Origin of the sequence: Azospirillum aestuarii (assembly GCF_016632405.1) — a bacterium.
GTDB classification, from domain to species: domain Bacteria; phylum Pseudomonadota; class Alphaproteobacteria; order Azospirillales; family Azospirillaceae; genus Azospirillum; species Azospirillum aestuarii.
In genome coordinates this window covers 225,582-283,252 of record NZ_JAEPIV010000001.1, presented here as the reverse complement: position 1 = coordinate 283,252, position 57,671 = coordinate 225,582, and the positions used below count along the sequence as shown (strand labels likewise).

Annotated in this window: 46 protein-coding genes and 1 tRNA gene (2 of these 47 cut by a window edge); 29 read left to right on the top strand and 18 right to left on the bottom strand. The window is 67.4% G+C overall.

Translation table 11 applies throughout. The features are described 5' to 3' along the window. Positions 1-8: the final stretch of an MHYT domain-containing protein gene (locus tag JJL56_RS01290; RefSeq protein ID WP_200483885.1), read on the top strand. 2,311 nt of this gene lie to the left of the window's left edge; 8 of the gene's 2,319 nt are visible here — the last part of the coding sequence; the start codon falls outside the window, past its left edge; its stop codon occupies positions 6-8. Between the two features lie 128 nt (positions 9-136). Beyond that, on the top strand, positions 137-259 hold the full coding sequence (locus JJL56_RS33600) for a hypothetical protein (protein WP_282186539.1): 123 nt from the start codon (positions 137-139) through the stop codon (positions 257-259). Between the two features lie 3 nt (positions 260-262). On the opposite strand, the gene pdxA is transcribed toward JJL56_RS33600, so the two are convergent. The 3 genes from pdxA to lptG all read right to left on the bottom strand — a co-directional run bounded on the left by pdxA (position 263) and on the right by lptG (position 3,967). Then, positions 263-1,288: a 4-hydroxythreonine-4-phosphate dehydrogenase PdxA gene (gene pdxA / locus JJL56_RS01285; protein WP_200483884.1), complete on the bottom strand. Its 1,026-nt coding sequence runs from the start codon at positions 1,286-1,288 to the stop codon at positions 263-265. Next, positions 1,288-2,733: a peptidylprolyl isomerase gene (locus tag JJL56_RS01280; protein ID WP_145623859.1), complete on the bottom strand. Its 1,446-nt coding sequence runs from the start codon at positions 2,731-2,733 to the stop codon at positions 1,288-1,290. The genes pdxA and JJL56_RS01280 overlap by 1 nt, the downstream gene beginning before the upstream one ends. A gap of 139 nt (positions 2,734-2,872) precedes the next feature. Beyond that, positions 2,873-3,967, bottom strand: coding sequence for an LPS export ABC transporter permease LptG (lptG, locus tag JJL56_RS01275; RefSeq protein ID WP_145623862.1), 1,095 nt, complete (start codon positions 3,965-3,967; stop codon positions 2,873-2,875). 225 nt (positions 3,968-4,192) lie between these two features. On the opposite strand from lptG, the gene JJL56_RS01270 reads away from it, so the two are divergent. The 3 genes from JJL56_RS01270 to JJL56_RS01260 all read left to right on the top strand — a co-directional run bounded on the left by JJL56_RS01270 (position 4,193) and on the right by JJL56_RS01260 (position 7,736). Further along, complete coding sequence (locus JJL56_RS01270; protein ID WP_200483883.1) at positions 4,193-5,695, top strand: leucyl aminopeptidase; 1,503 nt, start codon at positions 4,193-4,195, stop codon at positions 5,693-5,695. Positions 5,696-5,837: 142 nt separating this feature from the next. Then, positions 5,838-6,287 (top strand): DNA polymerase III subunit chi, encoded by a 450-nt coding sequence (locus tag JJL56_RS01265; RefSeq protein ID WP_145623866.1) that lies wholly within the window; start codon positions 5,838-5,840, stop codon positions 6,285-6,287. A gap of 201 nt (positions 6,288-6,488) precedes the next feature. Then, positions 6,489-7,736 carry an ATP-binding response regulator gene (locus JJL56_RS01260; RefSeq protein WP_200483882.1) on the top strand — a complete coding sequence of 416 codons (1,248 nt, stop codon included), beginning with the start codon at positions 6,489-6,491 and terminating at the stop codon, positions 7,734-7,736. A gap of 23 nt (positions 7,737-7,759) precedes the next feature. On the opposite strand, the gene JJL56_RS01255 is transcribed toward JJL56_RS01260, so the two are convergent. The 5 genes from JJL56_RS01255 to JJL56_RS01235 all read right to left on the bottom strand — a co-directional run bounded on the left by JJL56_RS01255 (position 7,760) and on the right by JJL56_RS01235 (position 13,088). Then, positions 7,760-8,044 carry a hypothetical protein gene (locus JJL56_RS01255; protein ID WP_200483881.1) on the bottom strand — a complete coding sequence of 95 codons (285 nt, stop codon included), beginning with the start codon at positions 8,042-8,044 and terminating at the stop codon, positions 7,760-7,762. A gap of 239 nt (positions 8,045-8,283) precedes the next feature. Further along, positions 8,284-9,399: a SpbR family protein gene (spbR, locus tag JJL56_RS01250; RefSeq protein WP_145623871.1), complete on the bottom strand. Its 1,116-nt coding sequence runs from the start codon at positions 9,397-9,399 to the stop codon at positions 8,284-8,286. Positions 9,400-9,547: 148 nt separating this feature from the next. Continuing rightward, positions 9,548-9,826: a neuropeptide-like protein 29 gene (locus JJL56_RS01245; RefSeq protein WP_200483880.1), complete on the bottom strand. Its 279-nt coding sequence runs from the start codon at positions 9,824-9,826 to the stop codon at positions 9,548-9,550. Positions 9,827-9,926: 100 nt separating this feature from the next. Next, on the bottom strand, positions 9,927-12,065 hold the full coding sequence (gene uvrB, locus JJL56_RS01240) for an excinuclease ABC subunit UvrB (RefSeq protein WP_200483879.1): 2,139 nt from the start codon (positions 12,063-12,065) through the stop codon (positions 9,927-9,929). A gap of 150 nt (positions 12,066-12,215) precedes the next feature. Continuing rightward, positions 12,216-13,088: a branched-chain amino acid aminotransferase gene (locus JJL56_RS01235; RefSeq protein WP_200483878.1), complete on the bottom strand. Its 873-nt coding sequence runs from the start codon at positions 13,086-13,088 to the stop codon at positions 12,216-12,218. 140 nt (positions 13,089-13,228) lie between these two features. Here JJL56_RS01235 and JJL56_RS01230 point away from each other — a divergent pair, with 140 nt between their 5' ends. Beyond that, entirely contained in the window at positions 13,229-13,741 is a 513-nt protein-coding gene (locus JJL56_RS01230; RefSeq protein ID WP_145623881.1) for a MarR family winged helix-turn-helix transcriptional regulator, read from the top strand. An 86-nt stretch (positions 13,742-13,827) separates the two neighbouring features. Here JJL56_RS01230 and JJL56_RS01225 read toward each other — a convergent pair whose 3' ends face one another. Together JJL56_RS01225 and JJL56_RS01220 are read right to left on the bottom strand one after the other, a co-directional pair. Continuing rightward, a complete protein-coding gene (locus tag JJL56_RS01225; protein WP_200483877.1) occupies positions 13,828-14,085 on the bottom strand; it encodes a hypothetical protein in 258 nt (85 codons plus the stop codon). 153 nt (positions 14,086-14,238) lie between these two features. Beyond that, positions 14,239-14,445, bottom strand: coding sequence for a cold-shock protein (locus tag JJL56_RS01220; protein WP_014197503.1), 207 nt, complete (start codon positions 14,443-14,445; stop codon positions 14,239-14,241). Positions 14,446-14,768: 323 nt separating this feature from the next. Here JJL56_RS01220 and JJL56_RS01215 point away from each other — a divergent pair, with 323 nt between their 5' ends. From JJL56_RS01215 to JJL56_RS01180, 8 genes are all read left to right on the top strand, one after another. After that, complete coding sequence (locus tag JJL56_RS01215; RefSeq protein WP_200483876.1) at positions 14,769-16,910, top strand: ATP-binding protein; 2,142 nt, start codon at positions 14,769-14,771, stop codon at positions 16,908-16,910. Positions 16,911-17,020: 110 nt separating this feature from the next. Then, positions 17,021-17,719, top strand: a complete 699-nt coding sequence (locus JJL56_RS01210; protein ID WP_035676932.1) for a response regulator — start codon at positions 17,021-17,023, stop codon at positions 17,717-17,719. 30 nt (positions 17,720-17,749) lie between these two features. Beyond that, positions 17,750-19,111, top strand: a complete 1,362-nt coding sequence (locus JJL56_RS01205; RefSeq protein ID WP_145623888.1) for an ATP-binding protein — start codon at positions 17,750-17,752, stop codon at positions 19,109-19,111. A gap of 19 nt (positions 19,112-19,130) precedes the next feature. Beyond that, on the top strand, positions 19,131-19,463 hold the full coding sequence (locus JJL56_RS01200) for an HNH endonuclease (RefSeq protein WP_200483875.1): 333 nt from the start codon (positions 19,131-19,133) through the stop codon (positions 19,461-19,463). A 103-nt stretch (positions 19,464-19,566) separates the two neighbouring features. Next, complete coding sequence (locus JJL56_RS01195) at positions 19,567-20,745, top strand: NAD(P)/FAD-dependent oxidoreductase (RefSeq protein ID WP_200483874.1); 1,179 nt, start codon at positions 19,567-19,569, stop codon at positions 20,743-20,745. 76 nt (positions 20,746-20,821) lie between these two features. Next, positions 20,822-20,977: a hypothetical protein gene (locus tag JJL56_RS01190; RefSeq protein WP_014197509.1), complete on the top strand. Its 156-nt coding sequence runs from the start codon at positions 20,822-20,824 to the stop codon at positions 20,975-20,977. A 90-nt stretch (positions 20,978-21,067) separates the two neighbouring features. Then, complete coding sequence (locus tag JJL56_RS01185) at positions 21,068-21,319, top strand: hypothetical protein (protein WP_200483873.1); 252 nt, start codon at positions 21,068-21,070, stop codon at positions 21,317-21,319. 327 nt (positions 21,320-21,646) lie between these two features. Then, positions 21,647-23,524 (top strand): site-specific integrase, encoded by a 1,878-nt coding sequence (locus tag JJL56_RS01180; RefSeq protein ID WP_200483872.1) that lies wholly within the window; start codon positions 21,647-21,649, stop codon positions 23,522-23,524. A gap of 1,208 nt (positions 23,525-24,732) precedes the next feature. Here the strand turns inward: JJL56_RS01180 and JJL56_RS01175 are convergent. Beyond that, on the bottom strand, positions 24,733-25,092 hold the full coding sequence (locus JJL56_RS01175) for a hypothetical protein (protein ID WP_200483871.1): 360 nt from the start codon (positions 25,090-25,092) through the stop codon (positions 24,733-24,735). 135 nt (positions 25,093-25,227) lie between these two features. Between JJL56_RS01175 and JJL56_RS01170 the strand changes: the two genes are divergently transcribed. The 10 genes from JJL56_RS01170 to JJL56_RS01125 all read left to right on the top strand — a co-directional run bounded on the left by JJL56_RS01170 (position 25,228) and on the right by JJL56_RS01125 (position 44,009). After that, entirely contained in the window at positions 25,228-26,160 is a 933-nt protein-coding gene (locus tag JJL56_RS01170; RefSeq protein WP_200483870.1) for a site-specific integrase, read from the top strand. Positions 26,161-26,208: 48 nt separating this feature from the next. After that, complete coding sequence (locus JJL56_RS01165; protein WP_200483869.1) at positions 26,209-26,595, top strand: site-specific integrase; 387 nt, start codon at positions 26,209-26,211, stop codon at positions 26,593-26,595. A 130-nt stretch (positions 26,596-26,725) separates the two neighbouring features. Next, the gene (gene hsdR, locus JJL56_RS01160) at positions 26,726-30,235 is read left to right on the top strand and encodes a type I restriction-modification system endonuclease (protein WP_200483868.1); all 3,510 of its coding nucleotides are present in this window, start codon (positions 26,726-26,728) and stop codon (positions 30,233-30,235) included. Beyond that, entirely contained in the window at positions 30,235-30,777 is a 543-nt protein-coding gene (locus JJL56_RS01155) for a hypothetical protein (RefSeq protein ID WP_200483867.1), read from the top strand. The genes hsdR and JJL56_RS01155 overlap by 1 nt, the downstream gene beginning before the upstream one ends. A 72-nt stretch (positions 30,778-30,849) precedes the next feature. Further along, complete coding sequence (locus tag JJL56_RS01150) at positions 30,850-32,301, top strand: class I SAM-dependent DNA methyltransferase (protein ID WP_200483866.1); 1,452 nt, start codon at positions 30,850-30,852, stop codon at positions 32,299-32,301. Continuing rightward, positions 32,298-33,791 (top strand): restriction endonuclease subunit S, encoded by a 1,494-nt coding sequence (locus JJL56_RS01145; protein WP_200483865.1) that lies wholly within the window; start codon positions 32,298-32,300, stop codon positions 33,789-33,791. The genes JJL56_RS01150 and JJL56_RS01145 overlap by 4 nt, the downstream gene beginning before the upstream one ends. Continuing rightward, positions 33,788-34,918, top strand: coding sequence for a hypothetical protein (locus JJL56_RS01140; RefSeq protein ID WP_200483864.1), 1,131 nt, complete (start codon positions 33,788-33,790; stop codon positions 34,916-34,918). The genes JJL56_RS01145 and JJL56_RS01140 overlap by 4 nt, the downstream gene beginning before the upstream one ends. A gap of 16 nt (positions 34,919-34,934) precedes the next feature. Next, positions 34,935-36,017: a restriction endonuclease gene (locus JJL56_RS01135; RefSeq protein ID WP_200483863.1), complete on the top strand. Its 1,083-nt coding sequence runs from the start codon at positions 34,935-34,937 to the stop codon at positions 36,015-36,017. Between the two features lie 111 nt (positions 36,018-36,128). After that, entirely contained in the window at positions 36,129-42,473 is a 6,345-nt protein-coding gene (locus tag JJL56_RS01130) for a DUF3320 domain-containing protein (protein ID WP_200483862.1), read from the top strand. Positions 42,474-42,674: 201 nt separating this feature from the next. Continuing rightward, positions 42,675-44,009 (top strand): DUF445 domain-containing protein, encoded by a 1,335-nt coding sequence (locus JJL56_RS01125; protein WP_200483861.1) that lies wholly within the window; start codon positions 42,675-42,677, stop codon positions 44,007-44,009. Positions 44,010-44,192: 183 nt separating this feature from the next. Here the strand turns inward: JJL56_RS01125 and JJL56_RS01120 are convergent, their stop codons facing one another. The 3 genes from JJL56_RS01120 to JJL56_RS01110 form a co-directional block, all read right to left on the bottom strand. Beyond that, positions 44,193-45,071: a replication initiation protein gene (locus JJL56_RS01120; protein ID WP_200483860.1), complete on the bottom strand. Its 879-nt coding sequence runs from the start codon at positions 45,069-45,071 to the stop codon at positions 44,193-44,195. A gap of 549 nt (positions 45,072-45,620) precedes the next feature. Then, entirely contained in the window at positions 45,621-45,896 is a 276-nt protein-coding gene (locus JJL56_RS01115) for a hypothetical protein (RefSeq protein ID WP_200483859.1), read from the bottom strand. 25 nt (positions 45,897-45,921) lie between these two features. Then, the gene (locus JJL56_RS01110; RefSeq protein ID WP_200483858.1) at positions 45,922-46,482 is read right to left on the bottom strand and encodes a helix-turn-helix domain-containing protein; all 561 of its coding nucleotides are present in this window, start codon (positions 46,480-46,482) and stop codon (positions 45,922-45,924) included. Positions 46,483-46,743: 261 nt separating this feature from the next. Here JJL56_RS01110 and JJL56_RS01105 point away from each other — a divergent pair, with 261 nt between their 5' ends. The 4 genes from JJL56_RS01105 to JJL56_RS01090 all read left to right on the top strand — a co-directional run bounded on the left by JJL56_RS01105 (position 46,744) and on the right by JJL56_RS01090 (position 51,701). Then, positions 46,744-47,511, top strand: coding sequence for a hypothetical protein (locus tag JJL56_RS01105; protein ID WP_200483857.1), 768 nt, complete (start codon positions 46,744-46,746; stop codon positions 47,509-47,511). A gap of 226 nt (positions 47,512-47,737) precedes the next feature. Next, positions 47,738-48,829 carry a DNA-binding protein gene (locus JJL56_RS01100; RefSeq protein WP_200483856.1) on the top strand — a complete coding sequence of 364 codons (1,092 nt, stop codon included), beginning with the start codon at positions 47,738-47,740 and terminating at the stop codon, positions 48,827-48,829. Between the two features lie 284 nt (positions 48,830-49,113). Then, positions 49,114-49,542 (top strand): hypothetical protein, encoded by a 429-nt coding sequence (locus JJL56_RS01095; protein WP_200483855.1) that lies wholly within the window; start codon positions 49,114-49,116, stop codon positions 49,540-49,542. After that, positions 49,539-51,701, top strand: coding sequence for a hypothetical protein (locus JJL56_RS01090; RefSeq protein ID WP_200483854.1), 2,163 nt, complete (start codon positions 49,539-49,541; stop codon positions 51,699-51,701). The genes JJL56_RS01095 and JJL56_RS01090 overlap by 4 nt, the downstream gene beginning before the upstream one ends. Before the next feature lie 341 nt (positions 51,702-52,042). On the opposite strand, the gene JJL56_RS01085 is transcribed toward JJL56_RS01090, so the two are convergent. After that, a tRNA-Ser gene (locus JJL56_RS01085) sits at positions 52,043-52,136 on the bottom strand. A gap of 198 nt (positions 52,137-52,334) precedes the next feature. On the opposite strand from JJL56_RS01085, the gene JJL56_RS01080 reads away from it, so the two are divergent. After that, positions 52,335-52,568 (top strand): hypothetical protein, encoded by a 234-nt coding sequence (locus JJL56_RS01080; protein WP_200483853.1) that lies wholly within the window; start codon positions 52,335-52,337, stop codon positions 52,566-52,568. A 19-nt stretch (positions 52,569-52,587) separates the two neighbouring features. Here JJL56_RS01080 and JJL56_RS01075 read toward each other — a convergent pair whose 3' ends face one another. From JJL56_RS01075 to gatA, 3 genes are all read right to left on the bottom strand, one after another. Beyond that, positions 52,588-54,714, bottom strand: coding sequence for a PAS domain S-box protein (locus JJL56_RS01075; protein WP_200483852.1), 2,127 nt, complete (start codon positions 54,712-54,714; stop codon positions 52,588-52,590). 98 nt (positions 54,715-54,812) lie between these two features. Further along, positions 54,813-56,264 (bottom strand): Asp-tRNA(Asn)/Glu-tRNA(Gln) amidotransferase subunit GatB, encoded by a 1,452-nt coding sequence (gene gatB, locus JJL56_RS01070; RefSeq protein WP_200483851.1) that lies wholly within the window; start codon positions 56,262-56,264, stop codon positions 54,813-54,815. Between the two features lie 21 nt (positions 56,265-56,285). Next, a protein-coding gene (gatA, locus tag JJL56_RS01065) for an Asp-tRNA(Asn)/Glu-tRNA(Gln) amidotransferase subunit GatA (protein ID WP_200483850.1) crosses the window boundary here: on the bottom strand, positions 56,286-57,671 show its 3' portion. Its footprint extends 96 nt past the window's final position; 1,386 of the gene's 1,482 nt are visible here — the last part of the coding sequence; the start codon falls outside the window, past its right edge — the gene reads right to left on this strand; it ends in the stop codon at positions 56,286-56,288.

Below are 57,671 nucleotides of genomic sequence, written 5' to 3'. Positions count from 1 at the left end.
CGGCGTAGGCGCCCCTGCCGACGCCCGCTCCCGGCCGAGTCCCGAGTGTGGTTGAAAGCGCGCTCCGCCCCGCTTATGGTCTTGGAAAAAGGCGCGTTTGCGCCAAAATCAGAATCAGGCTCCAGGAGCGCCCCCCATGAAAGCCATGCTGCTCGGCTTCGCCGCCGCCATCATCATCGCCGTCGGCGCGTCGGTCGCGCTGTCCTCCATCGACCACAGCTCGGCCAGCCGCTTCTCCAGCAGCTCGGTCCGCCTCTGAAGCCTACGCGCGGCGGCGGGCGGCCATGGCCTCCGCCGTCGTCAGGGCGGCGATCAGGCTCGACGCGCCGGCCTTGCCCGTGCCGGCTATGTCCAGCGCCGTCCCATGGTCCGGCGAGGTGCGGACGAAGGGCAGCCCCAGCGTGATGTTGACACCCGTGTCGAAATCGATGGTCTTCAGCGGGATCAGCGCCTGATCGTGGTACATGCACAGCGCCGCGTCGTAGCCGCGCCGCGCCGCCGCGTGGAACAGCGTGTCGGCGGGCTTCGGCCCCACCGCGTCGATGCCCTCCGCCCGCAGGTCGGCGACCGCCGGGGCGATGACGTCGATCTCCTCGCGCCCCATGGCGCCACCCTCCCCCGCGTGGGGGTTCAGGGCGGCGACGGCCAGCCGGGGCCGGGCGATGCCGAAGTCGCGGGCCAGCGCCGCCGCGGTGACGCGCCCAGCGTGGAGGATCGCCTCCCGCGTCACGAGCGGCACGGCGTCGCGAACGGAGACATGGATGGTCACCGGCACGACACGCAAATCCTGCGCGGCCAGCATCATCACCGGCTCGCCCGTCAAACCAGCGGTCAGACCGGCCAGATGGGCGAGATATTCCGTGTGTCCGGGATGGCGGAAGCCGGCGGCGTAGAGCGCCGATTTCTGGATCGGGTTGGTGACGACCGCCGACGCCTCCCCCCGGCGGACCAGATCGACCGCCCGGTCGATGCTGGCGATCACCGCCGCCCCGTTGGCCGGGTCGGGCCGGCCCGGCGTGACCGGCGCCACCAGCGGCTGGGGCAGCACCGGCAAGGCCGCGCCGAACAGCGCAGCACCCTCGGCCATGCTGCCCACCGCCTTCACCGGAACCGGCAGGCCGAGCCGGGCGGCGAGCGCCTCCAGGCGGGCGGGATCGTCCAGAAGGACGAAGGGCGGCACCGCGCCGTCCGCGCGGGCCGCCCAGGCCTTGAGTGCGATCTCCCCGCCGATCCCCGCCGGCTCGCCCATGGTCAGGACGAGCGGCGGCCGGACGCCGGATTCGGTCATCAGTTGCGGATCTCCACGAAGGCGGTGCGGCGCAGGTCGCGCAGGTAGCGGCGGGCCAGCAGGTCGGCGCGCTCATTGATCAGGTCGCGCTCGATCTCCTCGCGCGGCGGCATCTTGATGTCCTTGGGATCGATCGGCGGCGGGGCCGGGGCGGCCACCGGCTGCGGCTCGGGCTCCGGCGGCGGCTCGATCATCGGCACGTCGCGCTTGCAGACGATCAGGATGACGGCGCCGCCCGGGCTCATCAGCACCGGGCTGGGCTGTCCGAGCGGGATGCCGACGGCGAGCTGCTGGAGGCCCGGTGCGAGGTCCTTGACCCGCAGCGTGCCCATGTCGCCCGACTCCGGAATGCCCATCGCCCGCGCCTTCTCGTCGAAGTCCGTGCAGCTCTTGATCGACTTGCGCAGCTTCTCCGCCTGGGCCTGGACGGCCTTCAGCTCCTCCTTCGAGGGGGCCGGGATGACGATCTGCTTCATGTTGACCTTGGCCTTGGCCAGATCGGGCTTCGGCTGGGGCCGCGGGCGCGGCGGCGGAGCCGGCGGCGGGGCGGTGGAGGCGGTGCTGCCGAAGGGACGCTGGTCGCGCACCAGCAGGACGTGATAGCCGGTCGCCGTGCGGACCGGCGACGACAGCTGGCCGGCGCGCATGGTGGACAGGGTCTTGTCCAGCTCCGCGTTCAGCTCGCCCGTGCGGACCCAGCCCATGTCGCCGCCCGCGGCGGCGCCGGCGGACTGCGAGAACTGGCGGGCCAGCGCCGCGAAGTTGCCGCCGCGGCGCACCTCCTCGACCAGCCGCTCGGCGTTGCGCCGCACCTCCTCGTCCTGGTCCGGGCTGTCCACGGCCAGGAAGATCTCGGCCACCAGATACTCCGGCTTGCCGATGTTGGCCTTGATGCGCTGCATCACGGCGTCGATCTCCTCGTCGCCGACCACCACCTCCTGCCGGATGCGGCGCTGCATCACCCGCTGCCAGGACAGCAGCGCCCGGACCTGCTCGCGCAGGGTGGAAAGCGGAACGTTCTGGGTCTTCAGCAGGGCTTCGAGCTGCGGGCGACCCATCCGGTTCTGCTCGGCGATGCGCCCGATGGCCTCGTCGATCTCCTTCGACGGGACCGAGACGCCGAGCCGCTTGGCCTCCTGGAGCTGGAGCCGCTCATCGATCAGCTGGCGGAGCACCTGCGGGGTCAGGCGCTGGCGCGTCTCCGCGCTGTCCTGGGCACCGGCGTTCAGCAGAGCGAGGCGGATTCGCGCGTGCACGTCGGACAGCGAGATGACCTCGTCGTTCACGACGGCGGCGATGCGTTCCGCGGGGCCTTGCGTTCCCGCAGCAGGGCTGTTTGGAGCGTTGGGAGCCCGCGTCTGGGCCGCGGCGGGCGCGCCGGCGGCAAGAAGGGCGCAGGCGGTCGCCACGGCGAAGGCAGACCGGACGGCTCGCAAACTCTGCATGGTGCTCCAGACTCCAGAGGTGGTTGCCGTTTAATACGGCCCCCCTGGGCGCGTGTAAACGGAATCGTGGGCCGCATCCTGGAACGGAATTGTGTCCAAAGACCGGGCGGCCGGTGTCAGCCTTGCTCCAGATCCGGCGTCAGCCGTCCTCCAGATGCAGCAGCACCGCGGTGCCCAGCAGCACGCTGACGCAGGCCGGGCTCCACGCCGCCATGGCCAGCGGGATGGTTTCGGAGATGCCGAAGGTGCGGATCACGTCGGTCATCACGAACAGCACGAAGCCGGTCAGAACGCCGCCGGACACCATGGTCATGGTGCCGCCGCGCCGCGGCAGCCGCAGCGAGAAGGCCGCGGCGAACAGCACCATCGCCACATAGAGCAGGGGCTGCGACAGCAGCGACTGGTAATGCAGCCGGTGACGGATCGCCGGGAAGCCGGTGGCCTCCAGCGTGCGGATGAATTGCGGCAGGTCCCAGAAGGAGATCGTCTCCGGCGAAGCGAAGCTCTCCTCGATGGTGGTCCGGTTCAGCTCCGTCGGAATGACGTAGGTCGGAACCGTCTCCGATTCCTTCTTGCCGAGGTTGATCGTGGCGTCCTGCAATTCCCACTTCCGGTCGCGCAGCACGGCGCGCGGCGCGTCCACCCGGCCGATGTAGGTCATGTCGGTGTCGAAGCGCAGGACGATCACCTGGCTCATCTCGAAGGACAGCGGGTTCACCCCGTCGGCGTGGATGAAATACTGCTCCCCCGCCTCCTGCTGGCGCAGCCAGAGGCCGCTGCGCGAGACGTCGAAGCTGCTCGACTTCAGTTTCAGATAGCGGTCCTGGAGCTGGTTGTACTTGGCGATGAAGACGGCGCCGACCGGGTTGATCATCGTCACCTTCACCGCGCCGATCATCAGCGCGGCGATCAGCACCGGGGTCAGGAACTGCCACGCCGACACGCCGACCGCGCGGGCCACGACCAGCTCCGCGCTGCGCGTCAGCCGCCAGAAGGTGAACATGCCGCTGAACAGGATCACGAAGGGGAAGATCTGCTGGCCGATCTCCGGCAGCTTCAGCAGGGCCATGCGGAGGACCAGCCAGAAGGTGATGTCCGGCTTGGTCCCGGCGCGCCGCAGCAGCTCCACGACGTCGAGCAGGAGGATGATCGACAGCAGGATGCCGAGCAGCAGCAGAAACCAGGTGACGAACTGGCGCCCGATGTAGCGCGACAGCGTGGCGGATGAATACATGGGCTCCGGCCTCCCCGGCCGATCGACGGGCGGTACGCGGCGCGCCGGGGGCTTCCACCACGGCGTGCCGGGGCTATGTACTGCGGACGGGCGCGGGAAACAACCGGTCCGCGCCTTGACAGGGCGCACGGGAAGGTCTTTATCCCAGGGTGGTTGCAGATCGATCCCACCGCCCCGGCGCCCGCGCGCCGGCCGTCCCAGCCGAGAGGAGCCCGAGAGGAGCCGATGAAGTTCGCCTTTGCGAAGCCCGCGCTGCCCAAGTCCGGCACCGTCGCCGTCACCGTCGCCACCGATCGCGCGCTCGGCGCCGCGGGGCGGGATCTCGACCAGAAGACGGGCGGCACGCTGTCCCGCGCCATGAAGGCCAGCCGCTTCACCGGCAAGAAGGAGGAGACGCTGACGATCCTCGCCCCCGCCGGGGTGGAGTTCGACCGCGTCCTGCTGGTCGGCATCGGCAAGGGCGAGGACCTGTCCGACGCCGCCCTCCAGGCCGCCGGCGGCGCCATCGTCGCCGCCCTGGACAAGTCCGGCGAGACGGAGGTCTCCGTCCTGCTCGACCTGCCGGACGGCGGCACCGTGGCGCCCGACGCCGCCGCCGCGGAACTGGCCTTCGGCGCGCAGCTCCGCTCCTACCGCTTCGACAAGTACCGGACGACCGAGAAGAAGGAGGCCAAGCCCTCCCTCAAGAAGATCATCGTCCTGACCGCGGAGCCGGACGCCGCCAAGCGCGCCTATGGCCGCCTGGAGCCGCTGGCCGAGTCCGTCGCCTACACCCGCGATCTGGTGTCGGAGCCGGCCAACGTCCTGAATCCGGAAAGCCTCGCCGACCGCTGCAAGGATCTGGCCGACGTCGGCCTGCAGGTCGAGGTGCTGGACCTCAAGAAGCTGAGGAAGCTCGGCATGGGCGCGCTGATCGGCGTCGCCCAGGGCAGCGCCTTCGAGCCGCGCGTCGTCGTGATGCGCTGGGACGGCGCCCCCGACGCCGAGGACCGCCGCCCGCTCGCCTTCATCGGCAAGGGCGTGACCTTCGACACCGGCGGCATCTCCATCAAGCCCGCCGCCGGGATGGAGGACATGAAGTGGGACATGGGCGGCGCCGCGGTGGTCATCGGCACCATGCGCGCGCTGGCGGCCCGCAAGGCGAAGGTCAACGCCGTCGGCATCGTCGGCCTGGTGGAGAACATGCCGTCCGGCACCGCGCAGCGCCCCGGCGACGTGGTGACCTCGCTGTCCGGCCAGACCATCGAGGTGATCAACACCGACGCGGAAGGCCGCCTCGTCCTGGCCGACTGCCTGACCTACGCGCAGGAGACCTTCAAGCCGCGCCTGCTGGTGGACCTCGCCACCCTGACCGGTGCGGTCATCATCGCGCTGGGCCATGAGCACGCCGGCCTGTTCGCCAACGACGACTGGCTGGCCGAGAACCTGCTGGCCGCCGGCCGATCGGTGGGCGAGCCGCTGTGGCGCCTGCCGATGGGCGACGCCTACGACAAGGACATCAACTCCGACATCGCCGACATGAAGAACGTCGGGTCGGGCCGCGGGGCCGGCAGCATCGTCGGCGCGCAGTTCCTGAAGCGCTTCGTCGATGACCTGCCCTGGGCGCACATCGACATCGCCGGCGTTGCCTGGTCGAAGAAGGACACGGCCACCGTGCCGAAGGGCGGCACCGCCTTCGGCGTCCGCCTGCTCGACCGCTTCGTGGCGAGTTATCACGAGGGCAAGTAAGGTTTAGCCCTCTCCCCTCCGGGGAAAGGGTGGCCCGTAGGGCCGGTGAGGGGGTTGCGCGAGGCGATACGTCCGGCAAAAGCACACCCCTCTCACCCTGCCCCTCTCCCCCGAGGGGAGAGGGCAATTTCCACGAGGGGCCATGACCGAGGTCCGTTTTTATCACCTCCAGCGGCGCACGCTCGAACAGGCGTTGCCGAAGATCCTGGAAAAGGTTCTGGAGCGCAACTGGCGTGCCGTCGTCCTGGCCGGCTCGCCGGAGCGGGTGGACGCGCTCAATCAGCATTTGTGGACCTACGACCCCTCCTCCTTCCTGCCGCATGGCGCTTCCCGCGACGGCTTCGCCGCCGAACAGCCGGTCTGGCTGACCGCCGAGGAGGAGAACCCCAACGGGGCGACCGTCCTGGTCCTGGTGGATGGGGTGACCAGCGACGCGATGGGCTCCTTTGACCTCGTCTGTGACCTGTTCGACGGCAATGACGGGGAGGCGGTGCTCGCCGCGCGGGACCGCTGGAAGATCTGCAAGGCCGCCGGACATGCCCTCACCTACTGGCAGCAAAACGACCGCGGCGGTTGGGAAAAACGCGCCTGAAGCCAACAACTGCCGTAGGTTTTAACGAATCCTGCGGGTGATACCGCTAACGCGACAGAATATTGCATTTATTTGTCTCCACCGGTCTTGACGGGCCTCCTGTGCGCAAGGTTAATCTAAAACCCGTAAAATCCCGCGGGGCGGCGCACAGGTGGAGGTCAGCATGCAAAGGCGCGTCCAACGGGCGTTGACGGCACCGTCATGACCCGCAGCGCTCTCGACCCGACCCTGGCGCGGGACGTCAAGGATGCCGCCATCCTGATCGTCGACGACAACACGTCGAACGTCGATCTGGTGCGCGACATCCTGACCCACGAGGGCTACACCGCCGTCCGGGGTGAAACCGACCCCCGCCGGGTTCCCGCCCTCTGCGAGGCGCAGCGCTTCGACCTTCTGCTGATCGACATCCGGATGCCGCACATGAGCGGTTTCGATCTGATGGAGCGCGTCAACGCGCTCTACGGCGACGATTACGTGCCCATCCTGGTGCTGACCGCCCACACCGACCAGGAGACGCGGCGGCGCTCGCTGGAACTGGGGGCCAACGACTTCCTCACCAAGCCCTTCATCGCCTGGGAGTTGCTGCACCGCGTGCGCAGCGTGCTGGAGATCCGCAAGCTCTACCAGCGCGCTGCCGAGCAGAACCGCGGGCTGGAACGCCGCGTGTCGGAGCGCACGGCGGAACTCAGCACCGCCCTGGAGGCGGCACGGCAGGCCGACCGGGCCAAGCTCGACTTCCTGTCGGTGACCAGCCACGAGTTGCGGACACCCCTGAACGCCATTATCGGCTTCGCCGAGGTGCTGTCCAGCGAGGCCCACGGGCCGCTCGGCCACCGCGACTATCTGGATTATGTCCGGCTGATCGAGGAGAGCGGCAAGGCGCTGCTCGGCATGGTCAACAACATCCTGGACTTCACGCGCGGCTCCGGCGGCATCGACCTCGCCGAATCGACCATCGACCTGCCCGGCCTGCTGATCCATTGCATCGATCTTCTCGGCGCCAAGGCGCAGGCCAAGTCGCAGACCATCACGCTTCAGCCCGGACCGCCCGTCACGCTGCGCGCCGACCGGCGCCGCTTGGCGGAGATGATCGTCCATCTGCTGGACAACGCGGTGAAGTTCGGTCACCGGGGCGGGCGGGTCTCGCTGCGGATCGCCCTGCAGGGCGGGATGGTCGCCATCGCCGTCGCCGACGACGGTCCCGGCGTCCCACCGGAGATCGTCGATCACATCTTCAGCCCGTTCATCCAAGGCGAACGCTCGCTCGTGCGTCAGCATGAGGGGATCGGGCTGGGCCTGCCCATCGTCCGCCGCTTCGCCGAATTGCACGGCGGTCGCGTGGAGTTGGACAGCGCGCCGGGGCACGGCACGACGGTGACCATCCTCCTGCCCGCCGCCCGTCTGACGGCCCCGCCCATCGCCGGCCTCAGGGAAGCCCGAGCGTTCTGAAAACACCGGCGACTCCGCATGGGTCATTCGTCGAGGCTGGGTTCTTCCAACGGTCCCACCTCGGCTTCGGCGGGGCTGGCCGGAGCGGTTTCCGGCAGGCCCAGGAACGGGGCGGCCAGCGCGATCAGGACGGGCCGGAAGTTGGGGAGCATGTAGATGCACAGCGCCCCCGCGCCGAGCACGGCCAGCGCCAGGGCGATGGCTTCCCGCTTGCGGTGGGTGGCATCGATGGCCGCCCCGATGGGTGTCTGTACGGCAAGGGCCAGCCGGCCAGACTGGTCATCAGCCCGACCTCCGACTGGCTCCAATGCTTCTGGGTCACCAGAAAGACGTTGAGATAGGGGCCGAACGCCCCACGCACGTCCGCCGGCCGGAAGCGAAGGGTTAGGAACAGCGAACGTCGCAAGATGGCACCATGGAATGGGCCACTTGTGATCAAAGCGCGATCGTCAGATCACCGCAAACACATGAGAAATGAAAAGTTTCTGACGTCGCTCAAAGACGCAACCGAAAACTGCGCAATCGGCAATCTTCGGATTCATCAACGTTATTCCGTCTCCACACGCATGAGATCGCCCAGCTTGTCGAGCAGATAGTCCAGATCCTCGGCCGCCAGATCCTCGTACTGGGTCAGGATGCGCTCGATCACCCGGCGGCGGTGGCGTTCGATGTCGTGCGCCTCACCGTCGTAGGGGGTTTCCTTGAGCACGTCCAAGGCGATCCGGCAGGCGGGCAGCAGGGCCGGCGGTTGCTTGGCCTTGTCATAGATGGATTTCAGGCCCAGCCGCCCGGCGTCGTGGATCAGCAGGCGGGCGTTGGTGAGCGGCACGTTGGCCAGATGGGACAGGGCCGTCTCGAAGAAGGCGCTGTCGCCCATGCACAGCGCCCGCACCAGCAGCGACGGGGTCAACCGGCCGCTGCGCGACAGCTGCGCGACCAGCCGCTCCAGCGCGCCCTCATCATTTTCTCCGGAGAAGAGGGAGACGGTGGCGCGTTCGCGGCTTTGCAGGATCAGGTCGGCGGCGACCTTGGCGGGAAGGTCGTGGTTGGTCACCAGATGCTGCCGGAGCTTTTCCGAGACCACGGCGACCAGCCGCTCGGCGATGGTGATCGGCAGGCGGGCGCGCTGGACCAGCGGTTCCTGCACGGTTTCGCTGTCGGCGAAGCGCTCGATGACCCGGCCGAGCGTGCGCTCGCCGAGATCCGCGCTTTCGTTGGCGACCAGAACCGCCACCGCCCCTTCCGACGCGGTGTCGATCAGCGCGTCGGCGACGCTGGCCGACAAGGCGGGGCGTTGCGCGATGGCGGTGTGCTTGGCGTCGGTTCCGGTCCGCACCAGCTCGACGAGATCGGCGTCGGTCAGCACCGTGGAGACGCTGAGCACGGGGATCGCCACGGCCTCGACGTCGCGGGCCAGCATCAGCGCGACGTCGCGCGGCAGCGCCGGGTTGGCCTTCAAATTCTCGGCCAGCGACTGGCGCACGCGCACCACGGCGTCACGCGCCATGAAGCGGATGATGTCCTCGGCAAGCCGTCGCTCACTGTCCGTCAAGGTGGTCGCGGAGAATTGCCTGGCAACCTTGACCGCCAGTTCGGAGCGGCTGTTCGGCGACGGGTCCGACAGCAGCCGGGACACATCATCCTTGGTGAGTTGGTCGCTCATGGGTCCCTGACCCTTTCCTGCCCTGCGTCACCCCCGCGCCTCGGATTCGTGCATCAGCGGGAGCGAATGTATTCAGGTCATGATCGGACCAAAGCATTGAGCCTTTGTTAACGACGATTTCCGGGAGCGGGCCGGTCCCGGCCGCTTCCTACCAGCCGCCGTGACGGAGTCCGCCGTGCCGTTGATGGTGACGGGGGCCGCCATGATGACCGCCGCGATGGCCGCCATAGTAGCCGCCGTAGTAGGGGCGGCCATACACCACGGGCGGCGGCCCGTAATGGCGGTACAGCGGGCGCTCGTAATAGCCGTACCCATAGGAACGGTGTCCATAGCCGTAGACGGGTGCGGGTGTCCCGGCGGCGACGTAGCAGCCGGACAGGAGAAGGGCGGCGAAGGACAGAAGGGACAGCGAGCGGAGCGTCGTCATTGGCGTTCCTGTGCCAGGGGTCGCGGCCCGGCGGGCGGGCCGTGCTGACAGGATGAACGCCTGCGATGGAGATATTATTCCGGAGGTGGCGCCGTCCCGGTCAGCGCCGTCCCCGGCGTCCCTGCTTCTTCGGAGCGCCCTCGGGAATGCCGCGGCCCTGCCGGGCGGAGCTGATGCCGATGCTGCCCGGCTGCTCCAGCCCGAGGTCCATCGCTTCCAGCCGGCGGAGTTCGTCGCGCAGGCGGGCGGCCTCCTCGAACTCCAGGTCGGCGGCGGCGGCCTTCATGCGCTTCTCCATGTCGGCCATCACGGACTTCAGGTTGTGGCCGACCAGTTCCGACGCGTTCAGGCCAGTCTTCACGGTGACGTGATCGCCGCGCTCGTACACGCTCTCCAGGATGTCGCCGATCGCCTTCTTCACGGATTCTGGCGTGATGCCGTGCTCCAGATTGTACGCCCGTTGTCTCTCGCGGCGGCGCGCCGTCTCGTCGATGGCGTACTGCATGCTGCCGGTGATCTTGTCGGCGTAGAGGATCGCCCGCCCCTCGATGTTGCGGGCGGCGCGGCCGATGGTCTGGATCAGGGAGGTCTTGGAACGCAGATAGCCCTCCTTGTCGGCGTCCAGGATGGCGACCAGCGAGCATTCCGGGATGTCCAGCCCCTCGCGCAGCAGGTTGATGCCGACCAGCACGTCGTAGGCGCCGAGCCGCAGGTCGCGGATGATCTCGATGCGCTCCAGCGTCTCCACGTCGGAGTGGATGTAGCGCACGCGCAGCCCCGCCTCGTGCATGTATTCGGTCAGCGCCTCCGCCATCTTCTTGGTGAGCGTGGTGACCAGCACGCGGTTGCCCTTCGCGACCACCTCCTTGCACTCGTGGATCAGGTCGTCCACCTGCGTCTCGGTGGGACGGATGATCACCTCCGGGTCGATCAGGCCGGTTGGGCGGACCACCTGCTCGGCGAAGACGCCGCCGGTGCGCTCCATCTCCCAGGGGCCGGGGGTGGCCGAGACGAAGACCGTCTGCGGGCGCATGCCCTCCCACTCCTCGAACTTCAGCGGGCGGTTGTCCATGGCGCTGGGCAGGCGGAAGCCGTATTCGGACAGCGTCTCCTTGCGCATCCGGTCGCCGCGGTACATGCCGCCGATCTGCGGCACCATGACGTGGCTTTCGTCCACGATCAGCAGCGCGTCGCCCGGCAAATACTCGAACAGCGTCGGCGGCGGCTCGCCCGCCGCGCGGCCCGTCAGGTAGCGGGAATAGTTCTCGATGCCGGCGCAGGCGCCGGTGGCCGCCATCATCTCGATGTCGAAGGTCGTGCGCTGCTCCAGCCGCTGCGCCTCCAGCAGCTTGCCCTGGGCGTTGAACTCCTCCAGCCGGAGCTTCAGCTCGCGCTTGATCTGCTCGATGGCTTGGTTGAGCGTCGGCTTGGGCGTCACATAGTGGCTGTTGGGATAGATGCGCACGGCTTCCAGCGAGGCGATCTTCTCGCCGGTCAGCGGGTCGATCTCATGGATGCCCTCGATCTCGTCGCCGAACAGGGAGATGCGCCACGCGCGGTCCTCCATATGGGCGGGGAACAGTTCCACCGTGTCGCCGCGCACCCGGAACAGGCCGCGCCCGAAGGCCGCGTCGTTGCGCTTGTACTGAAGCTCGGTCAGCTTGCGCAGCAGGTCGGGCTGGGCGACCACCTGGCCCTTGCGCAGATCGACGGTCATCTCCGAATAGGTTTCGACCGAGCCGATGCCGTAGATGCAGGAGACCGACGCCACGATGATGACGTCGTCCCGCTCCAGCAGCGCCCGCGTCGCCGAGTGGCGCATCCGGTCGATCTGCTCGTTGATCGAGGACTCCTTCTCGATGAAGGTATCGGTGCGCGGCACGTAGGCTTCCGGCTGATAGTAATCGTAGTAGGAGACGAAGTATTCCACGGCGTTGTTCGGGAAGAAGGACTTCATCTCGCCATAGAGCTGCGCCGCCAGCGTCTTGTTCGGGGCGAGGACCAGGGTGGGGCGCTGGACGTGCTGGATGACGTGCGCCATGGTGAAGGTCTTGCCGGAGCCCGTGACGCCGAGCAGCACTTGATCCTTCTCGCCGGCGCGCAGCCCCTCGGTCAACTCCCCGATGGCGCGCGGCTGGTCGCCGGAGGGCTTGAACTCCGACACCAGTTCGAACTTCTTGCCCGCCTCCAGCTTGGGCAGGGACTTCTGCGGGAGGGCGGTCAGGACGGGATGGGACATGCGGGTGCGCTCGCGCCAGGGGTACGGAACGGGAACCGAGTATATGGCCCACCCCACCCCCGCTGTCGAGCGTGGGCTTGTCCGGAGGTAAATCCCTCCCCGGCCCCAACAGGTTGGGAAAATGGCCGGGGAGGAGAAGAAGCAAGTCCCTTACCCGCGCACCAGCGCGTCGTAATCCTTCACCAGCGTCTCGCAGACGCGGCCCGGCGTGAAGCGGTAGTCGCCGATCTGGCCGACCGGGGTCACCTCCGCGGCGGTGCCGGTCAGGAAGACCTCCTGGGTGTTCGCCAGTTCGTCGGGCTGGATGTGGCGCTCGATCACCTCGATGCCGCGGGCCTTGGCAAGGTCGATCACCGTGCGGCGGGTGATGCCGTCCAGGAAGCAGTCGGGCTTCGGCGTGTGGATCTTGCCGTCCATCACCAGGAACAGGTTCGCCCCGGTCGCCTCGGCCAGATAGCCGCGGTAGTCGAGCATCAGCGCGTCCTGGTAGCCCTCGGCCTCCGCCGCGTGCTTGGACAGCGTGCAGATCATGTAGAGGCCCGCCGCCTTCGACGCGGTCGGGGCGGTGTCCGGGGCCGGGCGGCGCCACGGCGCCCAGGTCAGCTTGATTCCGGCCATCTTCGCCTCGGGGCTGAAGTAGCTCGGCCACTGCCAGACGGCGATGGCGACGTGGATGCGGCTGGCCTGCGCCGCCACGCCCATCATCTCGCTGCCGCGCCACGCCACCGGGCGGACATAGGCGTCGGTGAAGCCCATCGCCTTCACCGTCTCGTTCGTCGCGGCGTCGATCTCCGCCACCGAATAAGGCAGTTCGAAGCCCAGGATGCGGGCCGAGGCGGCCAGACGCTCGCTGTGTTCGGTCAGCTTGAACACCGTGCCGTTGTAGACGCGCTCGCCTTCGAACACGCAGCTCGCGTAGTGCAGGCCGTGCGACAGGACGTGCAGGTTCGCGTCGCGCCACGGCACCAGCGCGCCGTCGTACCAGATCACGCCGTCGCGGTCGTCGAAGGGAAGGATGGACATGGCGGCTCCCACCTTGGTCTTTGGCCCGTTGCTCGGGACTTGGAATGGAATTGTCGAAAGCCGCGCTTGTCTCGCGGCCTTTGTTCGTTTATGTCTGGCTTATTGACCCATTTGTAACGAATCGCACCGATCACGTCAACATGGCTGACATAAAAGCGGGCGTGAACCAGCTTTTCCTGCGCGAAGAGGAACTTCGCACGGGCATGGAGCTGCTGTTCTACGCCTATCGGGAATTCACCGCGGAGCCGGACGAGATCCTGGCGCAGATCGGCTTCGGCCGGGCGCACCACCGCGTCATCTATTTCGTCGGGCGCTATCCGAAGATCACCGTGTCGGAGCTTCTGGCGATCCTGAAGATCACCAAGCAGAGCCTGTCGCGCGTGCTGGGGGAGCTGGTCCGGCAGGAATTCATCCAGCAGCAGACGGGCGTGCGGGACCGGCGGCAACGTCTGCTGGAACTGACGGAAAAGGGCGTGGAGCTGGAACGCCAGCTGTCCGAAACGCAGCGGCAGCGGATCGCCCGCGCCTACCGCATGGCCGGGGCGGAGGCCGTCGAGGGCTTCCGCAAGGTGATGCTGGGCATGATGGATGAAGAGGACCGGGTGAAGTTCACGCCCCCCGTGCCGGCCCGGCTCGCCGCCGTGAAGCGGTAGGAACCGGGCCGAAAGCCAGTCGGGTCAATCTCCGGCCATGTCAATCCCGGGCAAGCCAATCCCGGCCAAGTCAACGTCCAGTCGACTCAATCCTTGGCCGGGGTTGGGGCCGGCTCCGCAGCGGCGGGGGGAGCCGCGTCCGCCGGCGGAGTGCCGGCGGCACCCTCCGCCCCTTCCTTGCCCGCGGCGTTCGCGGCGCCGCGACGACGGAAGGAGGTGCGCTTGTAAACCACGCTGTCCGAAGACCCCGGCGGGCACTGAACGATTTTACCCCCCTTCGCAAGAAACTCGCGGGTCATGGAGTCGAGATCATTCCGATCCGCGCTGCGGTTATCGGATGCCATGCATGCCTCCTGTGATCGTCATCGTGCCCCATGGCACCATCCGGGCGGTCCCGATGGTCCTTGGAGCATGCGTTTCTTTTGTGAAGCGGCTGTTACAGGATTGGGGGCAACCGGCCCCTGAATGAGCGGCCCCGAAAAAATCGGGGCTGAAAATTACGCTTCCTTCAGGTTGGCCGCGGCGCTCTTGCCCTTCTTGGGGTCGCGCTGGAGTTCGTACGACAGCTTCTGGCCTTCATGAATGTTGATGCCCGACCGCTCAACGGCGGAGATGTGGACGAACACGTCGGCCGTCCCATCATCCGGCTGGATGAAGCCGTAGCCCTTGGTGGTGTTGAACCATTTCACGGTTCCAGTAGCCATCTGGTAGTTCCTTGAACGAGGTTTCCCATGGCGCTCATGCCACGGGTTCACATCAAATCACCGAGGGGAAGGACCAGACGCAGCGATCTGCAAGCGGACCGTAGACCCAAAGAAATTCGACTCTTCTCACGTGGGGATCGAAAGGCCGGGATGCAACCCGAACCCTCCGGTCAAAGCCCAGACACATGTTTCGACTCGCGACTCTTGCCTCGATCGTCGGTGTCGGCCCTGCCCTTCGGCAGAGTTGTCCAGGGCTTGTTGCTTAGCCCATAGTTTTGGCAGCCCGATTCTTTTGCCTTAGCTTTCCTGAAGGAGCCGGCGGCATGCAGCGCGCCCATCTCGTGGCCGCTTTCCTGACCTTTGCCGCCCTGTGCGTCGGCGTGTCCGCCCTGTCGGTCTCCCGCGACCGCCACGCCACACTGGAACAGGCCCGCCGCGAATTCACCGCCACGGCTCACCTTCTCGACGAACATGCCAGCCGCGCCATCGAATCGGGGGACGCGCAACTGCGCATGCTGCTGGACGCGCTGGAGCGGTGGGACCGCCGCGACCCCGCGGAAGGGCAGCGCATCCAGGCCGCGATGCGCGCCCGCGCCGAACGCCTGCCGCAGATCGCCGGCGTCTGGGCGCTCGACGCGCGGGGCCGGCTGCTTCTGGACAGCGCGGAACACCCGCCGCCGCCCCGCGATCTGTCGGAGCGGGATTACGCCCAGGCCCATCTCGGCGTCATGCAGGGACCGCCGCCGGGTCTACATGTCGGGTCCCACCTGCCCGGCCCCGGCGTCAGCCAGGGACGCTTCACCATCAGCCGCGCCCTGCGCGACGAGGAGGGAGCCCTGCTGGCGATCGCGGTGGCGGGCATCCAGAACACCTACTTCTCTCAGATGTACGGGGAGGCCGGCTGGGGCGAGGGCGCGCGGCTGGCCCTGTTCACCAGCGGCAGGGAGAAGCTGGCGGAATGGCCGCCGCACAGCGCCGTCGCCCCTCCCTCCGCCGCTTGGCCCCAGCCCTGGGACCCGCCGGACGGCCCGGCGATCGTGGAGGGCGCGCAGATCACCGCGGCGCGGATGCTGACCGGTTTCCCGATCGTGGTGGTGGCGAGCCGCCCGCTGGCCGAGGTGATGGCGCCCTGGCGGGAACGCGCCCTGTGGACCACGGCGATTAGCGGCGGCATCCTGACCGGTGCCTCGGTGCTGTTCGTCTTCGCACTGGCGGGCGCCCGGCGGGAGGAGGCGGTCCGGGCGGAGCTTCTGCGCGCCAACCAGAGTCTGGACGAACGCGTCCGCCAGCGCACGGTGGATCTGGAGAAGGCCCTGCGCAGCGCGGAGATGGCCAGCCTCGCCAAAATGAAGGTCTTGGCGACCGTCAGTCACGACCTGCGCCAACCCCTGCAAGGTCTGGCCGCCTTCCATGAGCTGCTGTTGAAGGAGGCGCCGAACCCGACGCTCCAGCAGCTGGGCGCCATGGCTTCGGCGTCGCTCCAGGCCGGGCAGCGGCTGCTCGACGATCTGCTGACCCTGTCGCGGTTGGAGGCCGGCGTGGTGCCGGTGGAGATCGGCACCTTCCCGCTCGCCCCGCTGCTCGACCAGCTCGTCGCCGAACTGCGGGCGGAGGCCGAGGGCAAGGGCTTGCGGCTGACCGTGATTCCCACCGCCGCCTGGGTGCGCAGCGATCCCGCGCGGCTTCAGCCGATTCTGCGCAACCTGCTGTCCAACGCCGTCAAATACACGGCGCGCGGCGGCGTGGTCGTCGGGGCGCGGCCTCGTGGCGACAGCCTGCGGGTGGAGATCTGGGACAGCGGCCAGGGCATCGCCAGCGCCGAGCTGGGCACGATCTGGGAGGAGTTCTACCAGATCGGCAACCCCGCCCGCGACGGGTCGCGCGGCGCCGGTCTCGGCCTGTCCATCGTGGAACACACCGCCCGCCTGCTCGGCCACCCGCTGGATGTCCGGTCGCGGGTCGGGCGCGGCTCCGTCTTCGCGGTAACCCTGCCCCGCGCGCGCCCCCCTGCCGTCCCGGCGCCGGCGGTGGTGGCGCCGGCCGCGTCGACGACGGAGCGGGCATCACCCAGGCGCCTGTCGGGACGGCGGGTGCTGGTGGTCGAGGACGACCCGCTGCAACGCAGCTCCCTGACCCTGCTGCTGGAGCAGGCCGGGGCCGGTGTGATGGCGGCGGACAGCTTCGATTCCGCCCTCGCCGCCGCCCAGGCCACGCTTCAGGCTCCCTCGGCAATCCTCAGCGACTACCGTTTGCCCGGCGGCACCGATGGGCTGAGCGGCATCCAGACCCTTCGCGGGGTGCTGGGACGGGACGTTCCGGCCATCCTGCTGACCGGAGAGTTGTCCGCCGACCTCGTGCGCGCCGCCAAGGACGCGGGCTGCCTCGTTCTGACCAAACCCGCTGCGCCCAACCGCATCCTGTCCACCCTGGCGGACTTGACCGCGGGCGCCGATGCGACGGCCTGATGGGAACCCGATGCGCGGCCTGATGCCCGGTCTGATGCCCGGCCTGATGCATGATCTGGCCGGCGCCGCTTCCCTTGGTGCGGCGCGCGGGGTTGCGCTACAGTCGCGCCATGACCGAAGAAGACCAGCCCCACATCCTGGTCGTCGATGACGACACCCGCCTGCGCGAGTTGCTGCGCAAGTATCTCGCCGGCAACGGCTTCCTGGTGGCCACCGCGAAGGACGCCGCGGAGGCGCGGGCGAAGCTGGCCGGGCTCGCCTTCGACCTGCTGGTCCTCGACATCATGATGCCGGGCGAGACCGGCCTGGAGCTGACCGAATCGCTGCGGCGGGAGCGCGACCTGCCCATCCTGCTGCTGACCGCGCGGGGCGAGCCGGACGACCGCATCGCCGGGCTGGAGGCCGGGGCCGACGACTACCTCGCCAAGCCCTTCAACCCGCGCGAGCTGCTGCTGCGCATCAACTCGATTCTGCGCCGCCAGGCCAGCCGACCGGCGGACCCGGTGCCGCCGCAGCCGGTGAAGCTCGGCCCGATGATCTATCTGCCCGACCGCGACGAGCTGCGGGCGGGCGAGGAGGTGGTCCGGCTGACCACGGCGGAGGCCGGGCTGCTGCGCGTGCTCGCCGCCTCCCCCGGCACCATCTTCTCGCGCGAGGAGTTGACGGAGCGCAGCAAGGTCGCCGGCAACGCCCGCACCATCGATGTGCAGGTGACCCGCCTGCGCCGCAAGATCGAGCCCGACCCGCGGGAGCCGCGCTACCTCCACACGGTGCGCGGCGAGGGCTATGTTTTGAGGCCGGACCCGTAACGGGACCGCTGGAAAGCCAGGACCAGGACCATGACCACCGACACCGCCGCCGCACCGATGCCGATGCCGCGCCGCGAGCAGACGGGGCTGCTGAAGCGGTTCCTGCCCCGGACGCTGTTCGGCCGCTCGCTGCTGATCATCGTGACACCGGTCATCCTGGCCCAGGCGGTGGCGACCTGGATCTTCTACGACCGGCACTGGGACACCATGACGAACCGGCTGGCCTTCGCGGTGGCCGGCGACATCGCCATGGTCATCGGCATGCTGGAGCACGACCCGACCCCGGAGGGGCGCAACTGGACGCTGGCCGCCACCGCGCGCAGCACCGACCTGATCGTGACGCTGGAGCCGGGCAGCACCCTGCCCGACCACCCGCCGAAGCTGCGCGGCATGCTGGAGAACACGCTCAGCAAGGCGCTGCACGAGCGGGTGCGGCGGCCCTTCGCCATCAACACCCGCATCACCCGCGAATGGTACGAGATCCGCGTGCAGATGCCGGACGGCGTGCTGTCGGTGATGTCGCCGGAACGCCGCCTGTTCAGCCCGACCAGCTACATCTTCATCCTGTGGATGGTCGGTTCGGCCCTGGTGCTGTTCACCGTCGCCATCATCTTCATGCGCAACCAGATCCGCCCCATCAAGCGGCTGGCCGCCGCCGCGGACGCGCTGGGCAAGGGGCGCGACGTGCGCAACTTCAAGCCGGAGGGGGCGACCGAGGTGCGGCAGGCCGCTGTCGCCTTCCTGCGCATGCGCGAGCGCATCCACCGCCAGATCACCCAGCGGACGGAGATGCTGGCCGGCGTCAGCCACGACCTGCGCACGCCGCTGACCCGCATGAAGCTGGCGCTGGACATGATCGGCGACGGGCCGGAGGTCGAGGAGCTTCTGACCGACGTCACCGAGATGGAGACGATGATCGAGGGCTATCTGGCTTTCGCCCGCGGCGAGGGGACGGAGGCCGTCCAGCCGACCGACCTGACCCGCATCCTCAACGAGGTGGTCTCCGGCGTCCGCCGCGAGGGGGCGGAGGTGGCCCTGGCGGCGCCGGACGGGCTCACCCTGCCGCTGCGCCCCAACGCGACCCGCCGCTGCCTCGCCAACCTGCTGTCCAACGCGCGGCGCCATGGCGACCGCATCTGGGTGCGGGCGGAGCGCGAGCACGGCTTCATCGACATCCTGGTGGACGACGACGGGCCGGGAATCCCGCAGGTTTCCCGCGACGACGTGTTCAAACCCTTCTTCCGGCTGGACAGCTCCCGCAACCAAGCGACCGGCGGGGCCGGGCTGGGGCTGACCATCGCCCGCGACGTCGCCCGCAGCCACGGCGGCGACATCACGCTCAGCGACAGCCCCTACGGCGGCCTGCGCGTGCTGATCCGACTGCCGGTGTGAATTGCCGAAGGATGCCGTCATGCCGGTCAGCCCCGACGAGTACCGCCTCATGGACGTGTTGCAAGGCGGGCGCTGCTTTTATTGCGGGGAGCCGGTGGGGGCCAAGGCAACCTTCGACCATCTGATCCCGCTGGCCTATGGCGGCCTCGACGCGGCGCCGAACGTCGTGCTGGCGCACCGCCGCTGCAACCAGCGCAAGTCCGACCGCCTGCCGACACCGGAGGAAATCGACCGCTTCGTCACCCAGCGCCGCCGCAGCCGGTTGGGCGTCTGGCCGCCCCTGCTGGCGCTGCGGGACGCCGAACCGGGCGACGAGTGGATGACCGTTTCCCGCGCCATCGCCGGGCTGTGAGCGCCGGACGGTGAGCGCCGGCCCTCCTGAGCCCTCTTGACGGCGGCCCCGCCTTCTGGCCCGATCACCGGAACGATAAACAAGGTTAATTCGGGAGCGTTCGATGGCGGATCGGTACGACGTCGTGATCGTCGGCGGTGGTGTGATGGGCTGCGCGGTCGCCTATTTCCTGGCGAACGACCCCGGCTTCGGCGGCAGCGTGGCGGTGGTGGAGCGGGACCCGACCTACCAGCGCGCCTCCTCCGCCCTGTCGGCCAGCTCGATCCGGCAGCAGTTCTCGACCCCGGCGAACATCGCCCTGTCGCAGTTCGGCCTGTCCTTCATCCGCAACGCGACGCAGCATCTGTCCGTGGACGGCGACCCGGTGGATCTGGGCCTGCGCGAGCCGGGCTATCTCTATCTGGCGACCGGGGCCGGGGCGGACATCCTGCGCCGGAACAACGCCATCCAGCTCTCCTGCGGGGCCGACGTGGCCCTGCTGTCGCCGGAGGACCTGACCGCCCGCTTCCCCTGGCTGTCCGTGGAGGGAATCGCGCTCGGCTCGCTGGGCCTGTCCGGGGAGGGCTGGTTCGACGGCTACAGCCTGATGCAGGCCTTCCGCCGCAAGGCCAAGGCGCTGGGCGTCGCCATGATCGCCGGGGAGGTCGCGGGAATCGACACCGCCGACGGCAAGGTCACAGCGGTGCGTCTGGCCGATGGCCGGCAGTTGTCCTGCGGAGTGGCGGTCAACGCCGCCGGGCCGCAGGCCCGCCGCGTCGCCACCATGGCCGGGGTGGACCTGCCGGTGTCGGCGCGCAAGCGCTGCGTTTTCGTGTTCGATTGCCGCGAGGAGCTTCCCGGCTGCCCGCTGGTCATCGACCCGTCCGGCGTGTGGTTCCGGCCCGAGGGCAAGCAGTTCATCTGCGGCGCCCCGCCGCCCGCCGAGCGCGATCCGGACACTGACGACCTGACGGTGGAACACGACCTGTTCGAGGAGATGATGTGGCCGGCGCTGGCCGAACGCGTCCCCGCCTTCGAGGCGATCAAGGTCACGAACGCCTGGGCCGGCTTCTACGAATACAACGAGATCGACCAGAACGCCGTCATCGGGCCGCATCCGGAGCTTCGCAACTTCCTGTTCTGCAACGGCTTCAGCGGCCATGGCCTGCAACAGGCACCGGGCGCCGGGCGCGGGCTGGCGGAGTTGATCGCGACCGGCGCCTACCGCAGCCTGAACCTGTCGGCCTTCGCCTACGACCGTCTGGCGGAGAACCGCCCCCTGCTGGAGACCAATGTGATCTGAGACGTGATCCGAGGGAACGGGCGCAAGCCTGGCCGGTTGATGGGGTGACTTTTTGAATGGATCATGAGGCCCCGCTATGAAGCAGCCCCACACCGAAGAGACCGTCAAGCACACCGACGACCAGCAGAACACCGGCAACCACAAGAAGCCGGACGCCCCCGACGCCAAGGGCGCCGACCGCTTCGGCGGCACCCGCAAAGGTGCGGAGAATGTGGAGCCGACCAAGGACTGATGGCAGCCTGAAGGGCTTGCACCGGTGGGGGCGGACGTGCCACATCCCCTGGCGCGTCCATCTCCACTCCGCAGGCCGGGAGCCTCTCCCATGGCTCACGCCATGTTCAAACGCTACAAGATCCTCTTCACCCGCCCTTTGCCCGGCCTGCGTCCGGGCCGGCCCGAGCGCGACGCCATGGTGGAGCGGGTCAAGCGCTTCGCCAGCCAGAACGGCATGGCCGGCGACCTGCATGCGATATCACCGAACGCCGGCTTCGGTATTCTGGAAATCCAGTGCACGGACAAGCTGGCCCGCCGCCTGAGCGATCTGTCGGAGGTCGAGTCCGTGCTGGAAGCGTAGACGCCAACCCACCGGATTCCCACGATTTGCAGCCGCCTGGAATTGGCGGAGCACTGTCCCGGGTGCATTCCGACCGACACCGGCGCACACAACGGTTTCTCCTGGGTTGCAGCCCCAGGAAACCGCCAAATCAGCCAGCTAAGTATTTGATTTGAAAGGAATGGCGGAGGGGATGGGACCCTCTGCCAGATTCACCTTAAGGCATTGTTCTGAAATGATGTTTCTTCAGCCGCAATGCCCGATGCCCGAATCTGGTACACAATGCCGGTCACAATCTCGCTATCTTTGGGCGAGTGAACCCGGCCACCAGATCCGGGACGCCCCGTCATGCGCACCCCTCATGTCGCACTCATTCGCGGCCTCTACCATTTCCGCATCCGCATCCCAAGCTGCCTGTGCAAGCGCTTCGGCCGGGTGGAGCTCAAGCGTAGCCTAGCCACCACCGACCGAGCCGCCGCTCAGCGGCGCGGTCTCCGATTGAGCCAAGCCGCCCTGGCGTTGTTCGACGCGGTGCGGCGGGATGCCCAACTCGAGAGCGGAGCGATCGCGACGATGGTGCGCGCGTTCTTCGCACTGCCTTTGGATGCCCCGGACACCACTTTCATCGCCGCCGGCCGCAACGCCGTCGGCGACGGGGCCTCGGCCGAGCCGTCGGACCACATCGCCTCGCCACCCCTCCCCCACCCTGCGATCGCCGGCGACACGTGGCGCGACGTCCTCGACACGCTCGACGACTCGCTCGCCGGCGGCGCGCGTCCGCTGACCCTTCTCCGCGACCTGCTGCGCGTCGAGATCGAAGCGGCGCTCCGCGCCATCGGATGTGCCCCGACGGAGTTTCGCGGCCAATCCGACGTCCTCGGAGAGCGGGGGCTGGCGGGCTTCGCTCCGGAGGCCGGCCGACCTCAGCCGGCGCCGTCGTGCGGCGTTCCTCCCGCCGGCCTCGGCCCGAAGGCCTGGCAGGATGTCGCGGCGCTCGCCGAGGCCGTGATCACCGAGAAGCGGCTGCCCGCCAAGATGGCTGAGAAGTACCGCTCCGCGGCGCGCGCCTTCATCGACGTGATCGGCTCCAAGCCGGTTTGGCTCTGCACCGAGGACGATGTCCTTAACTTCAAGGACACCCTTCTCGACGCTCCGGCCCGCTTCAACACCCAGCACAAGTTCGCGTCCATCCGCGAAGCCGCCGCCGACAACCGGCAGCGCCGTGACGCGCGCGCGGCCGACGCTCGCCAACCGAAGCCCCTGCCGACGCTGTCGACCAAGACCATCAACGCCAATTACCTGTCGCCGCTGCGCCAAATCTTCGCCTACGCCGCCGCCAACAGAGCTACCCCCAGCAAGATCAACGCAGCCGCGACCGTGCGGGCCTTGGGGGTTGGCGGCGAGTCCAAGCGGCACAAGGTCGACAAGCGCCTGCCCTTCGCGCACGACGACCTGCGGACCCTGTTCAACTCACCGCTGTTCGTCGGCGCCCTGTCGCCGAAGCGACTCCATGGCGCGGGCACCCACCTCGAGGCCGGCTGGCGGTTCTGGCTGCCGCTCGGCATGTACCTGATGGGGCTGCGCCCCAACGAGATGGGGCAAGCCGAGGTCGGCGACGTCGTCGTCGAACTCGGATGGCCGTGCCTGCGGGTCACCCCCGACGCCGCGGACGAAGACGGTGAGAAAGACCGGAGCGACGTGAAGAAGCGCGTAAAGACAGTCGCGGGCGAGCGCACCCTGCCGATCCACCCGGAGTTACTGCGCCTGGGGTTCCTCGACCTGGTGGAAGCGCAGCGGTCGAGGGGAGCTTCCCGGATCCTTGGCGACTGGCGTCCGGGCTGCGACGGCACCTACTCCATGACGTCGTCGAAGGTGTTCAACCGCGTCGGCGGCTACCTGGACCGGATCGGCATCAAGTCGCAACGCCACGCGCTGTATTCTCTGCGCCACAACTACAAAAATACCCTGCGGCGCAGCGGCGTTTTCCCGGACCAGCAGAATCTGCTGATGGGCCATGAGGATGCTTCGGTGGCGGCGATCTACGGCTCGCGCGAACTCTCCGCCGGGCTGATCCAAGCGGTCATCGACCTCGATCTCGACGGCATCACGCTGGACCACATCCCGGCCCGTTTCTCGGGCCCTACCCGGACCTTTCGCGTGCGGGCGAGGACGGTGACGATCGGCGGCACGGTGTCCATCACCAAGGCCTTATCGTCCTCAGGCTGAAGCGCAGACCGTTCCCGCAATCGGCGCCGGCTCGGTGACGACGCACGCCACCGTCCTCAGGACGGAGCCGATTGCGGTTCGTCGACCCTTTTTAGGACCCGTCGCGACGGAGGCCGCACCGTCGCGACGGCTGGCCCTCCCCGTCCCCGTTACCGGAACTGGGGGCCCGTCGGCACGCATGACGGAAACTCGCCACGAAGGACGCGACGCCTCCGCCGACACAGAAGCATGCCGATTGGCAGTTCATCGGGGATGCCAGTGCGCCTGCCTGGAGGCCGCGAAAGCGAGGATTCTCGCGGGTTGCGGCGACAATTGCCCACACCCGCTTATCGGCTACGCCGAAAATGGCGAAATTTTGTCACAGACGTCAGCACACTCCAGAAACTCTTTTTTCAGAATCGATCGAATAACGTTTTCGATCTATCAGAACACATGGAGTCGAGGAATTGCCGATGAAAGTTCTCTTCACCCACCGTCTTCAATACGGGACTTCGGATCGTCTGTCAACACTTCTCCCCGTATTGGGGACGGGAGCGAGGACGGGCGCGGACCCGGACAAGACACCGTCCCCGGGACGGTGATTACCGTCGCGGGGACGATTGACTACCGTCCCCGCGACGGAGCGGCAAGACCTCTAGACCACCAGGAGAGAGCGAATGGAAGGACCGAGAACCGGGGTGAGGGTTGCGACGGCCGAGCCCGCAAATCCGTCGCGAGGACGGGATCGCCCCGTCCCCACCGTTGCGGCGACCCTCGCGGGGACGACTGCGGCAACGGCTTTCTCCAACGACGCTGGCTCGGAGGACGCGTCCGTTCCGGCGCAATCGAAATGTCAGGCCGGCCGGCCCGAACCCACCTCGACGAAGACGGCGGCCGTCATCGCGCTTCTCGAACCTCGAGGCGCTCCCCGCCTCGCGTATGCCCATTCGTCGGCGCGCGTCGTGAGGCACAGCCCATGCGTGCCAGGCGGCATCAGTGAACGGATCGACCACCTCCGGAAAGCTGTAGACCACGCCCCAATGCTCGGACTGTGGCCGCCCTCTGGACGCCCCGTCAGGACGGTGGTCGGCTTGGGAAACACCGCCCGTTGGCTGCGACCGACCTTGGCCGCCTTTGGAAGCGGCGGGGTATCCGGTTCCCGCAGCCAAGAAACGAGCGCGCATCGCGCGCCGAAATAGAACAGACGGCTCGCGACGGCATCGATGGTGTCACAGGCGCACATAGAGGAGATGGCCCGCGCGCACTACGCGCGGAAGTCCAAGGAGGACTTGGAAAGACGGCTTGCCTATGGCCGCGCCTACAGCGTTGACGATGTCACCACCTTCCCCTTCGACAACGCCGCCCGTCTGGATCGGACCTGCCGCCAGCTCGCCCTTGCCGACCATCGAGACGTTCAACCTGTCGCCAAACATCTCCTCGCCGTCCTCGGAGAGTCCGTCGAGGAAGGATCGCTTCTGCTCGACATCATTTGCTTGCACCTGCTCCGCGCCGAAGTCGAGGCCGCCCGGCGTGCCGTCGAGCGCGACCAAGCGATGTTCTGGGGTCCGCCCCACGATCCGTTGTTCCACGGTGTCTGTCCATTCCCCATTGCGGTGGCCACGCCGGATGCGGCAGCACCCATTGCCCACTCGTTCGCGGCACTGCCTGCGAATTCTCAGTTGGTGGCCGCAGCACCCCCCGCTGCCGCGCCTGTGGCGCCACCAATGCGTGCACTCGCTTCATCGTCCCCTGCCACGGCGACGGCTGACGCGACTCCTTCGCGCCCCGCTGGGCTCGGCTACAAGGCTGATCTTGATGTTGCTGCGATCACCGAATTGGTACTCCTGGAGAAAAAAGACATCGGCACGAAAATGGCTAAAAAATATCGTGCCGCTGAACATGCTTTCACGGAGGTGATCGGCCGCATGCCCATTTGGAGTGTTACTGACAACGATATAATAACATTTAAAGATACGTTGCTCGACACTCCGCTCAGGCACAACACTCAGCACGCCTACGCCTCGATTCCCGAAGCTGTTGCGGCCAACGAAGAGCGCAGGGCTGCATGGGCGGCGGCTCGCTCTGGTGGCAAAACGCCAGATCCCAGCGTGCCAAAGCCGGTCCGAACCATATCGGCCAAAACCATCAACTCCAATTATCTTTCTCCACTCCGTCAAATATTCGAATACGCTTCTCGCAATAAGGCGACTCCTGGAAAAGTCAACGTCGTCAACGGAATCACCGTGATGAACAGCGGTGGCAAAAAGCCGCGCAAAGACGAGCTGCGACTGCCCTTTGAGAGAACCGCTCTAGAACGCCTGTTCTCGTCACCACTATTCAGCGGAGCCAAGTCGTCGCACCGGTTGTCGCTCCAGGGAACGCACCTCGAGTCGGGCTGGAAATTTTGGCTACCGCTGGTCATGTATTTGATGGGAGTGCGGCCCAACGAACTCGGCCAAGCTGAGGTCGCTGATGTGTTCCTTCGGCACGGTTGGCCCATCCTGAAAATCACCACAGACCTGTCGGATGACGAGGATGAGTCGCCCCAGGAGAAAAGTGTAAAAACTCCGGCGGGCAAACGCCTTCTGCCTATTCACCCGGAACTGCTCCGCCTGGGCTTCTTCGATTTGGTCGAGGCGCGCCGTGCTGAAGGCTAAAAGCGCCTGTTTCCCGATTGGCGATGCGGCTGTGATGACACCTATTCAATGACTTCATCCAAAGTCTTCAACCGGCGCGGCGGCTATCTTGAAGGTGTTGGAATTAAGTCCAAATTCCACGTGCTGTATTCGCTGCGCCACGACTACCAGGACACTTTGCGGCGCAGCTGGGTTTTCCCCGAACATCAGAACTATCTCATGGGGCATGCGATCGTAAACTCTTACGGCAAGATCGAAGTGAACATTCCGCTGATCGAAGCGGTGATCGCGCTGGATTTTAACGGAGTGACGCTCTCCCACATCCAGCCGCGTATCACCGTCAAGCCCCGCACCTTCCAAGTGGGCGCGCGGACGGTGGTGATCGAGGGCTTTGAAGCGGCACCACCGGATCGCCGGCGAACCCGCGCAGGTGAGATCGCCTGCTGTGTTCGATAGAGCATGGGCGGCATGACCAGATCACCCCATGACTTTCGCTAAGGACGCTCACCCCCAACCATCACGCGATTGATTCAGGTGACACCGCAGCCCGCCGCGTGTAAAACATTCTACCAGCGGGAGAATTCTTGTGGCGCGTTCGTCCAATTTCGGGTTCCTGGCACGGCATGATGTCCAGATCGAACGGCTGGGCGCCCTGGCCGAGCGCTTCTTCGCCGAGGACGCGAACACCTCTATCATCAAGATCGGGCAGTTCGCCGAACTCCTGGCGCAGTTGACGGCAGCCAAGCTCGGGATGTGGACCTCCCCAGAGGAAAAGCAGGCCGACCTGCTGCGCCGCCTGCGCGATCGCGGCGTGCTGACCCGCGAGGTCGGCGACCTCTTCCACTTCCTCCGCAAAGCCCGGAACGACGCCGCGCACGATCTCGACGGCGATCATCGGATGGCGCTGTCCTGCCTGAAGAACGCTCGGACGCTGGGGATCTGGTTCCACCGGACCGTCACCGGCGACCGCACCTTTGCGCCCAGCCCGTTCGTCCTTCCTCCGGACCCGCGCGCCGAGGGCGCTGCACTGAAGGCCGAACTGGAGCGACTGCGAGGAGAACTCGCCGAGCGGCAGTCGGCGCACGAGCGCTTGGCGGCCGAGGCGCAAGCGGCGGCCCAGGCCGAGGCCGACCGCCGCCTGTCCGCCGAGGAGCGCGCCGCCCGCGCCGAGGCCGAGCGCCAGTCCTGGGAGCGGCTCGCCCAGGAGGCCGACGCCGACCGCGCGCGACTCGAGGCCGAGCTCACCGCCGCTCAGGCCCAGGCGGCGAGCGAGCCGGCGGAGGCCATCCAGGACCGCGTCGAGGTGGCCTACGCCATCGGCCAGGGCATCGACCTCGACGAGCGCGAGACCCGCCGCCTGATCGACGCCCAGCTTCGCGACGCTGGCTGGGAGGCCGACAGCGAGGTGCTCACCCACGCGGCCGGCGCCCGCCCGCAGAAGGGGCGCAACCTGGCTATCGCCGAGTGGCCCACCGCCGACGGCGTGGCCGACTACGCGCTGTTCGCCGGCTTGACCATCGTCGGCATGGTCGAGGCCAAGCGCGCCAACGCCAACGTGTCGGAGTTCATCAACCGGGCAGAGCGCTACAGCCGCGGCTACGTCCCGCGCGGAGACGAGCAGCCGCCGGTGGAGGGGCCTTGGGGCGACCTGCGCGTCCCCTTCCTGTTCTCGACGAACGGCCGCCCCTTCCTGCGCCAGTTCGAGGCGCTGTCGGGCATCTGGTTCCGCGACGGCCGTCACCCGCAGAACCTCGCCAAGGCGCTGGACGGCTGGTACACCCCCGCCGGCCTCCTCGAGGCGCTGCGCAACGACCCGCGCGCTGCCGACGCGCGGCTGTCGCGCGACCCGTTCGCCTTCAACTTCCCCCTCCGCGACTACCAGCAGCGCGCCATCCGCGCCGTCGAGGAGGCGATCTCCGCCGGCCGGCGCGAGATCCTGGTCGCGATGGCGACCGGCACCGGCAAGACCAAGACCTGCATCGCGCTGGTCTACCGCCTGCTGAAGGCGCAACGGTTCCGCCGCATCCTGTTCCTGGTCGACCGGACCGCGCTAGGCGAGCAGGCCGGCAACGCGTTCAAGGAAACGCGGATGGAGCATCATCAGGTCTTCGCCGACATCTTCGCGGTGAAGGAACTGGGCGACATCCTGCCCGACCCTGAGACGAAGCTGCACATCGCGACCGTCCAGGCGCTGGTCAAGCGCGTCCTCTACGGCGAGGAGCCGCCGGCGATCGACCAGTACGACTGCATCGTCGTCGACGAGTGCCATCGCGGCTACCTGCTCGACCGCGAGATGGGCGACGAGGAGCTGAGCTTCCGCAGCCAGGATGATTACGTCTCCAAGTACCGCCGCGTGCTCGACCGCTTCGACGCGGTGAAGGTCGGGCTGACCGCGACGCCGGCCCTGCACACCGTGGAGATCTTCGGCGAACCCGTCGTCCGCTACACCTACCAGGAGGCGGTGATCGACGGCTGGCTGGTGGACCACGAGCCGCCCATCCGCGCCCACACCGCGCTCAGCCAGGAAGGCATCCACTGGGACGCCGGGGAGCGGGTGGACGTCCTCGACACCCGGACCGGACAGCTCGACCTCATCCATCTGGACGACGAGGTCCGGTTCGACGTGCAGGACTTCAATCGCAGGGTCCTGACACCGGACTTCAACCGGGTCATCGCCGAATGGCTCGCCGGCCACATCGACCCCGGCCTTTCGGGGAAGACACTGGTGTTCTGCGCCACCGACCTGCACGCCGACATGGTGGTCGGCGCCTTGCGCGCCGCCTTCGCCGCCCGCTACGGCGCCGTGGAGAACGACACGGTCGCCAAGATCACCGGGCGGTCGGACGACCCGATGCGCCAGATCCGCCGCTTCAAGAACGAGTCTCTGCCCAAGGTCGCGGTCACCGTGGACCTGCTGACCACCGGCATCGACGTGCCGGAGATCGTCAACCTCGTCTTCATCCGCCGGGTCAACAGCCGCATCCTGTACGAGCAGATGATCGGCCGCGGCACCCGCCTGTGCGAGGACCTGTTCGGTTCCGGCCAGCACAAGACCGCCTTCCGCATCTTCGACGCGGTCGGCCTCTATGCCGCGATGCAGGACCTGACGGAGATGCGGCCGGTCGTCGCCAACCCCAACATTACCTTCGCTACGCTGATGGAGGAACTGGCCGAAGCCACCGCCACGCCCCTTCCACCCCCCGCCCCGGCGCTGCCGCCGACCGGCTTCGCCGAGGAAGAACAGGCGCCGTTCGAGGGGCCGCCTGCAGCCCCGGAGGTCGCCGAGCGTAGGGCCCGCCAGGCGCGCTGGCTGGTCGGCCAGATCGTCGCCAAGCTGCACCGCAAGCGCCGCCGCCTGTCGGAAGCCGGGGAGCGGCGGTTCCGCGAGCTGGCCGGTACCGACCCCGACAGCTTCATCCGACGCGTGAAGGACGCGCCGCCAGAGGAAGCGGCCCGCACCCTCCTCGAGCACCGCGCCCTGATGGAGCTGCTGGATACCCGCGTCGCCGACGACCCCATCCATGTGCCGCTCTACGGCGGGGCCGACGAGTTCCGGCACGAGGAGACCGGCTACGGCCCGAACATCACCCGGCCCGAGGACTACCTCGCCAGCTTCCGCCGCTATCTGGCGGAGAACCTGAACCAAGTCCCGGCGCTCAACGCCGTCGCCAACCGCCCCCGAGACCTGACCCGCGCCCAGCTTCGCGAGGTCCGCCTGCTGCTGGAACGGGACGGCTTCGGCGAGGCCGAACTGCGCGCCGCCTTCCGCGACGCGACGAACGCCGACATCGCCGCCTCGGTCATCGGCTACATCCGTCAGGCCGCGCTGGGCGACCCGCTGGTTCCCTATGATGAGCGGGTGGACCGGGCAATGCGCCGGGTGCTATCCAGCCAGTCCTGGACGAAGGCGCAACGCGACTGGCTCGAGCGGATCGGGCGGCAGATGAAGAAGGAAGTCATCGTCGACCGCGAGGTCCTGGATCAAGGCGAGTTCCGCCAGCAAGGCGGGGGTTTCGCGCGGCTGGACCGCGTGTTCGACGGGCGCTTGGATGAAATCCTTTATGAAATAAACGATCTAGCCTGGAGAGCTTCGTAATGACGTCTACGCATAGCAGCACAAACTTAGTCGACGATGTCGCCGAAGCTCGTAAAAAAATCATATCGATGAAAGAAAAATACGACAACGCTTCAAATGCATCTTTTTTCTGTATATCATATTTATCATTATCACTTACGATAATATCGGCATTTTTGATATTTACCCAGGATATAATATTTGGAGATCAGTCCAGTCTCATCGGCATGACAATCGCAGTATGCGGATTTATTGCAGCATTCATTTCCTACGGGACAAAGACAAAGTCCTTTGAGGATAAAGCGCGAGATTTATATTGGTATGATAGAGATTTATTTGAACTAGAACAAGGAATAATTCTCGGAAGGATCGCTAATCCTGATGCGGCTTTTTCCGAATTAAATTCAAAATATTACGATTGTCATAGCATGCTCAGCGGTGGATACCGTTTAACGGCATATATTTGGGGGGTTCGCTTTTCTGGATTTTATTTTATTATGTGTACTGTTTTCATAGTGTTAGGGATTATGATAAGGAAGGGTGTCATCCCACCAATCTTCTGAATTGTGAGAAATTCCTCGATGCCAAGCACTGCGCGCAAATTCTCTGAATATTATCAACCAGAATAGCTATCCATGACCGCGACCACCGATATCGTCTCCAAGCTCTGGGGGCTGTGCCACATCCTGCGGGATGACGGCATCACCTATCACCAGTACGTCACGGAACTGACCTACCTGATCTTCCTGAAGATGGCGGCGGAGACGGGGGCGGAGGAGCAGTTGCCGGACGGCTACCGCTGGACCGACGTCAGCCGGCGTCAGGGGCTGGAACAGCTCACCTTCTACAAGGAGATGCTAATCCACCTGGGCACCTACGGGTCGTCGCAGGTGCAGGCGATCTTCCAGAACGCGCAGACCAGCCTGCGCCAGCCGCGCATCCTCAAGGCGCTGGTCGAGGCGATCGACGGGCTGGACTGGTACTCGGCGCGGGAAGAGGGCCTCGGCAACATGTACGAGGGGCTGCTCGAGCGCAACGCGACGGAGAAGAAGTCGGGCGCCGGCCAGTACTTCACGCCGCGCCCGCTGATCGACAGCATGGTCGCGCTGATGCAGCCGAAGGCCGGCGAGTACGTGCAGGACCCCGCGGCAGGCACCGGCGGCTTCCTCATCGCCGCCGACCGCTGGGTCAAGGCCCAGACCAACAACCTGTGGGACCTGACGGAGTCCGAGCAGTACTTCCAGCGCCACACCGCTTTCTGCGGGATGGAGCTGGTGCCGGACGCCCACCGGCTGGGGCTGATGAACCTGATGCTGCACGACGTCACCGGCGACCTCCAGCTCGGCGACGCGCTGTCGGAGCAGGGGACGCGGCTGCCGAAGGCGCACGTCATCCTGACCAACCCGCCCTTCGGGACGAAGAAGGGCGGCGGCCTGCCGAGTCGCGACGACTTCACCTACCCCACCTCCAACAAGCAGTTGGCCTTCCTCCAGCACATCTACCGGGGCCTGCGGCCCGGCGGGCGGGCGGCGGTGGTCCTGCCCGACAACGTGCTGTTCGAGGACAACGCCGGCCGTGATATCCGCCGCGACCTGATGGACAAGTGCGACCTGCACACCATCCTCCGCCTGCCGACCGGCATCTTCTACAGCCAGGGCGTCAAGACCAACGTCCTGTTCTTCACGCGCGGCCAGACCGACCGGGGCAACACCGGGGAGGTCTGGATCTACGACCTGCGCTCCAACATGCCGCAGTTCGGCAAGACCCGCCCCCTGACCCGCGACCACTTCGCCGCGTTTGAGGCCGCCTACGGCGCCGACCCGCTGGGCAAGGCGCCGCGCATGGACGAGGGCGAGCAGGGCCGCTTCCGCCGCTTCACCCGCGAACAGATCGCCACGCGCAACGACAACCTGGACATCGCGTGGCTGCGTGACGACAGCGCCGAGACGGAACTACCCGAACCGGACGTGATCGCCGCCGAGATCATGGACGCGCTGCGCACCGCGCTGGAGGAGATGGAGGCGCTGTCCGACCTTCTGGGAACGGACGAGACAGCGGGCGACGCCGTGGTGGAGGCCACGGTATGAGTGGACGAGATTTGCCGGCGGGGTGGGCACAAACAACACTTGAGAACCTGATCAATCCCGAGCGTCCTCTCTGTTACGGAGTCATTCAGCCCGGCGATGAGGTCACTGAGGGAAACACCCTTATCAGAGTCTGTGATCTTGTTAATGGCTCGGTCGACGTTGGACACCTTCGCCGCATATCTCATGAAGTTGATCAGCAATATCAAAGATCCCGCGTGGAAGAAGGGGATGTTCTTGTAAGTATAGTAGGGACAATCGGCCGCACCTCAGTTGTTCCTAGTGAACTGAGAGGAAGCAATATCGCGCGCGCTCTGGCAAAATTGTCACCTAACGGTGCGGTAACTGGTGCGTGGCTTGCGTATTGGCTCACAGCTCCTGAAATGCAAGATTGGTTGGTTCGGGAGTCTCGCGAGGTCGCGCGTAAGACCCTAAACCTTGGTGAATTGGCTCAAGCGCCAGTTCCGCTCGCCCCGCCCCCCGAACAGCACCGCATCGTCGAGAAGATCAAAGCGCTGACGGCCCGGTCGCGCCGGGCGCGGGAGGCGCTGGACTCGCTGCCGGCGCTGATCGACCGCTACCGCCAATCCGTCCTCGCCGCCGCCTTCCGCGGCGACCTGACGGCAGACTGGCGGGAGCGACAAGATACAGGCGGACCGATATCTGTATCCGAACTCGCGGCCATGCGTCGGCACCTTTGGGAAGCCGTCGCCGCGAACCGGCAGTCGGCCCGCCAAGCACGCTATCCCAATCCGGACGAGGTCGCCGAGGAAGCATTTGGACTGCCGGCGGACTGGCGGTGGGTAACCGTCGATGAATTGTGCCCTGTTGTGCAGTACGGAACTTCGGCCAAGACGTCAGAGGCCGGCGGGGTCACGGTCTTGCGCATGGGCAACATCCAATCCGGCCGGCTCAACTTCGACAGCCTAAAGTACCTTCCTACCGATCACGACGAGTTCCCAGAACTGCTTCTTGATCGTGGTGACGTGCTGTTCAATCGGACCAACAGCCCAGAACTGGTGGGGAAGAGCGCCGTCTTTGACGAATATTCCTCGCCATGCTCGTTCGCGTCGTACCTTATTCGCCTGAAGGTCGCAGGGCTGGATCCGCGACTGCTTGCCGCCTACATCAACTCGCCTTTCGGCCGGTCCTGGGCACGCGGGGCGGTAAGCCAGCAGGTGGGACAAGCCAACATCAACGGCAGCAAGCTCAAGGCGCTCGCCGTGCCTCTTCCTCCAGCGGCCGAGCAGAAAGAAATCTTCCGTCGCGTGGCCGCGTATGAAGCAGCCGTTCTGAACCTTCTCGAACAGCACGACACAGCCAACTCCCGCCTCGCCACCCTCGACCAATCCATCCTCGCCAAAGCGTTCCGGGGCGAACTAGTGCCGCAGGACCCGAACGACGAGCCGGCCTCCGTCCTTCTTGAGCGCATCCGCGCCGAGCGCGCGGCGGGCGCCGTGCCCCGGCGGGGTCGGCGGAGCAAGGGCGCATGACGGAGATTCCCAGCCAGACTCCGGGGAACCCATTCTCATCCTTCCCGCCCGGTTCCGCCAAGACCAAGGAGGTGGCGGAGTGGCTTGCCAACATCGCCAAGATTTCAACGGTGATGTCCGCAATTCTCGGCGGCCCGATCATCTGGCTCTACCTGATCAGTGCCGGCGCCGCTTTCCCCACACCGGATGCGTCGCTGGCGGTTCTTCTGCTCGCATTCTCTGTCATGTTGACCGGCATATTCTCGATTCTGCTGATTTCATTGCTGATTCCAATCCTGGTCCGGCTTGGCGCTGTCGAGGCGGTCCGAGTTCGCTTTCCCTTGCTGTTCAGGGAAACGCCACCGATTGGTTTGGATATTCCGAAATTTTTGCTGGAATACGTGCTACTTCATTTGCCGTCATTATCATTCATCCTTTCCATATTATTTGTCTTTAATCCTGGCAAGGAAGAAGAAAAGATCATCCCGCTTATCGCTTTTATCGTCGGATTGGCTTTATCGATCACGGCAGAAGTATACAAAAAGCTGAGACGACGCGCAAAACTAAATGAAGAATTTTCCAGCGTCTTTTGGTTTCGCCTTCTAATCAATTTATCGTTCTGTGGATGGTTTTTATACTTCACATCTCTTGTGATCTTTCCCGCGACGCGGTTGATTCCGCAGAATATCGGAATCGGCGAGACGCTGGCATCCCTTATGGTCACGGTGGGCGTGATCGTGCCTCACATGTTCTTGTCCTGGGGGCGACCGACCGCAAGAAGAGTGGCCATTGGCGCTGGATTTGGCGTGCTGGCCCTCAGCTTCGCCTATCCGGGAATCCCCTCCCTTGCATCGTCGGCGCTGAATGTGCTGGGGTTCGGCGGAGGGGTGCCGGTCACATTGACGGTCAAGCGTCTGGAGGCGGACCAGACCACGGCAATTGGGCGACAGGTGTCCGGTTGCCTGATCCTAAAAACCGGCAGCACGGTCACCATTCGGGAGCAAAGGAAAAATGCCGATGACTGCGGGCTGCACCCCCGTTTCCTGGAGCCATTCCAATTCGCTCCCCGCTTTCAGGACGTCATCGAATTCCAGCGGGCTGACGTAACCGAAATCGGCGCCTATCGCCCGACCTCCGCAATCCCTTGAGCCAAAACCGACCGGAATGACCATACCCCCAAAGACCTGGATGGTCCGCGCCGGCAAGCGCGGAGCGCTGATCGACCGCTTCCGCAATGCCAGCCGGGTGGCGATCGGCTGGGCGGAACTCGGTTCGCTGGCCGCGGTCGCGGACCGGCCGGCGATGGTTGCCTTGGTGCGGGCGCAGTGGCCGGACTGGAACGCCTACGAGGTTGGGAACAACGCCGGCCAGCTTCACCGCTTCCGGTCGGAAATCCAGGCCAGCGACCGGGTGATCTCCTACGACCCGGAAGGCCGCGTCTACCATGTCGGCGCGGTCGGCGGCGGCTACGCCTTCGAGCCGGCCTTCGACCCCGACTACCCGAACGTCCGACCGGTGGCCTGGATCGGCACGGTGCCGCGCGATGCGCTGAGCGTGGCGGCCAAGAACTCGCTGGGCTCGGTCACCACCGTGTTCCAGGTGCCCGCCGACACGGCGGCGGAGCTCGATGCGCTGCTCGCCGCTCCAGAAGACCGAGCGACCGTGGACCTCGCCGCGTCGGTCCATGCACGAGGCGACGCGGGCGGGGACCTCGCCGTCGGGCCGGCGCCCTCCGCCACCCTGGTCGACTCCGCCGCGGAGGCCGCCGCCGAGCAGGAACTGTTCGAGGATCTGGAAGCCAAGGCTCTGGAGTTCATAAAGGACCGGCTGGCGAAGCTGAGCGCCCGCGACATGGAGCTGTTCGTCGCCGGGCTGCTGCGAGCCATGGGCTACAAGACGCGTGTGTCGCCGGTCGGCCCCGACCGCGGCCGTGACATCTTCGCCTCGCCGGATGGGCTGGGGCTCGAGGACCCCCGCATCTTCGTGGAGGTGAAGCACCGCAGCGGCGCCATCGGCGCGCCGACGGTCCGGTCCTTCCTCGGAGGCCGGCGGCCGGGCGACCGCTGCCTCTACGTGTCGACCGGCGGCTTCGCCCGCGACGCGAAGTACGAGGCCGATCGCGCGGCCGTTCCGCTGTCGCTGCTCGACCTCGACGACCTCGTGGCGCTCGCGCTCGAGCACTACGACACGCTGGACGTCGAGGCGAAGCGGCTTCTGGCGCTAAAGCGGCTCTACTGGCCGGCATAGGACGGCGCCGACTCAACGATCGGTCGCATCCCGAAAAGCGCGTGTGGTAAGCTTTGGCTTCGCGCCAAAGAAGCGACAAACACGATATTTCATACCGGGGCGACGGTTATCATGAGCGACAACAACGAAGCGGTGCTGGATGTTGTGGTGGATCGGGCGCCGGCGGAGGCGCCTCCGCCCGTCCGCATCGAGGCGACGTTGACGCCGCGTCTGAACCTCGCCTTCCATCAGAACGCGGTCCCGGTCCTGCATGAGCTGGTGCTGGTCAACGACGGCGACGCTCCGCTCGAGGCGGTCGAGCTGACCCTGACGTCGGAACCCGCGTTCGTGGCGCCCAAGACTTGGCGCATCGACGCCGTCCCCGCCGGCCAGCGCTACCACCTGCCGAAGCTCGACGTCACGCTGGACGGCGCCATGCTCGGGCGGCTGACGGAGGCGGAGAGCGCGACCGTCACCATCACCGCCGCGGCGGCCGGAAGCCCGGAGCCGGTGGCGCGGACCGAGCGGTCGCTCGAGCTGCTGGCGCGCAACCAGTGGGGCGGCGTCGGCAACATCCCCGAGATGATCGCCGCCTTCGTCCAGCCGAACGACCCGGCCGTCGAGCGCGTGCTGAAGAAGGCCGCCGACATCCTGCGGCAGAACGGCAAGAGCGGCGCGCTGAACGGCTACGAGGGCGGGCCGAAGCGGGCCTGGGAACTGGCGGCGGCCGTCTGGGGCGCGGTCGGTGCGCTTGGCCTCGACTACGCCCTGCCGCCGCCCAGCTTCGAGCACGCCGGGCAGAAGGTGCGTGGACCATCGCAGGTTCTCGACTCCGGACTCGCCACCTGCCTGGACTCGGCGCTTCTGTTCGCGGCGGCGCTGGAGCACTGCGGCCTGAACCCGCTGATCGTCTTCACGCGGGGCCACGCCTTCGCCGGCGTCTGGCTGCGGCGCGAGGAGTTCACCACGCCGGTGGTCGACGACGTGACGGCGCTCCGCAAGCGGGCGAAGCTGAAGGAACTGGCGCTGTTCGAAACGACGCTGGCCACCCATCGTCCCTGCCCGTCCTTCGCCGTCGCCGCCGACCACGCGTTCCGCCAGATCGAGGAGAGCGTCGAGGACACGTTCGAACTGGCCGTGGACGTCCGCCGTGCCCGTTTGCAACGCATCCGCCCGCTGGCCAACGCCGAGGCCACGGTGACGGCGGACCACGCGGACGCGGACGCCGAGGCATCCGAACCTCTGTTCGCGGAGCCGCCGGCCGACCTCCCCGACGACCTCGACGATGCGGCAGACGATGCGGGGCCTGCCTCGCCCAAGGACCGGCTGGAACGCTGGCAACGCAAGCTGCTCGACCTGTCGCTGCGCAACACCCTGCTGAACTTCCGTGCCGGCAAACGCGCGCTGGTCTGTGACGCTCCGGACCCCGGCCTGCTGGAAGACCTTCTCGCGGAAGGCCGATCGCTGCGCCTGCTCCCCCGGCCGGCGCTGATGGACGGCAACGACCCGCGCAGTCAGGCGATCCACGAAGGGCGGACCCTGGAGGATCTGCACCGCCAGCATGCGCTGGAGGCGCTCGGCCGCAACGAGGTGCTGGTCGCGCTGAAGGGGGACGACCTCGACGCGCGCCTGACGGAGCTGTACCGCACCGCGCGCGCGGCGATGCAGGAAGGCGGGGCGAACACCCTGTTCCTGGCGCTCGGCTTCCTGTCCTGGACCCGCGACGCAAAGGACGCGAAGCGCCACCGGGCGCCGCTGATCCTCATCCCCGTCACGCTCCAGCGCAAGAGCGTGCGGTCGGGCTTCAGCCTTGTGCTCCACGACGACGAGCCACGCTTCAACCCGACGCTGCTCCAAATGCTGCGCCAGGACTTCCGCCTGACCATCCCGGTGGCGGAAGGGGAGCTGCCGCGCGACGACAGCGGGCTGGACATCGCCGGCATCTGGAAGGCCGTCCGCCAGGCGGTGAAGGACATCCCCGGATGGGAGGTGACGGAGGACGTGGTGCTGGCCACCTTCTCCTTCGCCAAGTACCTGATGTGGAAGGATCTGGTCGACCGGACGGAGCAGCTGAAGCAGAGCCCGGTCGTCCGGCACCTAATCGAGACGCCCCGCGACCCGTTCCCAAGCGACCTGGCCTTCCCGAACCCACGGCACCTGGACGCGACCCACGGGCCGGAGCACACCTTCTGCCCCCTGCCCGCCGATTCCTCGCAGCTGTCCGCCGTGATGGCGGCGGCGCGCGGCAAGAACTTCGTGCTGGTCGGCCCGCCGGGCACGGGCAAGAGCCAGACCATCGCCAACCTCGTTGCCCAGTTCCTGGCGGAGCGGAAGTCGGTCCTGTTTGTGTCGGAGAAGATCGCGGCGCTCGACGTCGTGTACCGGCGCCTGCGCGAGGTCGGCCTCGGCGAGTTCTGCCTCGAGCTGCACTCCAGCAAGTCTCGCAAGCTCGACGTGCTGGACCAACTCCGCCGCGCTTGGGACGCCAAAGGCGACACCGACGCCGACACGTGGCGCAAGGAGGCCCAGCGGCTGAAGGGCCTGCGCGATCAACTCAACGGCTTCGTCGCGCGGCTGCATCACCGGCACCGCAACGGCCTGACCGTGCACGCCGCCATCGGCCGCGTCGTCGCCGGACGGCATCGCCCGCCGCTCGGGCTGTCCTGGCCGTCCGCCGACGCCCATGACGAAGCGACACTCGACGCCCTGCGGGAACTGGCCGACCGGCTGGGACTCCACGCCCGCGAGGTTGGCTCGATCACCGACAGCCCGTTGCAAATCGTGACCCGCGCGGAGTTCTCCTCCCACTGGCGCCACGGCCTGATCGCCGCCGCGCAGGAACTGGCCGATGCCGGCGACGCGCTGACGGAACGCGGAGACACCTTCCTCCGCGCAACCGGGCTGCCCGGCCGCCCCCTGGACCGCAAGACGCGCGCCGTCCTCGGGGAGCTTGCCCGTGTTCTCCCGCAGGCCGCCGGGCGCGACTGGCGCTTTGCCCTGCGGCCCGACGCCGGGCGCCTCGCCGACCGCCTGCGGGAGGGGCTGAGCCGCCTCGAGGCCCGGCGGGCGCTCCTCGACGCGCTGTCGCCCGCGCTCGCCGAGAGCGTCACCCAGGGGCTACGCCGGGGGCTCGACCTGCTGGCGAAGCACCGGGATCTCGCCGGGCAACTGTCCGTCGCCTACGGTGCTGGCGTCGCGACGCTCGACGTCGAAGGATTGAAGGCCGAGTGGACCAAGGCCCAGCAGTCGATCTGGCCGTTGCGCGGCATGCGCTCGAAGGCGGTCATCAAGGCTCTGATGGCGGCGTCGGACGGCAGCCGCGAACCCGACGTCGCCGCGGACCTGGAGCGCCTTGCCGCGCTGCGGGCCGTCACGCGCGACATCGAGGCTCTGGCGCCCGCCGACGCCGGCCCGGTCTGGGCCGGCCTGGACACCGACGTGGAGGCGGTGCAGTCCCTGCTCACCTTCCAGGCGATGTTGCCGGCGGCACTCTCGGCGATGCCCTGGAGCGACAGCGGCCTCGGACCCATCGCCGAGGGACGCTGTGGGGGCGCGGCGGCCGGCGACCTCCAGCGCCTGCACGACCTCCGTACGCTGGAGCGGGAGGTCGAGGACCTCGACGACCTCCGCACGATCACCGGCGGCCTCTGGAACGGCCTGCGGACTCGCGCACCGGACGTGGAAGCGGCGTTGACCTTCCAGGCCGCGCTCTCTGCGGCCATCGCGCGGCTGGCCGCGACGCCGGACGAGCTTGCCTCGGTAAAGGCGGCGCTGGACCGCCTGATCGGCGACGGCAACGCCCTGCTGGCCGCGGACGGCCCCGTCGAGACGGCCGGGCGCGCCTTCCTCGACGCTCTGGATCGGCACGACACCACCCTCCGGACCTTCGCGGAGCTGTCGGGTTCCAGCGAAGCGCAGATCGACGCGATGGTCGGAGAGACGCCAAGTCGCGTCGCCGCGGTGTCCCGAGGCATTCCGCCGCTGGAACCGAAGCTCCACAGCTGGTGCGCGTGGCGGCGGACGCGGGACGACGCGATGGTCCGGGGCTTGGCCCCGCTGGTCGCCGCGATGGAACAGGGCCGCGTCGCCGTCGAGGATCTGCGGGACGCCTTCGAGACCGACTACTGCCGCTGGTGGCTCGACGGTGTGGTCGACGACGACGAGGTGCTGCGCTCGTTCGTCTCTGCCGAGCATGAGAAGCGCATCGCCGACTTCCGCGCCCTCGACGAGCGCTTCACCGACCTGACCCGCGCCCACATCCGTGCCGGGCTCTGCGCCGGCCTGCCGGACCAGGACTCGGTCGGCAAGAGTTCGGAATGGGGCATCCTGCGGCGCGAGATGCAGAAGAAGCGCGCCCACATGCCCTTGCGCGAATTGATCGGCCGGCTGCCGACGGCGGTGACGAAGCTGGCGCCCTGCCTTCTGATGAGCCCGCTGTCGATCGCCCAGTTCCTGTCCGCCGAGACCGCGCCGTTCGACGTCGTGGTGTTCGACGAAGCCTCGCAAATCCCGGTGTGGGACGCGATAGGCGCCATCGCGCGGGGCCGGCAGGTCGTCATGGTCGGGGATCCGAAGCAGCTCCCGCCGACCGCCTTCTTCGACCGCGCGGAGGCTGATGAGGATGACGACGGCGATGTGGACGGCGACCTGGAAAGCATCCTCGACGAATGCCTGGGCGCCAACCTTCCGGCCCGCAGCCTGAATTGGCACTACCGCAGCCGCCACGAGAGCCTGATCGCCTTCTCCAACCACCGCTACTACGAGGGCGGGCTGGTCACCTTTCCATCGCCGGTCACCGACGATCGTGCGGTCAGCCTGCATCTCGTCGCCGACGGCACGTACGAAAAGGGCGGCGCCCGCATCAACAAGCCGGAAGCGCGGGCGCTTGTCGCCCATCTGGTCGAACGGCTGAAGGACCCCGCCTTCCGCGCCGCCGGCCTGACCGTCGGCGTGGTGACCTTCAACAGCGAGCAGCAGCGGCTGATCGAGGACCTGCTGGACGAGGAACGGCGGAAGGCGCCGGAGATCGAGCCGCATTTCGCCGAGGACGCGGTCGAACCGGTGTTCGTCAAGAACCTGGAGAGCGTTCAAGGCGACGAGCGCGACGTCATGTATTTCTCCATCACCTATGGCCCCGACCTGACCGGCGCGGTGTCGATGAACTTCGGCCCGATGAATCGGGACGGCGGCGAGCGGCGCTTGAACGTCGCCGTCACCCGCGCCCGGCACGAACTGCGCGTCTTCTCCAGCCTGCGGCCGGAACAGTTCGACCTCAGTCGCACGGCGGCGCTCGGCGTCCGGGACCTCAAGCACTTCCTCGAGTTCGCCGAGCGTGGCCCGCGGGCGTTGGCGGAGGCCGTCCGCGGCAGCGTGGGGGAACACGAGAGCCCCTTCGAGCATGCCGTGGCCCGTGCGCTCGCCGCGCGCGGGTGGCAGGTTCAGCCTCAGATCGGCGTCTCGTCCTTCCGGATCGATCTGGGCGTGGTCGACCCGGACGCCCCCGGACGCTTCCTCGCGGGGATCGAATGCGACGGCGCGACCTACCACCGGTCCGCCACCGCCCGCGACCGCGACAAGCTGCGTGAACTGGTCCTGCGCGGCTTGGGGTGGGAGATCGTCCGCATCTGGTCGACCGACTGGTGGCACGATCACGACGGCGCGCTGGACAAGGTCGATGCACGCCTGTCGGCCCTGCTGGAAGCGAGCCGTGCGCGCCGCGCGGAAGAGGTCCGGCGGCTCGAGGAAGTTGCCCTGGCCGCAGCGGACGACCCGACGACTATCGACGCCGCGGAGGACGCCGACGATGTCGCGCCGCCCCTGGATGATTTCGGGCAACACGGCCAGGACCCCAAGAGCACGGGGCATCGTCCGGCCGACGATCTGTTCCAGGGTTCCGACCTCATGCAGCCCTCCATGGCCTATGCCCGCAACGCGAGCGCCGCACCGCAACCCGACGCGGACGACCGCTTCCGCGAGGCCGATCCCCTGACGGTCGTGAGCTCGGTCAACCCGGATGCCTTCTTCGACCGGGAGTACACCACGGCGCTCCAGGAGATGATCGCCCATGTCATCACCGTGGAAGGGCCGGTCCGTGACGATGTGCTCGCCCGCCGGATCGCCCGCGCGCACGGTTGGCTTCGCACCGGTTCCAAGATCCGCGACCGCGTGATCACGCTGGCCCGTGCTCGCTTCCCGATGGTGCAGGAGGAAGTTGGGGCCTTCTTCTGGCCCGCCGGCACGGATCAGACCATTTGGCCGTCCTTCCGTCGCCCGGCCGGGGACGAGCCCCGGCCCGTCGATGAGATCGCCTTGCCGGAGCTGGTTGCACTGGCGAAGGTCATAAAGGAAGCGGGCATCAAGGGGGAGGATGCCATCACCGCCATGGCCCGCGACGCTGGCCTCCAAAAGCTGCGCGCGGCCAGCCGCGATCGCCTCCGCCGCGCCTGGACCATGGCTTCCTCTGTGGAGGGCCAGTAGGCGACAAAAAGACGCTGGCCCGAACCCCTCCTCCCAGAAGGTCACTATGTCGTTTCGCTCGAGAACTGGGATGCCAGGCCGCAGAATGAGAACCTTCCCTGACGGCAGCAGCCACCTTCGCCGTTTCGAGTAAGAGGAAGCATCTCCCTGTTAGCATCGGCAGCGTTCTATACAACTTATCGCAGTAAAAAAGAGAGATAGATGGTTGCGGTGATCGAAGACGGGTTTCCGGACGAGCAGCCAATGGCGCTGCGGCGAATGAAGATGGTGGCCACGGGAGCCCTGGCCGCGGCGGCGGCGGGTTACGTCGGCCTGACATTCGTTCCCGGAGATGGCATTTTCCTCGGTGCGGCGAGGGCGGCCACAGAGGCCGCGACCGTGGGCGGCCTCGCCGACTGGTTCGCTGTCGTGGCCCTCTTCCGGCGTCCGCTTGGTCTGCCCATCCCACACGTCGCGCTGTTGCCGAACAACAAGGACCGCATTGGCCGGAGCCTTGGCCGGTTCGTTCGGGACCACTTCATCGACCCGGACGACATTGCACGCAAGGCTGCGGAAGTCGATTTTCCCGGGCAATTCGCCGCATGGCTGGACAGCCCTGAGAACGCTCAGATGCTGGCCGACGAAGCGGCGACCCTGCTGCCGCAGTGGGTCTCGTCGTTCGATGACGCCGTGCTGAAGGAGCGCGTCAGGAACGAGGTCAAGGCCCTTGTCGCCGACATTGATTTCGTTGCCACGGCCGATGATGTCCTCATGGCCCTCATCCAGCGGGGCGAACACCTCGACATCGTCGACGAGGTTGCTGACTTGGCGCTGGACTGGATCCGCAGCGAGAGGGGAGAAATCGAACGGCAGGTCAACGCGAAGGTCGTCGCCTACATGGCTTCCTGCTTCGACGGATATGTTGCCAAAGCGCTGGGCGTGGATACCAAATGGCTGATGGACGGTTCAATAGCTCGAACCATTTCAGGGCCCATTGCCGACGGCATCGTACACAATGTCGAAGGCAAACTCCGGGACGTCAAGGATCCATCACGGCCGCTCCGACCCCAGTTGCACGCGCTCGTCCTCGAGCACGTGCAGAAGCTCAAGGCGAATGAGGCATGGGCAGCAAAGCTGGAGGGCATCCGGACGCATATGATCGGGCACCGCGACTTCGACCAGCACTTCGAGGCCATATGGTCCATGCTGCGGGAGCGGCTGGTGCAATCACTGGAGCACTCCCGCGAAGACGTCGCCGCGCTCGCCGCGGAACAGCTGGCCGGGCTCGCCGAACGGCTGCGTGCTGACGAAGGACTCCGAGGGCGCCTGACCGCTGCCGTGCAGTCGCTGGTTCGGGAAGGCGTTGCCCAGCACCGCGGGAACGTTGGCGAACACATCGCCGGCATCGTCGGCAAATGGGATCCGAAGGGAATGGCAAACCTTCTGGAGCTTCACGTCGGGCGCGATCTGCAGTTCATCCGTCTCAACGGCACGATCGTTGGAGGGGTGGCCGGGATGGGCCTGTTTCTCGTCCATCGTCTGTTGCTCGCGATGTGACCCTCCGACAAGGCATCGTCAAGTCAACGCTGCTTGCGATTCTGTTGAGCACGGCTCTCCCGAGGAGTTGGCGCGCCAAGACGAATGCGCAGACATGGGTAGGGCGGCAACCTTGGTCCAGGCGATGGAGTCCTGGACCTTGACGGCGCGGCGCGCGAGGTACACACGAGGGAGGAATGGTCGTCACAGGCCGCCTGAGCCGGGGACGCCGCCCCCGGCGACCGGGACGGCGCCGATGGGCACGGCGGCGGCCCCCATCTCCACAGGGACATTCTCCTCCGTCGCCGCCGCGCCTGCGGCAGGCTTTCTGACGACATGGAAGGCGACCACCGTCACCTTCCCGCCGCGCCCCTTCGTGGCCTTCCCCGCCCGTTGAAGCGTGGCGGTAACATTGAAGGGGGCATGGGCGCTGATGTCACTCACCGCCGGCTCGATCGCCCGGCGGAGGACGTCACCGAAATTGGGCATCTGCGTGTCGAGGCCGAGAAGCCGGCGCAGAACGTCGACGTCGACCTCCCAGGTCCACGCCTTTCTCTTCCGGCTGGCATGGCGCTGGAGGATTTCGTACAGGATCAGGGCGTACTTCGACTGGAACCTGTAGACGATTCCAAGGCGAATGCGCGCGTACAAGCTAGGATCGGCTAGCAGCGGACGTAGAGCTTTCGGAAACTCGTAGAACAGAACATCAGCTGCCTTGGAAAACCTCATGTCGCCCAGCAAGCTGGTGATGTGTGTCCAATCGGAATTGTCCGACCCCAGCGCGTTGAACTCCACCACCTGTCCCTTCAGGCGCTTGAGGCTGTCCTTGATGCGGGCGTTGTGCTTGTGGGGCGTGGCGCCTTCGGACGCGGACAACTGCCGCAGATCCGACAGGCGAATCGTGTGCTCTTGCTCGAGATGGATGGTCTCGTAGGCGTTGGCCAGCAGGGCATTGTAGAGGCGACGATCGGCCAGGGTCAAACCCATGGCTCCCGTCATCTCGACAAGGCCGATAGCCTTCGGAAAGCTCGGATCCGTGGTGAGATCGAGCGGCTTCCCGGTGACATGGTACTTCTCGGCCATCGAATGCCCACCAGCGGATTGAGGTGCTCCGCCGAGTATGGGGACGGCGCGCAACGAGACAACGCCAGCCCCCAGGAAGTCGCAATATTTCCCCCGAAATGTCGCATAAGCGCTTCAAGCCGCCCCCTGGATGTCGCAATAACGACTAAAAATCACCTCCAACCCATTGCATATACACGATTTTTCTTTGCCTAGGACGTAATGGGCTCGAGGACTTTGGGGTTAGAGGACACCCCTATTATTGGCGACCGCAGGTCGCCCGCCGAAGGCGGAACAAGGAGGGGGTTTGGGGGAGGATGGCGCGATGGTCGAAGACTCATTGACCATCCGCGAAGACCAGGAAATTCAATGGGTTGCGAAGAGGCTTTCCGGGGTCTTATCCAGCCGAAGGACTGAGGCTGGGAACCCTGTCCGAGAGACGCGAGGTCGGCCGGCGTCGCCCGAACCTCGCAGCGTCGGATCGTGAACAACGGGAAGGGCTTGCAAGCGCCGCCGTCCGGCCCACTCCCGGTCGCAGCGACGGCGGCCTTCGCAGTTCGGACCACCGGTCTACAGGGGCCCCGCGGCGCACAGGGCCAGGCGCCAGAGAATCCCCGCCTGATCCTGAGAGGTCAGGGCGAGGAAGTCCGGGCTTCGATAGGCGGCGCAAATGGTCGCGATCGCTTCCGCGCGGGTCAGTGGGCGGTCGAGCCGCTCACTGGAATCGTAGAGCCCATCCGCCGTGAAGCTGTTGACGAGGACGATGATCCGCTCGAGCGACACGGCGATGGTCTTCGCCGAGCGGGGGCCATCGAGGTGAATCAGAATGCAGCGGTTCGGCTTCATCTGGTGTCCCTCCCGGTGGTGAGGATCAGTCGGCGTTGCCCAGGCACTCGACGAGGCCGTCGACGGGCCAGGGCGCGCGCGGGACGCCCCGATGGGCGCGCCGGACGCGCATGACCGTGCTGACGGAAAGCCCGACGATCGTTGCGATCTCCCGAACCACGACGCCGGCCGCGGACAGAGCGACGATCTCGGAAACGCGCCCCGGCGTTGCCCGAACGTAGGCGCGGCACTCCGTGCGCGGTCGCGACCGCGTATCGCCGTTGTCCGACAGATCTTCGAGAAGAGCGGCGACCTGCAGTACGACGCCACCGTCGAGCCCGTCCCGCAGCAGGGTGACGCGCACTCCAGCTTCCGCCGCACGGCGCAACGACGCCAGCGCCGCATCGACAGTGTCGCCGAGATCCCGAACGCCTGGAACGAGCAGATCGTCGCCTTCGGCGAGGGTCGCGAGCAGGAATTCGAGACCAGCCTGGTCGGCGCTGCTGTCGTATAGGACGAGGGCGCCGGTGATCGTGGCATGCTCGTCGGGCAGGTCGGCCGGCGCCGACATCGGGCAGGTGCGGGGGCGGATGTAGACGACGCGCATGGAACCTCCTGTCGTGATGACGGCGGCCGATCCGTGGATCGGCGCGGTCAAGACCCGGAGGCTGACGGTCATATGGGGTCACGCCCACGGGATGGTTCCCGCAAGCGGTGCGGTTACTCCCTGGTTCATGCGACGCGCGGCCGCCGCATGGCGGGCTGGCGATCCGCGGGGCGATCCGGCACACACTTGCATCGGCGGTCCACCGCCCTCCTTGCCCCGTCGCCGGCATCCCGCCGGGCGACCACGCGCACGGAGACCGCCATGCACATTCCCACCGCCTCTTTCGCGCACGCCTCCGCCCGCCATCGGCCGGGCTCTCTCGTCGGCGATGCTCTCAGCCTGCTGCGCAATCCAGCCATCCTGGGGAGCTGGCTCCACGCTAGCCGCCTCGCCGAGTTACTCGCTAGCGTCCACGCTCCACACCGCGCTGGGAAACGGACCGAGCAAATCGCCAATGAGTTGCGTTCCAAACTGCTGCCACCCGCGAGGATCGGTCTTTACCCTGACATCGAGGTGAAACCCGGCTCCTATGTCCGCGCCATCGCCCTGGCGGGCATCGGCGCACCGGTGGCCGTCCCCGGATCGCCCCGCCCGCTGACGCGCCACGAACGCCTCCAAGGACTGCTGGCCGGCTTCCATCTGCTGAAAGGCGAAACCGTCTTCCTGCCGCGGGGCGATCGTGGTCGACATCCTGGCCTGCAACATCGCCTGACCGGGACTCTCCCCAGTCTGGGCGATGCAGCGGCCGACCGGAGCCTCGCCCAGGTCGACGTCGTCGTGCTGCGCGCCGGCCAGCCCTTCCGCCTGTACGAGATCGAGACCAGCGCCGGCAAGGCGACCAAGGCTCTGGTTCGGTTGAGCGACGTCTTCAAGACCGCCGGCCAGCCCCCGGGGGGACTCTTCGTTGCGGTGCCCAATGGGCAGGTCGACCGCCTGCGCCTCGAGCTCGAGCGTCCGACCCTGCGCGGACTGCGCGGCGTCGGCCGAATCCTGCCGTTCGCCAGCGTCGAGGACCTCCTCGGCCCGTGACGCTTCGCGGGACCCGGAAGGGCGATGCGCTGGATGGGCGGTGTCCCCGTGGCGCTGCACGTCTGAAGACGCGATGCCCGTAGGGAACCATATGGCCGTAGGGGCGGCGCCGTAGCCTACGATCCTACACCCCTACACCGCAGCCGACCGTAGCGTAGGGGTGTAGGGGTGTAGGCCACGGCGCCGGCCCCGTCTTTGGATCATTCGATGCAACCGGGAAGAGATCATGGCGCAGAAGGCAACACACGCCGCGGTGCAGGCCGCCTACCACACGCTCGTCGCACAGGGTATCCCGCCGACCTACGATGCCGTCCGGAATCAGATCGGCGGCGGCTCGATGACCACGATCAACCGCCACCTGCGCGAGATCGCCGCCGCTTCGTCTCCGCCGATGCCGCCTTCGCCGGCGCCGTCCGCTCCGCTGTCGGAAGAGGCGCCGGTCGAACTGCCGCTGGAGTGGCTCGAGGTTGCCGACGGGCTGTCGCGGACCGTGGCAAGCATCCTGACCCGGACGATCGCCGACGAGAGGCAACGGGCTGCCCAGCTTCTCGCTGCGGAGGCGGAGGCTCGGGCTGCCGCCGTCGCCGCGGCGCGAGCGCAGACCGAAGACCTGCGGCGCGCCCTCGAGGAGAGCCGGGGGCGGACCGACGCGGACCTCGATACCGCTGCCGAAGAGGTGGAGATGCTGCAGGGAATCATCGCCACTCTGCTGGCCGCGGTCGAACTGGAGTCCTCCGACGATCCCGACGATCTGCGCGCCGCCGCCGCTCACGCGGTGAACCGGATCCGTGAACTGACCGGGACGGCGGCGCGTATCCCGGCTCTGGAAGCCGAGCTCGAGCAGAGCATCTCCGAGATCCAGGCGGCCGAGGCCCGCATTGCGGACCTGCAGGACGCCGCCAACCGGGCCGAGCGTCGGCACCAGGAGATGCTCGGGACCGCCTCGCGCGTCCCGGAGCTGGAAGCCGCCGTACAGGCTGCCGAGGTCCGCATCGCCGGGCTGTCGGCCCAGCTCGTCGCCAGCGCCAAGACCGCCGGGAGGGTCGAGACGCTGGAGGAGATGATTGTCAAGCTGACCACCGCGATGGCCTGCGCCGCCGCGCCGCCGCCGGCGCCCTCGGCTCAGCCCCGTTCCCGTCCGACGAAGCGCGCCGCCGCCACCCCAGCGGCGCGCGCAGAGAAGAACGGCGCCGCTGCGCCGCCGGAGCCGGAGACGACCTCGGCCGACCAGCCCCTGGCCAACTTGGTGCTGACCGCACCGTCCCCGGCCGACGGCGGATCGTCCGACGCGCCAGCTTCGCCGGTCACCGCCACCTGACGCGGAGGACGGCGTCGACGCGTCGACCGCCGGCGCCGCCCTCCTGCAATCCCGATCGTCCTTCCCCCCGTTGCGCCTTCATCGTCGGCCGCCATCTCCCCCCTCGTCCCGCCCCTTGGGGCGGACGGCCAGCCATGCGCGGTTTTCGCCCCAAGGGGACTCCAACTCGCGCAGGCCGGCCAGGGGCTCCGCCCCGTGGACCCCGCCAGGGAGGGCCAGCCCTCCCGTGGACCCACCCGCCGGAGAGGCCAGCCTCCCCGGACCCCACCCGCGAGGAGGCCGCGATGCCGAAGACACCCCGACGCCCCTCCCGCGTCGACAGCGGGAGCGAGCAGCGCGCCAGAGCCTGTCAGATCAGCTACCGCGTGTCGGCGGACGAGTTCAACCGGCTCCAGCGCGCCGGCGAGGAGCGCGACCTGTCGGCGGCCCAGTTCGCGCGCGCCGTTGCCCTGTCCTCCCAAGGACAGGCCATCCCGAAGGTCCGCCGCGCCAGAGCGGTTGCGGCACCACCGGAACTTCAAGCGGCGCTCCCCCTCCTCGGCGCTCTGCAGAGCGACCTTCGGCATGTCCGTACGCTCCTCAACCAACTGGCGGCGCGGGGCAACGCCGGCGCCGTCAGGCCGGCCATGGACGGCTACGCGAAGGCCGAGAAGGCCGTTCTGGAGCTGGCCGAACGTATCATCGCGGCGGTGTCGGGGAAGCGGCCCTCATGATCATCAAGACAACCCAGCGCGGCGAGGCGGCTTGGCTCTCCGCCCACCTCACCCGTACCGACGCCAACGAGGCCGTGACGATCATCGACGGGCGCGGCGTGGTCGCGCTGGACGTCCATGTCGCCCTGCGCCAGTTCGAGGCGCAGTGGCGGATCGCCAACTCACGGGCGCGCGACTTCCTCGTCCATGCCTCCATCTCGCCCGCCCAGCCCCTGTCGAACGATCAGTGGGCCGATGCCTGGGGGCTCTACGAGGAGCAGCATGGCCTCTTCGGGCAGCCCTACATCGAGGTCGAGCACGCCAAGCCGGGGGACTCCGGCCGGCCCAGTCACCGGCACCGCGCCTACCTGCGCATCCGCCCCGACGGCAGAGCCGTCCATCTCGGACACTCGTTCCAGGCGAACGAGGTCGTCGCGCGGCTCTGCGAACTGCGCTTCGGACACCCCCTGACGAAGGGGGCCCACAATCGGGCCGTCGTGGCCTACCTCGAGCAGCACGGCTACAGCGACGACGCCGGACAACTGCACGGCCTGACCGAACGGCGGCGTCCGCGTGCCGGCCGCTCGGAAGCGGAGGCGCAGCAGGAGAGCCGCTCGGGCTCCCGCAAGGCGACCGCCGCCGAGTGCGCCGCCGCGGCGTGGCAGCTCGCCGACAGCCCGCAGGCGCGCCGCGCGGCCCTGGCCGAGGCCGGCTTCGTCCTCGCCCGGGGCGATCGGCGCAACGCAGTGCTCGCGGTCGACGCCGCCGGCGAGGCCTGGGCGCTCCATCGCCTGCTGGCGGCCGGCGAGCGCGGCGCCTGGACGGCGGCGCGGGTGCGCAAGGAACTCGAGGGCGTCGTTGACGCCTTGCCGACCGTCGAGGAGCTTCGCGGCCGCCTGCGCAAGGGTCCGGGCCCGGAGAGGGTGCGGTCGCCCTCCGAGGAGACAGGCGGGTTCGCCGCCCACCTTGTCACCTCGCCGGCGGAGCGGAAGGAACCCGTCGCGCCGGCGCCGGTCGACGATGCGGACTCCTACTGGCCGACCGAGCCCGACAACGTGTCCCCTAGGCGGCCGTCTCTGGCGCCGATCGTCTGCCGGCTGGGTGCCGGCGCCTCGGTGCTGACGGCATCGAGCGCCGCCGCTCCGAGCGTTGGCGAAGACGTCGGGGAGATGGTAGAGGACGTCCCACAGGCGGAGCCGGTCCGGTCCGCCGTCACGCTCCCGCCGGTGTCCCCGGCCGGCGCCGCCATCATGGCGCCGCCGTCGGAGAACCGGCACGAAAGCGGGCACGACGCAAGCCGCACGCAGGCAACGGTTCGCGTCGCTGCACCGGTTCCCCGACAGGCAAGGCCGTTGGCGGAGGACAAGGCTCCCCGAATGGCCGCGTCGGCGTCCGCCGGCCCGCCGTCCAGCAGCGCCGCGCTCCAGAACCGCCCCGCACCGGTGCGTGATCGTCGCGTGTCGCCCGCGGGTCGGAATGGGGACCACACGGGAGTCCGACGCCGATCGCTGGCCCCAGTTCCGACGCAAGACCATGGTTCGGCCCGCCCGCCCGCCTCGCACAGCGCACAGAACCAGCCGATTCGACCGCCGGCTCCCGATCGGTCGGAATGGGGAGACCAGCGGCGCCCCAGCGTGCCGCCTCCGCCGTCCGTCCCGTCGCTGGATGAAGGCCGCCGACGCAAGGCTGAAGCGGCCAAGACTGCCGCCCGCCGGATCCGGGACCTGACAGCGCGGGGATCGCGCCCGCCGGCACCCGCCGGCGAAGCCCCCTCCTCCGTCGAGTTGGTGCTCGCCGATCGACTCGGCTCCTACGTCGGCGCCCTTCTGGACTGGTGGAAAGCCCGCAACGACGACACCAGCCGCGTCGAAGAGGCTCAGGAGCGCCTGCGCCGGGCGTGGCAGGATCTCGTCGCGACGGCTCGGCTTCTGCTGCGCCGGAGCGGCGGAAGCGGCACGACCGAGGAGGCATGCGGCGCTCTGACCCAAGCGCTCACGCGAAGCCGCCCCGAGGCGCGCACGGCCCACGAGCGCTGGCTCGACCGGGCCTACCAGCCGGCGGCCGTCCCCGCTCCCGAGGCCGATCCTGCGGCTCGCGCTTCCAGTCACATCCGGCGTGTCGCCACCAACGTTGTCCCACGACCGAGCGAGCCCCCGGAACGAACGCCTCAGGGCGAGTAGGTCGGCCGTTCGGGTCGCTGGCGGCCCTCCCTTTTCACGACAGGAGAATGCCGGGCGTCAGCGAATTGTCGTTTCCGCCCCAGCAAAGTTTTCGGCCGGTCCGCTGGATCGCTCGGCAACCGTCGAGGAACAGGCGCTCCGACAGAACTCCTATCGACGGTTCATTCGAAAGTGGCGGAGGGACGTCCGCAGGACCGCTGGCGAGAGTCCAGCCGCAACCCGAACGCGCCTTGCATGGCGCGGCCAAGCGCTTGATCGGGTACACAAATCCGGTACACTGAGAGGCAAGGCATCACCTCGCCGCCGCCCGAAAATGCCGGATATATCGCATTTGAGGAAAATGGCGGAGGGGATGGGATTCGAACCCACGATAGGGGTTTGAGCCCCTATAACGGTTTAGCAAACCGCCGCCTTCAGCCTCTCGGCCACCCCTCCTACCGGGTCGGCGCTCTGTGGCGCCGCTGGCGTGGGTGCGTTCTAACGATCCGGATGGGGCCTGTCAACGCTTAGTCGCCAAAAATTTGGAACAAGCCAGAAAAGAACGAAATCTATATAAAATTTTATGTACTTTTTAGAAAATCACAGGTAGTTTACCACCAGAACGCGATAGCAATCATTGGTCAGGGGGACGCCATGAGCTTGTCACGCCGCTGCGCCGAAACGCTGATCGATCTGGTCGAGATCAAGCTGAGCTGCCTGGAGATCACCGACCGCGAGGACCTTCGTGAGAAGGAGCTGCTGTTGCGTTGCGTTCAGGAGTTGAAGGCCGAGGTTCGCGGCGAGAACGGGGCCACGGCCGCGTTTGAGGCGCCCAAGCGGCGCGGCCGCCGGCCCAAGCATTTGCAGCTCCAGGATCTGCACGCCTGACGCAATCTCTCGGCGTCCGTCAGACCGGCACCACCGGCCCCGACACCGATCCAGGTTGAGGCGGCTGGGCCGTTGGCGCCGCGGCCTCCCGCGCGATGCGGCGCGGCAGACGCAGGGTGAAGCCCGTACCCTGCCCGGTCACGGACCGCACCGCCACCGTACCGCCCAGCACACCCGTCACCGTGCTGTGCACGATGTGCAGGCCAAGCCCCGAGCCCCCCTCGCCGCGCTTGGTCGTGAAGAAGGGTTCGAACACCTTTTGCAGATGATCCTCGGGGATGCCGGCCCCGTCGTCGGAAAAATCGATGACGATATGCTCGCCGCCGTCCGGATGGACCGCAATCCGGATGGTTCCCCGCTGCTCCTCGCCATAGGCGTGGATCAACGCGTTGATCACGAGGTTGGTCAGCACCTGGCTCAACGCGCCGGGAAAGCTGTCCATTTCCAGCCCCTCCGGACAGTCCACCTCGACCGTCACCCGCGTGCGTTTCAAGCGCGGCCGCAGAGAGAACAGCACCTCGTCGATGTAGATCCGCAGATCGAAGGACCGCCGCTCGCCGGAGGTCTGGTCAACCGCCACCTGCTTGAAGCTTTGCACCAGCGCCGCCGCCCGGTTCATATTCGACACCAGCAGGCGGGCGGCTTCGGTCACCGTGTCGAGATGCTCGGCCAGGATGGTTTTCTTCAGCGTGCCCGATTCGAAACGGACACGCAGGTCGCGGGCCTGTTCGGCGATGTGGCTGGCGGCGGTGAGGCCGATGCCGATGGGTGTGTTGATCTCGTGCGCGACTCCGGCGACCAGCTGCCCCAGCGAGGCCATCGCCTCCGCCTGGATCAGACTCTCCTGGGCGGCGCGCAGGTCGGCCAAAGCGCGCTCCGCCGCGTCGCGGGCGGCAACCATGGCGGCCTCCGCCGCCTTGCGGTCGTTGATGTCGTAGAGCCAGGTCAGCAGCGCCGGCTCCCCGTCCATCTCGATCTCCCCCCAGCTCGACAGCACCCAAACGATCGTTCCGTCCGGCTTGCGGAAGCGCACCTCGGCGTCGCGGAACGGGCCTTCCCGTTCGAACCGGTCGATCAGGGCCTGGCGGTCCGCCGGATCGGCGTACAGCCGCTCGGCGGGCATCGGCAGCAGATCGTCGCGCGACCGGCCCAGGATGATCTCCGACTGCGTGTTGCAGAACACCAGCAGACCGTCGCGGCGCGTGATGTTCACGGCGATCGGGCTGGCCTCCAGGATGCGCAGCAGCCGTTCCTTGCCGGCGCGGACCTCCTCCTCCTGGCGGCGGCGCTCGGTGATGTCGGTCATGATGCCGACGTAGCGCACCGCCCGACCGGAGGCGTCGCGGATCGCCCGCCCCTGGGCCGCGATCCACATCCAGCCCCCATCCGCGCGGCGCAGCCGGTAATCATAAGCGTAGGCCGCCGTCTCGCCCCGCAGGTGGGAATCGATGGTGGTCAGCACGCGCCGCCGGTCGTCGGGATGCAGACGCAACTCCCAAAAGTCGGCGGGCATCTCCGGCGGCTCGGCGTAGCCCAGCATGCGCGGAAAGCTGTCGGACCACCAGCAGGTCCCCCGCTGGATGTCGGTGTCCCACACCGCCGCACCGGTGGCGTCCAACGCCATTTCCAGGCGGTCCGCCAGATCGCGGCGAACCGCGTCTGCCTTCTTCTGCTCCGTCAGATCGTAGAACCAGCTGATGTGGCAGCGCCGCCCTTCGAAGTCGATGACGGTTGAACTCAGCGAACCCATGCAGGTTTCGCCGTCGCCACGGCGCAGCAGAACTTCCTGCCCATCAAAGATGCCTTCGACGTAAAGGCGATCGATGGCCGCCCGGCGGTCCCGCGGGTCATGATAGAGCGGCCACATGCCGTCGCGCTGGAGCTGCTCGCCGCTGACTTTGAAACAGGTGGCGGCGCTGGGGCTGTGGTAGAGATTGTCCCCGTCGCGCGTGTTGATGAGGACACCGATGGGAGCGGTGTCCAGGATGGCGCGCAACCGCTCCTCCGTCGCCCCGGAGACGTTTGAGGGGGCCTCCGCCGGGGGGGGCGGTCCCATGCGCTGCGCCGCCAGCAAGCCGGCGAGAAATCCGGCCAGGAGACCGGCGAACAGCGCAAGCAGCGCCACCGTCAGCGAATCTGCAATCATTGGGCCTCCCGCCGGTCCCAATTGAAACCGACGGGAGAACAAAATCAACGGTTATGACGCCGCACCATCCCATGGCATGGCGTCACAACCATTTCCGATCAGCCCTTCAGCTTGGTCATCAGGATTTCGTTGACCAGGGCCGGGTTGGCCTTGCCCTGGGTCGCCTTCATGACCTGACCGACGAAGAAGCCGAACAGCTTGTCCTTGCCCGACCGGAACTCGGCCACCTTGTCGGCGTTGGCGGCCAGCACGGCGTCGATGGACGACTCGATGGCCCCGGTGTCGGTGACCTGACGCAGGCCCTTTTTCTCGACGATGTCGGCGGGCTTCTCACCCGTTTCGAACATCGCCTCGAACACCTCCTTGGCGATTCGGCCGGAGATGGTGTTGTCGGCGATCAGGTCGATCAGGCCGCCGAGGTTCTCCGCCGAAACGGGGCTCTCCTCGATCTCCTTGCCGGCCTTGTTCAGATAGCCGAACAGCTCGCCGGTGACCCAGTTGGCGGCCAGCTTCGGGTCGCGGCCCTTGGCCACGGCCTCGAAGAAGTCGGCGCGGGCCTTCTCGGACACCAGCACGTCGGCGTCGTAGGGCGACAGTCTGTACTCGCCGATGAAGCGGGCCTTCTTGTCGTCCGGCAGTTCCGGCAGGGTGCGCTTGATCTCCTCCACCCATTCCGCGTCCAGCTCCAGCGGCAGCAGGTCCGGATCGGGGAAGTAGCGGTAGTCGTGCGCCTCCTCCTTGGAGCGCATGGAGCGGGTCACGAATTTCGTCGTGTCCCACAGCCGCGTCTCCTGGTCGATCTTGCCGCCGTCCTCGATGATCTCGATCTGGCGACGCGCCTCATACTCGATCGCCTGCATGACGAAGCGGATCGAGTTGACGTTCTTGATCTCACAGCGCGTGCCGAAGGGCGCGCCCGGCTTGCGCACCGACACGTTGACGTCGCAGCGCATGGAGCCTTCCTCCATGTTGCCGTCGCAGGTGCCGAGGTAGCGCAGGATGGAGCGCAGCTTGCGCACATAGGCGCCGGCCTCCTCCGCGGTGCGCATGTCCGGCTCCGACACGATCTCCATCAGCGCCACGCCCGACCGGTTCAGGTCGATGTAGGTCTTGGCGGGGTGCTGGTCGTGCAGCGACTTGCCGGCGTCCTGCTCCAGGTGCAGGCGCGTGACGCCGACCGTGCGGGAGGAGCCGTCCGGCAGGTCCAGAACGATCTCGCCCTTGCCGACGATGGGCTGCAGATACTGGCTGATCTGGTAGCCCTGCGGCAGGTCGGCGTAGAAGTAGTTCTTGCGGTCGAACACCGAGTGCAGGTTGATCTGCGCCTTCAGCCCCAGGCCGGTGCGCACCGCCTGCTCGATGCAACGCTCGTTGATGACGGGCAGCATGCCGGGAAAGGCGGCGTCGACGAAGCTGACCTGGCTGTTCGGCTCCGCGCCGAAGGCGGTGGCGGCGCCGGAGAACAGCTTGGCGTTCGAGATGACCTGGGCGTGGACCTCCAGCCCGATCACGATTTCCCAATCGCCCGTTTCGCCCTGAATGTACGACATCGGTCTCTTCTCTCGTCCGGCTCAGGCCATGAACGGCGGGGTGGCGGTGACGGCGGCGGCCTTCTCGATGACCTGACCGACGCGCAGGACGGTCTCCTCATCGAAGGGCCGGCCCAGGAGCTGGAGCCCCAGCGGCAGCCCGTCCGACCCGACGCCCGCCGGAACCGACATGCCCGGCAGGCCGGCCAGCGAGGCCGGGACCGTGAACACGTCGTTCAGGTACATCTGGATCGGATCGTCCATCTTCTCGCCGATGGCGAAGGCGGTGCTCGGCGCGGTCGGCGTCAGGATGACGTCGCACTGCTTGAACGCCTCGTCGAAGTCCCACTTGATGCGCGTGCGCACCTGACGGGCCTTGTTGTAGTAGGCGTCGTAATAGCCAGCCGACAGCACGTAGGTGCCGATCAGGATGCGGCGGCGGACCTCCTTGCCGAAGCCGGCGCCGCGGGTGTTCTCGTACATGTCCTTCAGGCTGGCGCCCTCGACCCGCAGGCCGTAGCGCAGCCCGTCGTAGCGCGCGAGGTTCGACGACGCCTCGGCCGGAGCGACGATGTAGTAGGTGGCCAGCGCGTACTTGGTGTGCGGCAGGCTGATCTCCACCGGCTCGGCGCCGGCCTCCTTCAGCCAGGCGATGCCCTGGTCCCAGATCGCGGCGATCTCGGCGGGCATGCCCTCCACCCGGTATTCCTTGGGAATGCCGACCTTCAGGCCGCGGATGTCGCCGGTCAGGGCGGCGCGGAAGTCCGGCACCGCCATGTCGACCGAGGTCGAGTCCTTGGGGTCGAAGCCGCACATCGAGCGCAGCATGATCGCCGCGTCCTCGACTGTGCGGGTCATCGGACCGGCCTGATCCAGCGAGGATGCGAAGGCGACCACGCCCCAGCGCGAGCAGCGCCCGTAGGTCGGCTTGATGCCGACGATGCCGGTGAAGGCGGCGGGCTGGCGGATCGAGCCGCCGGTGTCGGTGCCGGTGGCGCCCAGCGCGGCGCGCGCGGCGACCGCCGCGGCGGAACCGCCCGACGAGCCGCCGGGAACGAGCTGGCGCGACCAGTTGCCGACCTCGCCCGGGCTCCACGGGCTGATCACGTTGCCGTGGTGGGAGGTGATGTTGGCCGAGCCCATGGCGAACTCGTCCAGGTTCACCTTGCCCAGCATGACGGCGCCGTCGCGCCACAGGTTGCTGGTGACGGTGGACTCATACTCCGGCTTGAAGCCGTCGAGGATGTGGCTGGCCGCGGTGGTCGGCACGCCCTTGGTGCAGAACAGGTCCTTCACCGCGATGGGCAGACCCTCCATCGGCCCCGCTTCGCCCTTGGCGCGGCGGGCGTCGGAGGCCTTGGCCATCGTCAGCGCCTGTTCCGGCGTCTCGGTGATGAAGGCGTTCAGGGGGCGGATCGTCTCCACCGC

What these genes read in the sequence shown, in the direction of transcription:
- JJL56_RS01270 (WP_200483883.1), top strand. Translation starts at nt 4,193, where the DNA reads ATGAAGTTCGCCTTTGCGAAGCCCGCGCTGCCCAAGTCCGGCACCGTC.
- JJL56_RS01115 (WP_200483859.1), bottom strand. Translation starts at nt 45,896, where the DNA reads ATGAAGCCGAACCGCTGCATTCTGATTCACCTCGATGGCCCCCGCTCG.
- JJL56_RS01145 (WP_200483865.1), top strand. Translation starts at nt 32,298, where the DNA reads ATGAGTGGACGAGATTTGCCGGCGGGGTGGGCACAAACAACACTTGAG.
- JJL56_RS01155 (WP_200483867.1), top strand. Translation starts at nt 30,235, where the DNA reads ATGACGTCTACGCATAGCAGCACAAACTTAGTCGACGATGTCGCCGAA.
- gatB (WP_200483851.1), bottom strand. Translation starts at nt 56,264, where the DNA reads ATGTCGTACATTCAGGGCGAAACGGGCGATTGGGAAATCGTGATCGGG.
- JJL56_RS01280 (WP_145623859.1), bottom strand. Translation starts at nt 2,733, where the DNA reads ATGCAGAGTTTGCGAGCCGTCCGGTCTGCCTTCGCCGTGGCGACCGCC.
- JJL56_RS01245 (WP_200483880.1), bottom strand. Translation starts at nt 9,826, where the DNA reads ATGACGACGCTCCGCTCGCTGTCCCTTCTGTCCTTCGCCGCCCTTCTC.
- JJL56_RS01150 (WP_200483866.1), top strand. Translation starts at nt 30,850, where the DNA reads ATGACCGCGACCACCGATATCGTCTCCAAGCTCTGGGGGCTGTGCCAC.
- JJL56_RS01265 (WP_145623866.1), top strand. Translation starts at nt 5,838, where the DNA reads ATGACCGAGGTCCGTTTTTATCACCTCCAGCGGCGCACGCTCGAACAG.
- JJL56_RS01170 (WP_200483870.1), top strand. Translation starts at nt 25,228, where the DNA reads ATGCGTGCACTCGCTTCATCGTCCCCTGCCACGGCGACGGCTGACGCG.
- JJL56_RS01095 (WP_200483855.1), top strand. Translation starts at nt 49,114, where the DNA reads ATGCCGAAGACACCCCGACGCCCCTCCCGCGTCGACAGCGGGAGCGAG.
- JJL56_RS01205 (WP_145623888.1), top strand. Translation starts at nt 17,750, where the DNA reads ATGACCACCGACACCGCCGCCGCACCGATGCCGATGCCGCGCCGCGAG.
- JJL56_RS01165 (WP_200483869.1), top strand. Translation starts at nt 26,209, where the DNA reads ATGACTTCATCCAAAGTCTTCAACCGGCGCGGCGGCTATCTTGAAGGT.
- JJL56_RS01105 (WP_200483857.1), top strand. Translation starts at nt 46,744, where the DNA reads ATGCACATTCCCACCGCCTCTTTCGCGCACGCCTCCGCCCGCCATCGG.
- JJL56_RS01125 (WP_200483861.1), top strand. Translation starts at nt 42,675, where the DNA reads ATGGTTGCGGTGATCGAAGACGGGTTTCCGGACGAGCAGCCAATGGCG.
- JJL56_RS01195 (WP_200483874.1), top strand. Translation starts at nt 19,567, where the DNA reads ATGGCGGATCGGTACGACGTCGTGATCGTCGGCGGTGGTGTGATGGGC.
- JJL56_RS01215 (WP_200483876.1), top strand. Translation starts at nt 14,769, where the DNA reads ATGCAGCGCGCCCATCTCGTGGCCGCTTTCCTGACCTTTGCCGCCCTG.
- JJL56_RS01225 (WP_200483877.1), bottom strand. Translation starts at nt 14,085, where the DNA reads ATGGCATCCGATAACCGCAGCGCGGATCGGAATGATCTCGACTCCATG.
- JJL56_RS01140 (WP_200483864.1), top strand. Translation starts at nt 33,788, where the DNA reads ATGACGGAGATTCCCAGCCAGACTCCGGGGAACCCATTCTCATCCTTC.
- JJL56_RS01120 (WP_200483860.1), bottom strand. Translation starts at nt 45,071, where the DNA reads ATGGCCGAGAAGTACCATGTCACCGGGAAGCCGCTCGATCTCACCACG.
- JJL56_RS01210 (WP_035676932.1), top strand. Translation starts at nt 17,021, where the DNA reads ATGACCGAAGAAGACCAGCCCCACATCCTGGTCGTCGATGACGACACC.
- spbR (WP_145623871.1), bottom strand. Translation starts at nt 9,399, where the DNA reads ATGAGCGACCAACTCACCAAGGATGATGTGTCCCGGCTGCTGTCGGAC.
- JJL56_RS01110 (WP_200483858.1), bottom strand. Translation starts at nt 46,482, where the DNA reads ATGCGCGTCGTCTACATCCGCCCCCGCACCTGCCCGATGTCGGCGCCG.
- JJL56_RS01135 (WP_200483863.1), top strand. Translation starts at nt 34,935, where the DNA reads ATGACCATACCCCCAAAGACCTGGATGGTCCGCGCCGGCAAGCGCGGA.
- JJL56_RS01130 (WP_200483862.1), top strand. Translation starts at nt 36,129, where the DNA reads ATGAGCGACAACAACGAAGCGGTGCTGGATGTTGTGGTGGATCGGGCG.
- lptG (WP_145623862.1), bottom strand. Translation starts at nt 3,967, where the DNA reads ATGTATTCATCCGCCACGCTGTCGCGCTACATCGGGCGCCAGTTCGTC.
- JJL56_RS01180 (WP_200483872.1), top strand. Translation starts at nt 21,647, where the DNA reads ATGCGCACCCCTCATGTCGCACTCATTCGCGGCCTCTACCATTTCCGC.
- JJL56_RS01185 (WP_200483873.1), top strand. Translation starts at nt 21,068, where the DNA reads ATGGCTCACGCCATGTTCAAACGCTACAAGATCCTCTTCACCCGCCCT.
- JJL56_RS01260 (WP_200483882.1), top strand. Translation starts at nt 6,489, where the DNA reads ATGACCCGCAGCGCTCTCGACCCGACCCTGGCGCGGGACGTCAAGGAT.
- JJL56_RS01200 (WP_200483875.1), top strand. Translation starts at nt 19,131, where the DNA reads ATGCCGGTCAGCCCCGACGAGTACCGCCTCATGGACGTGTTGCAAGGC.
- JJL56_RS01235 (WP_200483878.1), bottom strand. Translation starts at nt 13,088, where the DNA reads ATGTCCATCCTTCCCTTCGACGACCGCGACGGCGTGATCTGGTACGAC.
- JJL56_RS01080 (WP_200483853.1), top strand. Translation starts at nt 52,335, where the DNA reads ATGAGCTTGTCACGCCGCTGCGCCGAAACGCTGATCGATCTGGTCGAG.
- pdxA (WP_200483884.1), bottom strand. Translation starts at nt 1,288, where the DNA reads ATGACCGAATCCGGCGTCCGGCCGCCGCTCGTCCTGACCATGGGCGAG.
- JJL56_RS01075 (WP_200483852.1), bottom strand. Translation starts at nt 54,714, where the DNA reads ATGATTGCAGATTCGCTGACGGTGGCGCTGCTTGCGCTGTTCGCCGGT.
- JJL56_RS01190 (WP_014197509.1), top strand. Translation starts at nt 20,822, where the DNA reads ATGAAGCAGCCCCACACCGAAGAGACCGTCAAGCACACCGACGACCAG.
- JJL56_RS01100 (WP_200483856.1), top strand. Translation starts at nt 47,738, where the DNA reads ATGGCGCAGAAGGCAACACACGCCGCGGTGCAGGCCGCCTACCACACG.
- JJL56_RS01220 (WP_014197503.1), bottom strand. Translation starts at nt 14,445, where the DNA reads ATGGCTACTGGAACCGTGAAATGGTTCAACACCACCAAGGGCTACGGC.
- uvrB (WP_200483879.1), bottom strand. Translation starts at nt 12,065, where the DNA reads ATGTCCCATCCCGTCCTGACCGCCCTCCCGCAGAAGTCCCTGCCCAAG.
- JJL56_RS01090 (WP_200483854.1), top strand. Translation starts at nt 49,539, where the DNA reads ATGATCATCAAGACAACCCAGCGCGGCGAGGCGGCTTGGCTCTCCGCC.
- JJL56_RS01230 (WP_145623881.1), top strand. Translation starts at nt 13,229, where the DNA reads ATGGCTGACATAAAAGCGGGCGTGAACCAGCTTTTCCTGCGCGAAGAG.
- JJL56_RS33600 (WP_282186539.1), top strand. Translation starts at nt 137, where the DNA reads ATGAAAGCCATGCTGCTCGGCTTCGCCGCCGCCATCATCATCGCCGTC.